Here is a 55,939-nt window from a genome sequence, read left to right as displayed (position 1 = left end):
TCTGCGCCCATGTCTCGATCAGGTCGCGCGTATATTGCCGCTTCACCGTGCCGGGGGTCGCCAGCACCGAGACGAGACCGGAGCGGGTGCGTTCCGCCGCCGGCTTGATGGCGGGAACCGTGCCGACGAAGGGGTGGCCCGGAAATTTCCTGCGCAGCAGGTCGATGACCAGCGTGGAAGCCGTGTTACAGGGAATGACCGAGATTTCCGGCTCGTATTTCGCAAGCAGCGTGCCGAACAGGTCGAGGATGCGGGCGCTGAGCGCCTCCTTCTCCCATGCGCCGTAGGGAAAGGCGGCGTCGTCGGCGATATAGACGAAGCGGCGGTCGGGCATCAGCACGCGCGCCTCGCGCAGCACCGTGAGCCCGCCTATGCCGGAATCGAACATCAGCACCGGGCGCTGTTCAGCCATCGTCGCGATCCTTGCCGGTGGTCTCGCCCTCGCCATGCGCGTCGCGGTCGGCCTTCGCCTTGCGCTCGGGATAGCCTGCGCCGCGCGGCTCCTTCGGCGAGAAATAGTCGAGCGAGGCGACGACGCCGCGCAGCACCTTGAGTTCCGGCTCGGCGAAGCCGGCGCGCGTCAGCACGGCGCGCAGGTTGTCGACCATCTTCGGCTTCTTCGCCTCGGGGCGGAAATAGCCGCGCGCGTCCAGCGCCGCCTCCAGATGCGCGAACAGACCGTGCAACTGCTCCTTGGTGGCCGGCGCCATTTCCGGGCTGGAGAAATTCGTCTGCGTCTCGCTTTCGAGCCCGGACTTCATCCACTCATACGACATCAGAAGCACGGCCTGGGCGATGTTGAGCGACGAAAAGCCCGGATCGACCGGGAAGGTGACGATCTCGTCGGCCAGCCCGACCTCCTCGTTATAGAGGCCGAAGCGCTCGCGCCCGAACAATATGCCGGTGCGCTGGCCGGAAGCCGCGCGCGCCCGCAGCGCCCTGCCCGCCTCGACCGGGCCGCGCACGGGCTTGAAGCCGTCGCGCTCGCGCGCCGTGGTGGCGAAGACGAAATTCAGGTCCGCCACGGCGGCGGGCAGGTCGTCGAAGACGCGCACGGCGTCGATGACGTGATCGGCGCGGCTCGCCGCCGCTCGCGCCTTCTCGCTCGGCCAGCCGTCGCGCGGATTGACCAGCCGGAGCTCCGACAGGCCGAAATTGGCCATGGCGCGCGCCACCATGCCGATATTCTCGCCGAGCTGCGGCTCGACCAGGATGACGGCCGGACCGGAGGCGGCAAGTGTGGCGGAGGCTTCTGAGGACGGCATGTGCTTCAATGAATGTCGTTTTGCGGCTTTTTGCTGTCCCTGACACATCCGGGCGCGAAAATGAAGCTACATGGTTCGCCACCCCCGCCAAACTTGACCGGCCGGGGACATGGGGCGATCATTGCGCCATGTCAGACCTATCCGGACAGATACTCGTCCTCACAGGTCCTCCCGGCGCCGGAAAGACGACGGTTGCGCGCAGCCTTGTCGAGAGCTGCGGCCAGCCGGCGGTCCATCTGCATGCCGACGACTTCTGGCATTTCATAAGGAACGGCGGCATCGCGCCGTACCTGCCGGAAGCCGACAAGCAGAACGGGGTGGTCATGGGCGTGCTTTGCGCCGCAGCCGAGGGCTACGCGGCCGGCGGCTATTTCGTGGTGATCGACGGCATCATCGGGCCGTGGTTCCTGGCCGCGTTTCGCGCCGTCAGGCATCCCCTGCACTATATCGTGCTGCGCCCCGACCTCGACGAAGCGATAAAGCGCTGCCAGTTGCGGGGCGGCGATACGCTAACCGATCCGGTTCCGATCGGCGCCCTGCACGACCAGTTCTCGCAACTGGACAGGCTGGACCGCCATCGGATCGAGACCGCCGGCCTCAGCAGGCAGGAAATGCTGGAGACGGTGCGCAGGGCGCTCGCCGGCGGAGGCTTTCGCCTCGGCCTCAGACACGGGAGCGGTGTCGCGGCGCGGAAAAAAGGAAGTTAAGCGCTCGGGCGCTGTGCGCGTTTGCGCCCCCTTTCCCGCTTTGGTATAGCAGCCGCAACCCGGCCGAAGCCGACAGGGCAAGGCCGCCCGAAATCCGCAGCAGCGAGGCTTTCATTCCATGGCGAAGATCAAGGTGGAGAACCCGGTCGTCGAACTCGACGGCGACGAGATGACCCGCATCATCTGGCAGTTCATCAAGGACAAGCTCATCCACCCCTATCTCGACCTCAAGCTGGAATATTACGATCTCGGCATCGAGAACCGCGACGCCACCAACGACCAGGTGACCATCGACGCCGCCAACGCCATCAACAAATACGGCGTGGGCGTGAAATGCGCCACCATCACGCCCGACGAGGCCCGCGTCGAGGAATTCAAGCTCAAGAAGATGTGGAAGTCGCCCAACGGCACCATCCGCAACATACTGGGCGGCACCATCTTCCGCGAGCCGATCATCATGAAGAACGTGCCGCGCCTGGTGCCGGGCTGGACCAAGCCGATCGTCGTCGGCCGCCACGCCTTCGGCGACCAGTACCGCGCCACCGACTTCCGCTTCCCCGGCAAGGGCAAGCTGACCATCAAGTTCGTCGGCGAGGACGGCACCACCATCGAGCACGACGTGTTCGACGCGCCGGGCTCGGGCGTGGCCATGGCCATGTACAACCTGGACGAATCGATCCGCGAATTCGCCCGCGCCTCGCTGAATTACGGCCTGCTGCGCAACTATCCTGTCTATCTCTCGACCAAGAACACCATCCTGAAAGCCTATGACGGCCGCTTCAAGGACATCTTCCAGGAGGTGTACGAGAAGGAATTCAAGGCCGAGTTCGAGAAGCGCAAGATCTGGTACGAGCACCGCCTGATCGACGACATGGTCGCTTCCTCGCTGAAATGGTCCGGCGGCTATGTGTGGGCGTGCAAGAACTATGACGGCGACGTGCAGTCCGACACGGTGGCGCAGGGCTTCGGCTCGCTCGGCCTGATGACCTCGGTGCTGATGACGCCGGACGGCAAGACGGTGGAGGCGGAAGCCGCGCACGGCACGGTGACGCGCCACTATCGCCAGCACCAGAAGGGCGAGGAGACCTCGACCAACTCCATCGCCTCGATCTTCGCCTGGACGCGCGGCCTCGCGCACCGCGCCAAGCTGGACGACAACGGCGAACTGAAGCGCTTCGCCGAGACGCTGGAGCGGGTCTGCATCCAGACCGTCGAGGCCGGCTACATGACCAAGGACCTGTCACTGCTGATCGGCCCGGACCAGCCCTGGCTTTCCACAACCGGCTTCCTCGACAAGATCGACGAGAACCTCCAGAAGGCGATGGCGGCGGCCTGAGCGGAGCACGGAGATAAGCCGCCCACGCCTCTACGGTGCCAGCTACAGCGTCTATGTGCGCATTGCGCGCATGACGCTGGCGGAAAAGGGCGTCGACCATGAGCTCGTTCCGGTCGACGTCTTTGCCGAAGGTGGACCGCCGAAATGGTATCTCGCTTTCCACCCGTTCGGGCGCATTCCGGCCTTCGAGCACGACGGGTTCCGGCTCTATGAAACCGGCGCCATAACCCGTTACGTCGATGAGGCGTTCAACGGTCCGGCGCTGCAGCCGCGAGACCCAAGATCGCGTGCGACGATGAACCAGATCATCGGCCTGCTCGATGCCTATGCCGACCGGTCGATGATCTGGGAACGTCGCGGTGGAAAGACTGGAGAACGATGCTCCCGACGAAGAGCGGATTGCCGCCGGCCTGCACACTTCCGACACGGTGCTGCGTGTCCTTTCCGGTCTGAAGGCAACGGGAGACTGGCTGCTGGGGGATCAGCTCACACTGGCCGACCTGCATGCGGCCCCGATGATCGGCTATTTTCTCAAAGTCGAAGAAGGGCGTTCCCTTCTATCCGGATTTCCCCTGCTCCGCGCCTGGTGGGAACGCGTCGCAGCGCGCACGAGTTTTGCAGGTACGGCACCCGCTTGACCGTCGCTGATGTTACAGTCCAACGCCAGTCAAGAATCACTTTAAAATCAGGGGGCCGTGCGGGTTGTAGTCCCGCGCGCCACCCGCTTTGCGTGTCCCGCGACTCGGCGTAAGTTCCGCCCTGTAACTTTTCGTTACTGGGAGGGGACTCATGCAAAGGAAGCTTGCCGCCGAATTTTTCGGCACCTTCTGGCTCGTGTTCTGCGGCTGCGGCGCGGCGATAATCGCGTCCGCCTTTCCGGATGTGGGTATCGGCCTGCTCGGGGTCGCGCTCGCCTTCGGTCTTACGGTGGTCACCATGGCCTACGCCGTCGGCGGCATTTCCGGCGGCCATTTCAATCCGGCGGTGTCGGTCGGCATGGTCGTGGGCGGACGCCTGCCGGCCGGTGAACTCGTCGGCTACATCGTCGCGCAGGTGATCGGCGCGGCCGTGGCGGCGACCGTGCTCTACCTGATCGCTTCCGGCAAGCCGGGCTTCGAAGCAGGCGGCTTTGCCTCGAACGGCTTCGGCGATCTTTCCCCCGGCAAATATACGCTGCACTCCGCCCTCATCATGGAAATGGCGATGACGGCGTTCTTCATCTTCATCATCCTGGCCACGACCGCGCCCCGGGCGCCGGCCGGCTTCGCGCCGCTGGCGATCGGCCTGACCCTGACGCTGATCCACCTGGTCTCGATTCCGGTCACCAACACGTCGGTCAACCCGGCGCGCTCCACCGGCGCGGCGCTGTTCGCGCAGACGGCCGCGTTCAGCCAGCTCTGGCTGTTCTGGCTGGCACCCATCGTCGGCGCGGCGATCGGCGCCATCGCCTGGAAAGCCCTGTTCGGCGACGAATGAGAACATGACTGCTGCAAGAAGGCGGCTGCCCGGCCGCCTTCTTGCTGTGCTCTCGCGCCGGGATGCCGGGCCGATAACGGCTTGAACCCATCTGCCGCACGGGATAGCCCTTGCGCCCATGTCCGCCGCCGACATATCGATGGAGGCCGAAAATGGCACAGAACATCTACGACACGCCGGAATTCTTCCAAGGCTACAGCGGGCTCGCCCGCTCCGTGCACGGCCTGGACGGCGCGCCCGAATGGCCGGCCATCCGCGCGCTCCTGCCCGACCTGGCAGGCAGGCATATCGTCGATCTGGGATGCGGCTTCGGCTGGTTCGCGCGCTGGGCGCGCTCGCAAGGCGCGGCTTCCGTCCTCGGCCTCGACCTTTCCGAAAACATGCTGGCCAGGGCGCGCGCCGAAACATCCGATCCCGCCGTGCGCTACGAGCGGGCCGACCTGGAAACGCTGGACCTGCCCCGCGAGGCGTTCGACTTCGCCTATTCTTCCCTGGCTTTTCACTATGTCGCGGACTTCGGCCGACTGGCCGCGACGATCTTCCGGGCGCTAAAGCCCGGCTCGCAACTGGTCTTCAGCATAGAGCATCCGATCTATATGGCCCCTGCCCAGCCGGGCTGGCTGACGAAGGATGGCCAGCGCAGTTGGCCGGTCGACCACTACGCCGTGGAGGGGGAGCGGCGCACCGACTGGTTCGCCAAGGGCGTGCTCAAATATCACCGCAGGCTGGCAACGACGCTGAATGCGCTGATCGATGCGGGCTTCTCGGTGCGGCGGCTGGTGGAATGGTCGCCAACGCCGCAGCAGTTGCACGCCCAGCCCGCACTGGCCGACGAGATGGAGCGGCCGATGATGGCCATCATCGCCGCGCAGAAATAAACGTTTTGCCGCACACGCAAAACGGCCGGCTTCGGATAACGCGCGGCGCGCGCGGGCGGTTTCAGGCGGCGCGCCTAAGGTTCCTGTTTTCAAGCATGTCGTTGTCCTGAACCGGCCCCGGTTTCGGGCGACATGGTCCAGGCATAGCCGGATTTGGCAAATCCGCGGAACTGCACGCCCGGAAAGAAAAGGCGGATCGCTCCGCCTTTCCGGTCTGCCGCGCCTCAGCGTGATCGATCAGCCGGCGAGCGCGGCTTCCACCGCGGCGACCGCCGCATCGGCCTTCGCCGCATCCGGGCCGCCGGCCTGCGCCATGTCGGGACGCCCGCCGCCGCCCTGCCCGCCGAGCGCGGCGGATGCCTTGCGCACCAGATCGACCGCCGAGAACCGCGCCGTAAGATCGTCGGTGACGGCGACCACGACGCTCGCCTTGCCGTCCTCGCCCACGCCGACAAAGGTGACGACGCCCGAGCCGAGCGACTTCTTGCCGTCGTCGGCCAGCGATTTCAGGTCGCGCGGGGCCACGCCCTGCACCACCTTGCCGAGGAACTTCGTTCCGCCGACGTCCTTGATTTCCGCCTCCGCGCCGCCGGTTCCCGCACCGCCGCCGAGCGCCAGCTTCTTGCGCGCCTCGGCCAGTTCGCGCTCGAGCTTCTTGCGCTCCTCGAGCAGCGCCTCCACGCGTGCCGGAACCTCTGCCGGGGAGATCTTCAGCGTCGCCGCAACCGACTTCAGCCGCCGCTCCTGCTCGTCGAGGTAGCGCCGCGCGGCATCGCCGGTCAAAGCCTCGATGCGCCGCACGCCGGCCGCGACCGCGCCTTCCGAAACCAGCCGCACCAGGCCGATGTCGCCGGTGGCGGAGACATGCGTGCCGCCGCACAATTCCACCGAATAGGGCTTGCCGGCCTTGTCGCCGTGCAGGGCCGTGCCCATGGAGACGACGCGCACCTCGTCGCCGTATTTCTCGCCGAAGAGCGCCATCGCGCCCTCGGCGATGGCGTCGTCGACGCTCATCAGGCGAGTGGCGACGGGCGCGTTCTGCACGACGATCTCGTTTGCCATCTCCTCGACCTTCTCAAGCTCCTCGGCCGAGATCGGCTTGGGATGCGAGAAGTCGAAGCGCAGCCGCTCGGGCGCGACCAGCGATCCCTTCTGCGCGACATGCGTGCCCAGCACCTCGCGCAATGCCTCGTGCACCAGATGCGTGGCCGAATGGTTGGAGCGCAGGCGCGTGCGGCGCGCGTGGTCGACCTTCAGCTCGACCGGAACGCCGACCCTGGCCGTGCCCTCGACGACCTTGCCGAAATGCACGAACAGCCCGTCGGCCTTCTTCTGCGTGTCGGTGACCTCGATCGAGAAGCCCTCGCCCGAGATGGTGCCGGTGTCGCCCATCTGGCCGCCGGATTCGCCATAGAACGGCGTCTGGTTCACGACGACGGCGACGGTCTCGCCCGCGGCGACCGTATCGGCGGGCGCGCCGTCGCGCACCAGCGCCAGCACGATGCCTTCGGCCTGCTCCGTCTCGTAGCCGAGGAATTCGGTCGCGCCGACCTTCTCGCGCAGGCCGAACCAGACGGCTTCCGTCGCCGCTTCGCCCGAGCCGGCCCAATTGGCGCGCGCCTCGGCCTTCTGGCGCGCCATGGCCGCGTCGAAGCGCTCGAGGTCCACGCCGACGCCGCGCTGGCGCAGCGCGTCCTGGGTGAGGTCGAGCGGGAAGCCGTAGGTGTCGTAGAGCTTGAAGGCGGTTTCGCCGTCCAGCCGGTCGCCGCTGCCCAAGCCCTCGGTGGCCTCGTTGAGCAAGGTGAGCCCCCGCGCCAGGGTCTTGCGGAAACGGGTCTCCTCGAGCTTGAGCGTTTCGGTGATCAGCGCCTGGCCGCGCACCAGTTCGGGATAGGCCTGGCCCATCTCGCGCACCAGCGCGGGCACCAGCCGCCACATCAGCGGTTCGGACGCGCCGAGGAGCTGCGCGTGGCGCATGGCGCGGCGCATGATGCGGCGCAGCACATAGCCGCGGCCCTCGTTGGACGGCAGCACGCCGTCGGCGATCAGGAAGCTGGAGGCGCGCAGATGGTCGGCGATGACGCGGTGGCTCGCGCGGTTCTTGCCTTCCGCCGGCACGCCGGTCGCGTCTTCCGAAGCCCAGATCAGCGCCCTGAACAGGTCGATGTCGTAATTGTCGTGGACGCCCTGCATCACCGCCGCGATGCGTTCCAGACCCATGCCGGTATCGATGGAGGGGCGCGGCAGCTCGATGCGCTCCTCCTTCGTCACCTGCTCGAACTGCATGAAGACCAGGTTCCAGATCTCGATGAAACGGTCGCCGTCCTCATCCGGGCTGCCGGGAGGGCCGCCGGGAATGCCTTCGCCGTGATCGTAGAAGATTTCCGAGCAGGGACCGCACGGGCCGGTATCGCCCATCGCCCAGAAATTGTCGCTGGTGGCGATGCGGATGATCTTCTCCTCCGGCAGGCCGGCGATCTTCTTCCAGAAGCCGGCCGCCGCATCGTCGGTATGGTAGACGGTGACCAGAAGCCGGTCCCTGGCCAGGCCGAACTCGCGCGTGATCAGGTTCCAGGCAAGCTCGATGGCGCGCTCCTTGAAATAATCGCCAAAGGAGAAATTGCCGAGCATCTCGAAGAAGGTGTGGTGGCGCGCGGTGTAGCCGACATTGTCGAGGTCGTTGTGCTTGCCGCCGGCGCGCACGCATTTCTGCGAGGTGGCCGCGCGGCTGTAGGGGCGCGTCTCCAGTCCGGTGAAGACGTTCTTGAACTGCACCATGCCGGCATTGGTGAACATCAGGGTCGGGTCGTTGCGCGGCACAAGCGGGCTCGACGGCACGACCTCGTGGCCCTCCTTGCGGAAATAGTCGAGGAATGCCGACCTGATCTCGTTGACGCCACTCATAAAAAGCTGCCTTTTCGCGAAAACTGCCGGCATCGCCGGCGCACGGAACAGCGCCTTTTAGCTGCCGGCCCGGGCGCTGTCCAGAAACACCCGGTCCCGCGGGATCGCAAAGCTTCCGCGGCGCTGGCGCATCGATATCCGGGGATGCCCGCATGTAGATATGGCGGGCGGGAAATGCCACACAGCCAAACGCGGATCGCCGGCGCAGACGGCCGGCGATCCCAAATCATCCTTGAACAGTCCCCTCACCAACAGCGGCGCAGGCGGCGCCAGCCTACATCGCGCCGGCCTCGTCCTCGGCGTCGTCTTCGCCGGGGCCGCCATTCTCCAGGAATTTCTCCGCGATCAGGCCGGCGTTCTGGCGCAGCGCCAGTTCGATCTCGCGTGCGGTCTCGGGATTGTCGCGCAGGAACTGCTTGGCGTTCTCCCGTCCCTGCCCGAGACGCTGCGAATTGTAGGAGAACCAGGCGCCGGACTTCTCGACCACGCCGGCCTTGACGCCGAGGTCGACCAGTTCGCCGGTCTTGGACACGCCCTCGCCATACATGATGTCGAACTCGACCACCTTGAAGGGCGGCGCCAGCTTGTTCTTGACCACCTTGACGCGCGTCTGGTTGCCGACCACCTCGTCGCGGTCCTTGATGGAGCCGATGCGCCGGATGTCGAGGCGCACGGAGGCATAGAACTTCAACGCGTTGCCGCCGGTCGTGGTTTCGGGCGAGCCGAACATGACGCCGATCTTCATGCGGATCTGGTTGATGAAGATGACCATGGTGTTGGAGCGCGAGATCGACGCCGTCAGCTTGCGCAGCGCCTGGCTCATCAGGCGCGCCTGCAGGCCGGGCAGCGCGTCGCCCATCTCGCCCTCGATCTCGGCGCGGGGGGTGAGCGCCGCCACCGAGTCCACCACCAGCACGTCGATGGCGCCCGAGCGCACCAGCGTGTCGCAGATTTCCAGCGCCTGCTCGCCGGTGTCGGGCTGCGAGATCAGGAGGTTCTCCAGATCGACGCCGAGCTTGCGGGCATAGACGGGATCGAGCGCGTGCTCGGCGTCAACGAAGGCGCAGATGCCGCCCTTCTTCTGCGCCTCGGCGACCGTGTGCAGAGCCAGCGTCGTCTTGCCCGAGCTTTCAGGCCCGTAGATTTCGATGATGCGGCCGCGCGGCAGGCCGCCGACGCCCAGCGCGATGTCCAGTCCCAGCGAGCCGGTGGGCACCGTCTCGATCTCCACCACCTGCTCGTTCTGGCCGAGCCGCATGATCGAGCCCTTGCCGAAAGCGCGCTCGATCTGCGACAGCGCCGCATCCAGAGCCTTTGATTTATCCACCGATTTGTCCTCTACGAGCCGCAAACTGTTCTGAGCCATGATACATCACCCCTTGGTCGTCAATGAAGGCCGGACATCCCGGTGATCCCCAGCAATATGTACCCTTTTTGTTCCATCATGACAAGACTTGCAACATGTTGGAAAATAAGCTTTATCCAATTTTGTTCTTTTTTTGTTTTGAGGATCGGATGCCCGTTCATCGTTCACGCGGCCCAAGACGAGCCCCCCGAGTCGCCGCCGAATCGCCTGCCCAATCACAGGCGGGCGGATAGGCCGCGCGGGGACAGGGAGGCGTTGCCGGCATGAACAGGCTGCCGACGATCTTCGCCGCGGGCGGCGCGCATATCGACCGGCGCGGGCAGGTCTCGGGTGTCTATGCGCCGGCGGCATCCAATCCGGGCACGATGAAGGAGGACATAGGCGGCGGCGTCTTCAACGCGCTGCGCATGGCCGTGCGGCGCGGCATGGGCGGTGCGCTGCTTTCGGTGCGCGGCGGCGACAGCGCCGGCGAGACCGTGGCGCGCGCCATCGCGCAGGCCGGCATCGAGGATCATTCGGTCGTATTTCTGGACCGCGCCACGCCAAGCTACACCGCGATCCTGGACAATGCGGGCGAGCTGATCGTCGGCTTCGCCGATATGGGCCTCTACGATCTGGCGCTTCCCCGGCAGATGCGGCGCGCCAAGCTGCGCGACGCGGTGGCCGCGGCCGATGCCGTGCTTGCCGACGCCAACCTGCCCACCGACGCGCTGGAACGCCTGATGGACCTCGCGGGCGGAAAACCCGTCTTCGCCATAGCCATCTCGCCGGCCAAGGTCGTGCGTCTTGCCCCGCTCGTGAAGCGGCTGAAGCTGCTGTTCATGAATCGGCGCGAAGCGGTGGCGCTGGCCGGCGCTCCGGCGGACACGCCGATGCCGGGGCTGCTGGCGGCCTTGCGCGGCGCAGGACTGCCGGGCGGCATCGTGACCGACGGCAGCGAACCGGTGGCCGGGTTCGATGCGGACGGAGGCTTCACCGTCACGCCGCCCGCGCCACGCCGGATCGCCGACGTGACAGGCGCCGGGGACGCGCTGGCGGGCGCCACGGTCGCCGCCATGATGCGGGGGCTCGGCCTTCGCGATGCCCTGCGCGAGGGTGTGGCGGCCGCCACGCTGGCCATCGAAAGCCCGGATGCCGCGCCCCGGTTCGACGCCGAAGCCTTCGAAGCCGCGCTGGCCCTTGTGCCGCAAGCACGGGAAGTGGCATGAGGGCGATCAAGCTGCTTACCGACGGCGCGTTTGCGCATGCCGGGCGGACAGCGCCGGAACGGAGACGACCATGACGCCCGAAACCGCACGTCCCTTCATCGACATCCACGCGCCCGTGGCCGAGGCGCTTGCCGCCGGACGGCCGGTGGTGGCGCTGGAATCGACCATCATCACCCATGGCATGCCCTACCCCGACAATGCCGCGATGGCGGCGAATGTCGAAAAGATCATCTCCGGGGAAGGCGCGGTGCCGGCGACGATCGCCGTCGTGGGCGGGCGCATCAAGATCGGGCTTTCGGACGCCGAGCGCGAGGAACTGGCGCGCGCGACCGGCGCCATGAAACTGTCGCGCGCCGACCTGGCATTCGCCGTGGCCGAAGGGCGCACGGGCGGCACGACGGTCGCCGCCACGATGATCCTGGCGCATCTGGCGGGGATCGGCGTGTTCGCCACCGGCGGCATCGGTGGCGTGCACAAGGGCGCCGAAAAGAGTTTCGACATTTCCGCCGACCTCGACGAGCTGGCGCGCACGCCGGTGATCGTCGTCTCGGCCGGCGCCAAGGCGATCCTCGACATCGAGAAGACGCTGGAGGTGCTGGAAACGCGCGGCGTGCCGGTCATCGGCTATGGCTGCGAGACGATGCCGGCCTTCTGGTCGCGGCAATCGCCGTTCAAGGCGCCGCTGACGCTCGACGCGCCCGGGAAGATCGCGCGCCTGCAGGCCACGCGCCGGGCGCTCGGGCTGGGCGGCGGCATGCTGGTGGCGAACCCGGTGCCTGCCGAACACGAGATTCCGGCGGCGGAAATGGCCGGCTACATCGAAACGGCGCAGAAGGCGGCCGAGGCCGAAGGCGTGAGCGGCAAGGCGGTGACGCCGTTCCTGCTGGGCAAGATCCTCGACATCACCGGCGGCCGCAGCCTGAAGACCAACATCGCGCTGGTCGAGAACAACGCCCGCCTGGCGGCGAAGATCGCCAGGGCGCTGTAGCTTCGATACCTCCGGGGAATTCTTGGTCCAACTAACCCAAATAAACCAATCCCTGTGGGAAATGCCACAGCCGCTTGGCTTATTTTCTGGCGACTTGTTTGATCGCGGGAGCGACTATCTTTCTGCGTTTAAAGCTTTATCCCAGTTATCGAATTTGCGCCATCGGCATGCCGAGTCATTCTTGCTGACACACTCGTTAGAGCTTTTTTTAAAATCCTTTCTGGTCGCTCATGGGACGCGAAAAAGTGAATTGGGGAGAAAAGCTCTGAGGCATAACCTTTCTCACATTTTAGACGAATGTGACAGAGTGCCGATCCCGCAAGTCCCTATGTTGAGGGCGCTATGCAATCAACTCTCTGAGATGAATTCAGACTTTGATCTACGATATCCTAGTGGCTACAATCTCAGTATTCCTAAACCGGATTTTTCGATTCCTGTAGCTGATGCATTGATTACTGCGATCAAGCCGTTTGTGGACAATGCCCGTGTTAAAGCCCAGCTCAACTACGCGGCTGATACCCGCCACCTCAAGGGATGCAAAATCCGTTGGTCTGACTGATCATTGGTGTGGGCCGATAAAAATTCGGCCGGGCAATAGCTCGCCAGTTTGAATACCCTACTTCTCGCTCCTCACGCCGGCCTCGTAGGCCTTGCGCGCCCAGAACGTCATCTCGTCGGGATCATCCAGAGCGCCGTCGGGCACGGTCCAGTAGGGCATGGCGACGGTCTTGCCGTGCCGCTTGCCGACATAGGTCCAGCGGCTGCCGCCGGCCGCCTCGTATTCGGGGCCGGTCTCGTCGTCGCCCTTCAGCATCAGTTCGCCGCGCAGCACGATGGCGACGATCACGCCACGATGGTAAATGCCCTTGCCGCCGAACAGGCGCCGGATCGTGACCGGGCCAAGCCCTTCAAAAAGCTCCTCGATGCGTTCATTGTCCATGGCGGGCGGGTTCCGGTGGTTGCCGCAGGATTCCATGCAACCATATTGCCTTCCAATGCTCCAGCAACCTCGGAGGTCTGAAAGATGCCGCTTCTGCTGAAAGGCTCCTGCCGCTGCGGCGCCGTGCGCTTCAGCGTGGAGAGCCATACGCCCGTTCCCTACCAGCTCTGCTATTGCTCCATCTGCCGCAAGCAGCAGGGCGGCGGCGGATACGCCATCAATCTGGGCGCGGATTCGGCGACGCTGGAAATCGCCGGAAAGGACAAGCTCGGCGTCTATCGGGCGGAAATCCAGGACGACGAGCGCCCGGCCTGCGAAATCTCGACCGGCGAGCGCAATTTCTGCACGCAATGCGGATCGGCCTTGTGGCTATATGACCCGACATGGCCCGAACTGGTGCATCCCTTCGCCTCAGCGGTCGATACCGACCTGCCGGTGCCGAAGGAACGGACGCATCTGATGCTGAAATACAAGGCCAACTGGGTCGAGCCGGACATCAGGCCGGGCGACAAGGCATTCGACCTCTACCCGCAGGAATCGATCGCCGACTGGCACAAGAGAACGGGCATGTGGGTGGAGTGACAGCCCTCAGGCCGCACCGCGCGCTTCGGCCAGGGCCTTGAGGTCGGCGGGCTTCAGTTCCACGGACTCGCCGCAGCCGCAAGCCGAGGACTGGTTGGGATTGCGGAAGGTGAAGCCGGTGCGCAGGGTCGTCACCTCGAAATCCATCTCGGTGCCGAGCAGGAAAAGCGCGGCTTCCGGCGCGACATAAACATGCGCGCCGTCGCGCTCGACATGGTCGTCCTTCAAGCTGGGTTCCGTGACCAGGTCGACCGTATATTCCATGCCGGCGCAGCCGCCCTTTTTCACGCCGAGGCGGATGCCATGCGCGTTCTCGCGCGTCGCGACGATCTCGCGAACGCGCTCGGCGGCCCGCTCCGTCAATGAAATGACGCTGAAACGTCCCATTCCATTCTCCTTGGCGCCGGACTCGGCCGGCGCTCTTCAACAAGATGGTGAGAAACCCCACCGGGTGCAAGCCGGCCGATGTGATCGAACGTAACACATATCACTTTGCGGGAACCGCCTTCCCCATCGCGGGTTAACCGTCGTCGCCAACAAAGGAGGCTGTTCAAATGATCCGCAAGTTTATCCTGGCCGGTACTCTCGCCGCCGCAAGCTTCACGACCGCCGCCTTGGCGCAAACCGTGGTATTGCAACCTCAGGAACAGGTTGTCGTGAAGGAATACGTCGTCAAGCATCCGCCTGCCGAGGTTACGATACCCGAAGGTTACAGCGCGGTTGTTGGCGAAAAAGTTCCCGACACCATCACCGTGACCCCGCTCGACGCGCCCGGTCTTTCGAAGCAGTACGAATATGTCGTCATCGACGGCCGGACCGTGCTTGTCGACCCCGACACCAGGGAGGTCGTCCAGATCCTCGAATAGGGCCTGAGCGGTTCCTGTAGAACATGGAGCGGGCGCCGCTTGGCGCCCGTTTCCGTTTTCGGCGTTCAGTACCACCCTACCGCTACCTGCGCCTCTTCCGACATGCGGTCCGGCGTCCATGGCGGGTCGAACACCATCTTGACCTCGACCCCGGAAACGCCTTCCACCGCGCCGACCGCGTTCTCCACCCAGCCCGGCATCTCGCCGGCCACCGGGCAGCCGGGGGCGGTTAGCGTCATGTCGATCCTGACGGTACGATCGTCCTCGATGTCGATCTTGTAGATGAGGCCGAGTTCGTAGATGTCGGCCGGGATTTCCGGATCGTAGACCGTCTTCAGGGCCGAAACGATGTCGTCGGTGATCCGGGCCAGATCGTCGGCGGGAATGGCCGAGGCGGAACCGGTCGCGACGGGGGTCGTCTCGGCCGGAGCGGCATCTTGCGTGCTTGCGTCTTCCATCACCATCACCCGAAGAATTTGCGCGCCTTTTCCAGCGCATCGGCCAGCGCGTCCACCTCGGCCCGCGTATTGTACATGCCGAACGACGCCCTGCATGTGGAGGTCACGCCGAAGCGTTTCAACAGCGGCTGGGCGCAATGCGTGCCCGCGCGCACCGCCACGCCCTGCCGGTCGATGACCATCGACACGTCATGCGCGTGGATGCCCTGCAATTCGAAGGACACGATGGCCCCCTTGCCGGGCGCATCGCCGAAGATGCGCAGCGAATTGATCGCCCGCAGGCGCCCGTGCGCGTAGGTCTTCAGGTCGGCCTCGTGCGCGGCGATGCGGTCGCGGCCGACCTTCTCCATGTATTCCAGCGCCGCGCCCAGCCCGATCGCCTGGACGATGGGCGGCGTGCCCGCCTCGAAGCGGTGCGGCGGCTCGTTGTAGGTGACGATATCCTGCGTCACCTCCTCGATCATCTCGCCGCCGCCCATGAAGGGGCGCATGGCCTCCAGCCGTTCCTTCTTGCCGTAGAGCACGCCGACGCCCGACGGGCCGTAGACCTTGTGGCCGGTGAAGACGAACCAGTCGCAGTCGAGATCCTGCACATCGATGGGCATGTGGACCGCGCTCTGGCTGCCGTCCACCAGCACGGGGATGCCGCGCGCATGCGCGATGCGGCAGATTTCCTTGATCGGCGTCACCGTGCCCAATGCGTTGGACATATGCGTGATGGCGACGAGCTTGGTCCGGTCCGTCAGGCTCTTTTCGAAATCCTCGATATGGAAGGCGCCGAGATCGTCCACCGGCACCCAGACCAGCTTCGCGCCCTGCCGCTCGCGGATGAAATGCCACGGCACGATGTTGGAATGGTGCTCCATGATGGAGAGCACGATCTCGTCGTCGGCGCCGATGTTCGGCATGCCCCAGCCATAGGCCACCGTGTTGATGGCGGCGGTCGAGTTGGAGGTGAAGACGATGGTGTCGGTCGAAGGCGCGTTCAGGAAGCGGCGCACCGTCTCGCGCGCCTTCTCGAAGGCGTCGGTCGCGGCGTTGGACAGGAAATGCAGGCCGCGATGGACGTTGGCATATTCCATGCCGTAGGCGTGCTGGACGGCGTCGAGCACGGCCTGCGGCTTCTGCGCGGAAGCGCCGTTGTCGAGATAGACCAGCGGCTTGCCGTAGATCTCGCGCGACAGGATCGGGAAATCGCGACGGATCGCCTCGACGTCGTAGGGAGCGGTGGAGATTTTCTGGTCCATACTCAAAGCTCCACGAGGTTGCGCGAAGCACCCCCCTCTGGCCTGCCGGCCATCTCCCCCTCAAGGGGGGAGATCGGAAGCGGCCCCGCCGCGCCATCTTCCGCAACGCCGACGACCAGCGAAGACGTAGAAGAATAGCCGAGGGCCGGGACCGGCAGGCCAGAGGGGGGTTCGAATAGCGCAAGCATCGCCTGTGTCACTCACCCATGCGCCGCGAACCAGGCGCCGAGCTTTTCTTCCAGCGCGTCCACCAGCGCCTCGTCTTCCAGTTCCTCGATGACTTCGGCGAGGAAGGCGCGCACCAGCATGCCGCGAGCCGTCTTCTCGTCGACGCCGCGCGCCATCAGGTAGAACAGATGGTTGCGGTTGATCTCGGTGACGGTGGCGCCGTGTCCGCACTGCACGTCGTCGGCGAAGATTTCGAGCTCCGGCTTGGTCGAGAACTCGCCGTCGTCCGACAGAAGCAGCGTGTTGCAGGCCATCTTGGCGTCGGTCTTCTGCGCGTGCTGGTGCACGTTGATGCGGCCCTGGAACACGCCCCTGGCCTTGCCGGTGACGACGTTGCGCACCAGTTCGCGCGAGCCGGTATGCGGCACGGCATGGTCGAGCACCATGGTGACGTCCGTATGCGTGTCGCCGCCGAGCAGATTGATGCCGCGCAGCTGGAAGTCGCAGCCCTCGCCCTTGGTGGCGACGCGGACCTCCTGGCGCACCAGCTTGCCGCCGGCGTTCATGACGAACACCGTCAGTTTCGCGCCCTTGCCGATCCAGGCGTTGAACTGGCCGAGATGGGTCGCCGTGTCCGGCTGCTCCTGCACGATCAGCCAGGTGATGTTCGAGCCCTCGCCCACCACCACATTGTCGACGCAGGAAACCAGCGCGGCGCCGGTGCCGGTCTGGCGCTCCACGATGGTGGCGGTGACGCCCGCGCCCGCCTTGACGGCGAGCCGCGTGTGCACCTGTCCACCGGCCTGGACGTTCTGCAGCTCGACCGGCTTTTCCAGAACGGTGCCGTCGGCGATCTCCATCAGCCAGCCATCGGCCACGAAGGCGCTGTTCAGCGCGCCGATGGCATCGTCGCCGTCCTGGGCGCCGAGCGCCGGAGCGTAGGTGCCGTCACCGAGCTTTTCGGAGACGGACGAGACCGTGACGCCCTCGATTGCAGCCGGCTTGCCTGCGGCGCCGTTGAGCAGCGGCAACACCGCGGAGCCCTCGATCAGCGGAGCGACCGGCTTGGCGTCGGCAGCGGCATCGAAGGCCGGCACGGACGCCAGCAGGCGGCGCAGATCGGTGTAGTGCCAGGCCTCGACGTGCCGCGTCGGCAGGCCGGCCTTCAGCGCCTCCACGGCGGCGTCGCGCTTCAGCATCACCTCGCCGTCACCCGGCAGCAGCGCAAGGCGCTCGCCGAAGGCGTCGATCAGCGCCGTCTCGGCCGGTGTGCGCGCGGGTTGTATCTGCATGTTCATCTACTTTCCCTCACGCGGCCTCGCCGATGACACCGGCATAGCCGTTGGCTTCCAGATCGAGCGCCAGCGACTTGTCGCCGGACTTGATGATCTGGCCCTTGTAGAGCACGTGCACGGTGTCCGGCACGATGTGCTCCAGCAGGCGCTGGTAGTGGGTGATGACGACGATGGCGCGGTCTGGCGAACGCAGCGCGTTGACGCCGTCCGACACGATCTTCAGCGCATCGATGTCGAGGCCGGAATCGGTCTCGTCCATCACGCACAGCTTCGGTTCCAGAAGCTTCATCTGGAGGATTTCAGCGCGCTTCTTCTCGCCGCCGGAGAAGCCGACATTGAGCGGCCGCTTCAGCATCTTCATGTCCATCTGAAGCGAGGCGGCGTCGTCCTTCACCAGTTTCAGGAACTCCGAAACCTTGAGCGGCTCCTCGCCGCGCGCCTTGCGCTGGGCGTTCATGGCCACCTTGAGGAACTCCATGGTGGCGACGCCCGGTATCTCCATCGGGTACTGGAAGGCGAGGAAGATGCCGGCGGCGGCGCGCTCGGCCGGGTCCCATTCCAGGATGGACTGGCCGTTGAACAGGATGTCGCCCTCGGTGACCTCATAGTCCTCGCGGCCGGCGAGGATGTAGGACAGCGTCGACTTGCCCGAGCCGTTCGGGCCCATGATGGCGGCGACCTCGCCCTTGTTCACGGTGAGGTTCAGGCCGCGGATGATCTCGGTGCCCTCGTCGGCGATCTTGGCGTGCAGGTTTCTGATCTCAAGCATTTGTTCTTCCTGAAAATTGTTGGGTCAGCCGACCGAGCCTTCGAGGCTGATGCCGATGAGCTTCTGCGCCTCCACGGCGAACTCCATCGGCAGTTCCTGGATGACGTCCTTGACGAAGCCGTTGACGATGAGCGCGATGGCCTCTTCTTCCGGAATGCCGCGCTGCATGACGTAGAACTTCTGGTCTTCCGAGATCTTCGAGGTGGTCGCCTCGTGCTCGAACTGCGCCGTCGCGTTCTTGGCTTCCATGTAGGGCACCGTGTGCGCGCCGCACTGGTCGCCGATCAGCAGCGAGTCGCAATTGGTGAAGTTGCGCGCATTGGTGGCCTTGCGGTGCGCCGAGACCTGGCCGCGATAGGTGTTCTGGCTGAAGCCGGCCGCGATGCCCTTGGAGATGATCCGGCTTCTGGTGTTCTTGCCGAGATGGATCATCTTGGTGCCGCTGTCGACCTGCTGGTAGCCGTTCGAGACCGCGATGGAATAGAACTCGCCCTGACTGTCGTCGCCGCGCAGGATGCAGGACGGATATTTCCAGGTGATGGCCGAGCCGGTCTCCACCTGCGTCCAGGAAATCTTGGAGCGGTGGCCGCGGCAGTCGCCGCGCTTGGTGACGAAATTGTAGATGCCGCCCTTGCCTTCGGCGTCGCCCGGATACCAGTTCTGCACGGTCGAATATTTGATCTCGGCATCGTCCAGCGCGATCAGCTCCACCACGGCGGCGTGAAGCTGGTTCTCGTCGCGCTGCGGCGCGGTGCAGCCCTCGAGATAGGAGACGTAAGCCCCCTCCTCGGCGATGATAAGCGTGCGCTCGAACTGGCCGGTGTTCTTCTCGTTGATGCGGAAATAGGTCGAAAGCTCCATCGGGCAGCGCACGCCCTTCGGCACGAACACGAACGAGCCGTCGGTGAACACCGCCGAATTCAGCGTAGCGTAGAAATTGTCGGTCGTGGGCACGACGGAGCCGAGATATTTCTTCACCAGCTCCGGATGCTCGCGGATCGCTTCCGAGATCGAGCAGAAGATGACGCCGGCCTTGGCCAGCTCTTCCTTGAAGGTGGTGACGACCGAGACGGAATCGAACACGGCGTCCACCGCCACCCGGCCGGACTTGTAGACATTGTCGCTGTCGGCTTCGAGCGCGTCGTCGCCCTCGGCCGGGGCGGCCTTCTTCACGCCGGCCAGGATTTCCTGCTCCTTCAGCGGGATGCCCAGCTTCTCATAGGTCTTGAGCAGCTCGGGATCGACCTCTGCCAGCGACTTCGGCCCCGACTGGTTCTTCGGCGCGGCGTAGTAGTAGATGTCGTTGAAATCGATCTTCGGATACTCGACGCGCGCCCAGGTCGGCTCCTCCAGCGTCAGCCAGCGGCGATAGGCGCCAAGGCGCCATTCCAGCATCCAGTCCGGCTCGTTCTTCTTGGCGGAGATGAAACGGATGATGTCCTCCGAAAGGCCCTTGGGCGCCTTTTCGGTCTCGATCTCTGTCTCGAAGCCATATTTATATTGGTCAACGTCGATCTTACGGACCCGATCGATCGTGTCCTGCACGGCAGGCATCAGCGTTCTCCATCCATGCCGGGGTCAAGGCCCGGCCGTTTTCAAACTATGGCACCGCAGGCCAGAGGCCTTATTCGGCGGCGTAAGTCCCATATAGTGCGTCCGGGCCGCAAATGCACCGGCCAGAAAAGTCGCACGGCTCTACCAGGCCGAAGCCCGCATCCGCCGCCCTCAGGCGGCTTCCTCCCTGCCTGTCCGGCGCGCGGCGATGCCCGCCAGCGCCGCCCTGAACAGGTCGATCTCCTTCGCGCCCGTTGCCGCGCCGATCGAAACGCGCAGCGCGCCAAGCCCCTCGCCGCGGCCCATGGCCTTCAGCACATGGCTCGGCCCCACCTTGCCGGACGAGCAGGCCGACCCGGCCGACAGCGCCACGCCGGCCAGATCGAAGGCGATCTGCGCCGTCTCGGCCTTCAGCCCCGGAATAGCGAAGAAGCTCGTATTGGCAAGACGCAGCGCGCCGCGTCCAAAGATTTCAGCGTCGGGCACCAGCGAAAGCACGATGCCCTCGATCTCGTCGCGCCGGGCCCGCACGGCCTCCATGCCGGCCAGTCCCGCCAGCGCCGCGCGCGCGGCAGCGCCGAAACCGGCGATCGCGGGAAGATTCTCCGTACCGGCGCGATGGCCCTTCTCCTGACCGCCGCCCGCAATCAACGGCGCGGGCATCATCAGGTCCGAGGCCGCGACGATGGCGCCCGCGCCCTTCGGGCCGCCGATCTTGTGCGAGGAGAGAATCAGATAATCGGCGCAAGGCACTGACATGTCGAGCGGAATGCGCCCCGCCGTCTGCACCGCATCGAGCACCAGAACGCCGCCTGCCGCCCTGACGATCCCGGCGATGCGCTCCAGCGGCTGGATCACGCCGGTCTCGTTGTTGGCGGCGTGGACCGCCACCAGCGGCAGCCCGTCGGCCCCGTCGTGCCCGGCCAGCGCTGCCTCCAGTTGGTCGAGCCTGAGCAGCCCCTCGCCGTCCACGCCGATCCGCGTCACCCGTTCGGGCGCAAAGCGGCCGCCGGACAGGAGGCAGGGATGGTCGGCTTCGCAGACATAGAGCCGGCCCATGCGCAGCGGGCCCCGGCCCATGCGCCAGTCCGGCGTCAGCAGGGTGGATGCGGCTTCGGTGGCGCCCGAGGTGAAGACCACATGCGCGGCCTTGGCGTTGACCAGCGCGGCCACGTCGCGGCGCGCGTCCTCGACCAGCCGGCGCGCGGCGCGGCCTTCGCTGTGAACCGAGGACGGGTTGGCCGCCGTCTCCAGCGCCGCGACCACCGCCGCACGCGCCGCTTCGAGCAGCGGCGCGCTGGCATTGTGGTCGAGATAGGCGCGTTCGACGGCCATTTTGATCGGGCGGTTCCCTTTACGAGCCGCTTTGCGAGGACGGCGCGTTATTTCCTTGAAATTCCAAGGCGAGCCGTCCTATCTACGCGTTTTGCGGCACAGGTGGAAAAGCGCGAGCCGTTACCACCGAGTTTTGAACAATTCTAAACTGGCTTCCTTCTAGGAAGCCGTTCGTCCGCCGTCAAGGCCCGGAGCCCGGACGGCAGGATTGTTCCGACCGGCGCCCGTTAGAATGTACGCAAGTGGAGTTATTGATGCCAGAGGTCATTTTCGCCGGTCCGGCCGGACGCCTTGAGGGACGCTACCAGCCCTCCAAGGAAAAGAGCGCGCCGATCGCCCTCATCCTGCACCCGCACCCGCAGTTCGGGGGCACGATGAACAACAAGATCGTCTACGACCTCTTCTACATGTTCCAGAAGCGCAACTTCACCACGCTGCGCTTCAATTTCCGCGGCATCGGCCGCAGCCAGGGCGAATTCGACCACGGCACGGGCGAATTGTCGGACGCCGCAGCGGCGCTGGACTGGGTGCAGTCGCTGCATCCGGACTCCAAGAGCTGCTGGGTGGCGGGCTATTCCTTCGGCTCGTGGATCGGCATGCAATTGCTGATGCGCCGGCCGGAGATCGAGGGCTTCATCTCCATCGCGCCGCAGCCCAACACCTATGATTTCTCGTTCCTGGCGCCGTGTCCGTCGTCCGGCCTCATCATCCATGGCGATGCCGACAAGGTGGCCCCGGCCAAGGACGTGCAGGGCCTGGTGGACAAGCTGCACACGCAGAAGGGCATAACCATCACCCAGAAGATCCTGCCCGGCGCCAACCATTTCTTCGCCAACGACGCCGAGCTTCTGCTGGAAGAATGCGCGGACTATCTCGACCGGCGGCTGGCCGGCGAACTGTCCGACCCACGGCCGAAGCGGCTGAAATAAGGCAGCGGCCGCCATGTACGAACCTCCTCTTTTCCAGGAAACCCGCCGGGAGGTTCTTCATGCGCTGATCCGGGCGCATCCGCTCGGCCTGCTGGTGTCGGCGCGGGCGGACGAGCCGTTCGCCAACGCCCTGCCCTTCCTGCTGGACGAAAGCGTCGGCCCGCATGGGCGCCTGCGCGCCCACCTGGCCAAGGCCAATCCGCAATGGCGCATGCTGGCCGAGAACCCGTCCGCGCCCGTGCTGGTCGTGTTCCAGGGCGTCAACAGCTACATCACGCCGTCCTGGTATGCGACCAAGCGTGAAACCGGCAAGGTCGTGCCGACCTGGAACTACGCCATGGTGCAGGTGCGCGGCACGGTGCGCGTGATCGAGGACGGCGACTGGCTGGCCGACCAGATTCACGACCTGACCTCGTTCCACGAAAGCCGCCGCGAAGCGCCGTGGGCGGTGACGGACGCGCCGGCCGCGTTCATCCAGTCGCAGATCAAGGGCATCGTCGGACTGGAGATCGAGATCGCCGAAATCCACGGCAAGTGGAAGGTCAGCCAGAACCGGCCCGCCTCCGACCGTGCCGGCGTGATCGAAGGGCTGGAGGCGCAATCCGGCCAGGACGATGCCGAAATGGCCGGGCTGGTGCGCGACCACGGACCGCAGCCGACTAGCTGAGCGATCGCGTCCCGTTCCTCGCGCCGGAAGCAGGCGCGCGGGAATAGACGGCCTTGCCGGGCCGATGCGCCCATAACGTCTCGCGCAGCACCGGCAGGCCGGCCGCACCCGACCGGAACAGGAAGCCCAGCCGGGCAAAGACCAGCGCAACCAGCAGCGCCAGCCCGAAACCGAGCCCGAAGCCGGCGATCGTATCGCTGGGATAATGCGCGCCGACGAAGACGCGCGTCGAGGCGATGCAGGCGCACAGAGCCAGCAGCGCATATTTCGCGCGAGGGAACAGCAGCATCAGCACGGCCGCCAGCGACCCCATCGTGGTCGCATGACCCGACGGGAAGGACACATACATGTAGCCCGCCCTGAAGGGATGGAAGGAAAACGCGCCAAGCTCGGCGAAAAGCGGCGGGCGCGCCCGTCCGACGACGAGTTTCACCAGATTGGCGGCCAATCCGGGCAGGCCGACGGCGGCCAATATGAAAAAGGCCAGGCAGGTCCTGTTGTAGGCGGCCGCCAGGCGTTCGCGCGAAAGGCCGCGCCAGTCGATCTGGTTGGCCACCAGCAGCCATGCCAGGGGCGGCAGCAGGTACCATTGCCCCAGTCCCAGCACGGTGAAGACATTCGCCAGCGTTTCGATGATCTGCGGCAGATCCCGTACCTGCCGGCCCGCTAAATCATCGAGAAAGAACGCGCCGAAGGCCGTCAGCGCCGCGACCATCGCGATCCATGCCAGCCACGGCAATTTCGGGTAGGAGGCCGGGCGGCGGTCGAAGCGGTGGCGCAGGATGCGCAGCGTGTCGCGCAGATTGCCAAGGGAGCGCGCCATTGCGGCGGAAGCCGGGGCAGACCGCCCCGCTTCACTGGCCGGAGGCACGGTAGAGCCCCAGCGACATCGTCTTCCCGGACGAATAGTTGATGCCGTCGATCTCGGTTACGCGCACCGCCTTCTTGCCCTGCGCCGCCAGTTCCTGCGTGAGTTGCGCCTCCTCGGCGATTGGCGCCAGCGCCATGGCGCAGTTCGGATCGGACAGGAGATGCTTCCCGGCGCCCTGTGTATCGGTCAGGACCGTATCGGTGCCGGCCAGGAACACCAGGCTCGGCTCCTGATAGCCGGATGCGGCCAGAACCGAGTTCTCGCAAGGCTTGTACAGCTGCATCGCCGTCACGATCCTCGGGCTCAGCCAGATCGGCTGCAAGGACGGCGCGATGACGCCGAACAGCAGCGCATAGCCGATGCCCGCCGAGGCGGCTACCGCGCCGATGCGGTTGAGCGGCATCCGCCCTCCGCGCGGAAAAGCCAGCCAGCCGGCGAGAAGCAGGGCGACGGCGGCGGGAATGGACCAGAAATTGAAGGATTTCGTGAGATAAAGCGGCGCGCCGATCGAGACGGCGGCCAACCCCAGCGTCACCACGGCGAGGCCGAAGGCCGTCGCCCACCAGAGCCATTTCTGCCAGATCTTCAACGGCTCCTGCGCCGTTCCGGCCGGCGCCACCAGCAGCCAGCCGATCAGCAGCGCGACGGCCGGATAGGCCGGCAGCACGTAATGCGGCAGCTTGGTCGGGATCAGTTCGAACACCAGCCAGAACGGGATGTACCAGGCCAGGCAGAAGCGCAGCCGGTAGTCCTCGCGCACATGGTTGAGCGCGGTCAGCGCCGCCCCCACCGCCGCCAGGCCGAAGGGCCACATGAACAGCGAATAGGTGAGCACGTAGAAGCCCGGCGGCAGGCCGTGCGATTCCTCGCCGCTGGCGACCTTGCCCAGCATGTCCTTGCCCACCGCCTCCTGCCAGAAGGCGCCGCCGCTCTTGAAGGTGATCAGCGCCAGCCAGGGCAGCACGATGATCGCCACGAGAAGGATGCCCCATCCGGCCTTCAGCCGTTTCAGCCAGCGCCCGTCGCGTTCGAAGGCGAACAGGGTCAGCACCGTCAGGGCGGAGAGCAGCGGCGTGATCGGCCCCTTTATCAGGATGCCGGCGCCCTGCGCCGCCCAGAACAGCCAGGGCAGCCAGCCGGCCGACGCCTCCTTGCGGCGGGCGGCGACGTAAATCTGCGCCAACGCGCCCTGCGCGGCCACGCAGCAGGCAAGCAGCATGGCGTCCGTCTTGGCGATGCGCCCCTCGAACGCGGTGGCGAACAGGGCGGCGACGACCAGGCCCGCGGCCATGCCCGCATCCGCGCCGAACAGGCGCGCGCCCGTCCAGGCCACCGCCAGCACCGAAAGCGCGATGCCCAGCGCCGAAACCAGCCGGTAGACCCAGATCGGCGCTTCGGCGCCCTTGCCGCTCAATGTCACGGCGGCGGATTGCAGCCAGTAGATGCCGATGGGCTTCTTGTAGCGGGTCTGCTCCTGGAGGCGGATGTCGATGTAGTTTCCGGTTTCGGCCATCTGCTTGGTGGACTGCACGAAGCGCGCCTCGTCGCGATCGACCACCGGCAGGCTGGCCAGCCCCGACGCCGAAAGCAGCAGGCTGAACAGGAAAAGCAGGAGATACCGCGTCTTCATCGCCCCTCGCCATGCTCCGGGCTGGAAATATGGCCAGCGCCCCCCTCTGGCCTGCCGGCCATCTCCCCCTCAAGGGAGGAGATCGATAGACCGCTCCGATTTCGCCAAACTTCAGCGCCGCAAGAGGGGCGCCGGCGCCAAGGCTGCCGATCTCCCCCTTCAAGCGGGAGATGGCCGGCAGGCCAGAGGGGCGTAGCGAGGCGAGCGCGAGCGATCACGGGCCGACCGTCAGTCCACCTTGGCCATGGCGGCCCTGCGCTCGTTGGCGATGAGCCACAGGTTGCGGACATAGATGAGCAGGCCCAGCCCCTGCCCGGCGATGAACACCGGGTCGCGCCGCTGGATGGCGTAGAGCAGCAGCAGCCCGCCGCCGAACAGCGAGAAGAACCAGAAGGCGATGGGCACCACCGAGCGCTTGGCGCGCTCGGACGCCAGCCATTGCACGACGAAGCGCATGGTGAAGAAGAACTGCGCCACGAAGCCGAGCAGAACCCAGCCGTCGAATTGCTGGATGAAGACCTGATGCAGCCAGTCCATCAGATGCTGGAGCGTACTATCCATGCCTGATTTCCTCTACCTTGGGCATGCGCCGTCGCCGACGCCGCAGCCACCACACACCGATGAGATCCAGCGCGCCCTGAAGGCCGCGGTCGAAGATGCCGTAGTTGGATTTTCCGTGGCGGCGCGAACGGTCGAGCACGTCGCAATGGACGACCGCGAACCCTTCCTGGATGACCAGCGCCGGCACGAAACGGTGCGTGCCGTCGAAGAAAGGCAGCTTGCGCAGAACGTCGGTGCGCACGGCCTTCAGCCCGCAGCCGGTGTCGCGCGTCTCGTCGTGCAGGATGGCGTTTCGCAGCCAGTTGGCGAAGCGCGAGGCAAGCTGCTTGGCCTTGGAGTCCCGCCGCTTGAAGCGCTGGCCCTGCGCGGCACCCGTCCGCGGCCCGGCCGCGACCAGCGCGTCGATCAGGACCGGGATGTATTGCGGATCGTTCTGGCCGTCGCCGTCGATGGTGGCGACGATGTCGCCGCGCGCGGCCCAGGCGCCGGAACGCACGGCAAGGCTCTGCCCGCAGGATTTCTCGTGCCTCAGGTGCCGGACCGGAAACGGGCGGCCGGCAGCCTGCGCGGCCAGCACGGCCGGCGTCGCATCGGTGGAACCGTCGTCCACGACGATGACCTCGAAGTCACGCCCCTGCATGGCGGCGGCGATCTCGTCCAGCAAGAGGGGCAGGTTCTCCGCCTCGTTCTTGCAGGGAATGACGATGGATGTCGCCGGTGGAGGTTCAGACGGTGTCGCCATTTCGTGTCGGGTTCCGCGATGCGGCCGTGGTCGGAAGTCCGTGGACGGTCCGAACAGGATGCTGGATTTCATTCCCCCAGAAGTGCGGCCTAATACGCCACCGGCATGAAGGAGGCAAGCAGCCGGGCGCCGGGCATCAAGGTTTTGCCAGCACGCCGCCGCTGACGGCTTCGTCGCAGCCGGTCGTGGTCGGGAAGGTCAGCGGCCGGGCGGCCAGCGAGCGCACCGCAAGATACGCCCAGGCTTCCGCCTCGGTGGCGTCGCCGTCCATGCCGACGTCCTCGGCCAGGGCGACCTGCGCCCCCATCCTTGCCGCGCCCGCGCGCAGGTCGGCCACGATATGCGGGTTCTTGCGCCCGCCGCCGCAGACGATCCACAGCTTCGGCGGCGCCGGCAGATGCTCGACCGATTTCAGGATCGCCTCGGCCGATACGGCTGCCAGCGTGCGCGCGCCGTCCGCGAGGTCCATGCCTTGCGCCTCGGCCAGCGTGAAATCGTTGCGGTCCAGAGATTTGGGGCCGGACTTTTCGAAGAACGGCTTTTCGAGATAGCGGGCGACGACCTGCGCCACGATGCCGCCCTCGCTGGCGATCGCGCCGCCGGAATCATAGGGAATGCCGGCCTCGCGCGCCACCCATTGATCGATCAGAGCATTGCCGGGCCCGGTATCGAAAGCAACCGGATCACCCGCCTCCGGCACATAGGTGATGTTGGAGATGCCGCCGATATTGACGAAGACGACCGGATATCGCCGCGCGTAGGGCTGCGGCAGGCCGCGCGCCAGCGCGGCGTGATAGGCCGGCACCAGCGGCGCGCCCTGCCCGCCATGGACCATGTCGTTGGCGCGCATGTCGTAGACGACCGGCAGGCGGGTGTTCGAGGCGAGCAGTGCCCCGTCGCCAAGCTGGACCGTCAGGCCGATCTGCGGACGATGCAGCACCGTCTGGCCGTGGAAGCCGACCACCTCCGGCTTGCCCCAACCGGTCGCGGCTCCCTGCAGGAAGGCCTTGACCGCCTCGGCATGGCGCAATGTCAGGTCATGCTCCAGCGCGGCGAGGTCGCCGGGGCGCTCGTCGCGCCGTTCTATGCGCTTGGCCGTTTCGAGACCCATTTCGATGCGGCGGCGGAAATCCGCCTCGTAGGGCACGAAGAATGCCGGCCCGCGCTCGACACGGCCCTCGCCGTCCGTGCGCAGCATGGCCAGGTCGATGCCGTCCATGGAAGTGCCGCTCATCAGCCCGATCGCGCAGATCATGCCCATCCGGTTCGCCGTCCTTGTGATTCCTCGCCCGCAGATGCTAAACGCGCGGCATCACACTTGCCATGCCGGCGTGATTGCCGGCGCTCTTCGGGAAAAGAATGATGTCCGCCTTCAAGTCCGACTTCCTGCGCATCATGAGCGAGCGCGGCTTCATCCATCAGATTTCGGATGAAAGCGGCCTCGACGACCTGTTCGCCAAGGAGGTGGTGACGGCCTATATCGGCTTCGACCCGACGGCCTCCAGCCTTCATGCCGGCGGGCTGATCCAGATCATGATGCTCTACTGGATGCAGCAGACCGGGCATCGTCCGGTCGCGCTGATGGGCGGCGGCACCGGCATGGTCGGCGACCCGTCCTTCAAGGACGAGGCGCGCAAGCTGATGACGCCCGAGACCATCCAGTCGAACATAGACGGCATCAAGCGGGTGTTTTCCAACTATCTGACCTTCGGCGACGGCCCGCGCGACGCGCTGATGGCCAACAACGCCGAATGGCTCCTGCCGCTCAACTATCTCGAATTCCTGCGCGACGTGGGCCAGCATTTTTCGGTCAACCGCATGCTTTCGTTCGATTCCGTGAAGCTGAGGCTGGACCGCGACCAGTCGCTCTCCTTCCTGGAATTCAACTACATGATCCTGCAGGCCTACGACTTCGTGGAGCTGAACAGGCGCTACGGCGTGCGGCTGCAGATGGGCGGCTCCGACCAGTGGGGCAACATCGTCAACGGCATCGACCTCGGCCACCGGCTGGGCACGCCGCAGCTCTATGCGCTGACGACGCCGCTGCTCACCACCGCCTCGGGCGCGAAGATGGGCAAGTCGCTGAGCGGCGCGGTCTGGCTCAACCCGGACCTGCTGAGCCCCTATGATTTCTGGCAGTACTGGCGCAACACCGAGGACGCCGACGTCGGCCGCTTCCTAAAGCTCTACACCACCCTGCCGCTCGCCGAGATCGCCAAGCTGGCGGCGCTGGGCGGGGCCGAGATCAACGAGGCCAAGAAGGTGCTGGCGACGGAAGTGACCGCGATGCTGCACGGTCGCGAAGCTGCGGAACAGGCGGCGGAAACGGCGCGCCAGACCTTCGAGCAGGGCGTGACCGCCGACACGCTGCCGAGCGTCGAGATCGCCCGCGGCGAGTTGGAGGCAGGGATCGGCCTGCTTGCCCTGTTCGTGAAGGCCGGGCTCGCCGGCTCCAACGGCGAGGCGCGCCGGCATGTGCAAGGCGGCGCGGTGCGCCTCAACGACGAGCCGGTGACGGACGAGCGGCGCATGGTCACGCTTCAGGACCTGAGTCCGGAAAACGCGGTAAAGCTTTCTCTGGGCAAGAAAAAACACATCCTGGTGCGGCCTGCCTGAGGGCTGGCCGTCAATAGACCAACGCCATCCCGGCCGAGCGAAGCAAAGCGAGGAAGAGCCGGGATCCATTCCGGAACGCCCGCAAAGTCACGGAATGGATCCCGGCTCGCGCACATCGCTATCGCTCGTGCTTGGCGGGGATGACGCTTGTCCTGCGGCCTACCACCCCATTGCGCCGTACAACTCTTGTTTGTGTTCGAACCCCCGTCTCCCAAGATCGGCTGTAAACCCCGGTATGGAGCGTTCCGTCCTTCTTGGATGCCAGGATATATACATAGGCTGACATCGATCGCTTCCCGCCGAAGTGCCCCCTCACCTGTACTCGAAGATCGAGCGGAAGATGCCCGGCGCGATCGCCGACAGCGGGTTGATGTGCAGGTCGGGCTTGTTGGCGTCGCCTTTCAGCCGGTAGGTGACGCCGATCAGCCCACCGTCGCGGCCGTTGCCCAGCAGCGCCCCGACGATCGGCAATTCGCCGAAGATGCGGTTGAGGCCATAGGCCGGCATGAAGGTGCCGGTGATGTCCATGTTGTCGTTCTGGTCGTATAGCGTGCCCTGGAAGGTGGTGCCGATGAGCGGGCCACGCAGCACGCCCTGGGCGAGCTTCAGATAGCCGCCGCCCTTCTCGATTTCGGCATAGCCGCGCTCGAACTGCACCTTGGCCGTGTCGATATTGCCCTTCACCGCCTGATTAAGGCTGCGGTCGTCGCCGGCCGGCGCGGTGGAGACGATGGAGGCGAGCTTCGGCTCGTTCACGATCATGAAGTCGCGCGCGTCCACGCTGCCGCGCAACGGCCCCGAGCCGCTGCCGGCCAAGGCCAGAGCGATGCCGCCGCCCTGCATGTGCTCGTAGAGGTCCAGAAAGCGAAGGATGGCGCCGGCGTCGGCCGACTTCATGCGCAACGTGCGGTTCCCGCTTTCCGCCCGGTTCGAAACGGTGATCGCACCGCCTGAACTCGCCGTCGCGCTGGCCGTCAGGCCGTCGGGCTTCGAGCCGTTGGCGCTGTAGTCCAGCGACAGGCCGGAAAGCTGCTCGCCATGGAAGCCGGTCAGCCTCTTGACGTCGGCGCTGACGGATATGCCGCCGCCGCCGGTTTCCTTGGTGGCGGTGTCTGCGTCCGACATGAACTGCTTGATGAGCGAGCGGGCATCGAGGGCGTTGCCGCTGATCCTGACGGCGTATGACTTTCCGGACCGCTTCACCGAGACGGCGACGTCGTCGCCGCGGTTCAACTGGACCCTGCTCAGGGAGGCCGACTGGAGAGCCGCGCCCGAAAGCACCACATTGCCGTCGATGGAAAAACTCTTGCCGGACAGGTCGAATTCGGAAAGCGTGGTCGTGGCGCCGGATTTGACCATGCTGAAGGACATGTTGGCCGGCACGCCGGCCCCCTTGGTCCAGCCGGCCCACGGAATGGTCAGCTTCGTGCCGGTGAGGTCGGCGGTCACCTTCTGGGTGCCGTCCTCCTGCTTGTCGAGCGCTACCTTCACGGTGCCCGAAACGAGCGCCGACAGACCGGGCATGAAGGCTTCGCGCGTCCTGTCGTCGATGACCAGCGCCACCTTGCGGCTGCGGGGCGGGCCGTCGGCTTCGAGCGGCTCGACCAGGTCGACTTCCGCCGGAATGCCGTTGAGGCGGGCATGGGCGCCGATCACCGCCTTTTCAGGATCGACGGTTATGGAGCCGTCCGCCTCGGTGACGATCTGGCCGTCCACCGGCTTGGCCAGCGACAGCCCCTTGTAGTCCAGCGCCACCAGCCAGCCGAGCTTGTCGCTGTCCACTCCCGACTGCAGGGGGATGTCGGCCTTGACGTTGCCGGTCACCGTGCCGGTCAGTTCCTCCGGCTGCATGCCGACATGGCGCATGGCGTTGATCGGCTCGTAGGAGGCGAGTTCGGCGATCGCCGGCGCCTCGCCGGCAACGTCGATGTCGAGCGCGCCGATCACCGGCGGGACGTTGGCGTTCTGCACCTTCAACGTGCCGTTGCTAGCCGCCACCGTGCGGCCGCTCGGCATGAAGACCGTGCCGGATTTCAGCGAGATATCGACATCGTTGCCGTGGAATTCCACCGCGCCGATCGCGTCGCGCACCGGCGGTATGCGGCCCGCGGTGTCGAAACGCGCGCCGGCCAGATCGAACCGGCCGAACACCTCGCGCTCGTCGAGCGGCACGCCGTTGCCGAGGCGGCCGGGCGCCACCTGGAACTGCAGTTCCGCCTCGGAGACCTGTCCGCCGAACACGTTTTCCAGCACCCATTTGCGCGCGCCATGGGCCGAGAACCAGGGCCAAAGCTGCTTCACATGCGAAACCGGCATGTCGTGCACGTTCAGGGCCAGCGAGATGCCCGGCGAACCGCTGCCGGCGAACTCCAGTTGAGCCGTGCCCAGGACGCCGCCGTCGTTGCCGGTGTTCACGGCGATGGTGTCGGCCCGCAGCTTGTGGCTGACCGTGCCGAACGTGCCGGCCACGCGGGCGATGAGGTTCAGCGCGGGCTCCGGCGATTCGACCGGCGCCAGCGTGGAGCCGTTGCTGACCAGATCGTAGCGGTAGGACGGCTCCTCGCCGGCCGCGCCCTCGCGCGGCTTCGGCCCGACGGAGCCTTCGAAATCGAAGGTCGAGCGGCCGCTGGTCACGCGGAGGCGGTCGACGGAGATCTTGCCGGCGCCGCTTTCCAGCGTCGCGTCCAGCCCGACATCGGCTTCCATGAGCCCTTCGCGCGGCCCGAGATCGATCGCCGAGCCAGTCGCCGCCGCACTGACGGTGAGTTTCGTCGCCGCATCGCCCTGCCCTTCGGAACCGGACAGTCGCAGCGACAGGGCGCCGAGCCGGCTGTCGTCAGCCTTGCCGGAATCATCCGCCGCGTCCGCCTGCAGCTCGGCGTTGAGCTGGGTCACGCGCCGGCTTTGCGGATCGCGCGCCGCAGCGGCATCGATGGTGATCGTGCGGCCGTCCAGTGCGGCGTCGGTGGAAAATTCGATGCGGTCGCGCCCGCTTTGCGAGATGGTCGCCTGCTCGATGTCGATGCGTTTGACGGCGGCGTCTCCCGGCAGCAGGAAAGCGACCCTTTGCAGGCGCATCTCGCGCAGCGAATCCAGCCGCACGGCGTCCAGCGCCCCGCGCACGCCCGTGAACACGGCGGCCAACACCTTGTCGGGATCGATCAGCCCGTCGGCGTTGCGCAGGTCCTGCGCCCAATCGCCCCCCTTCGAGGGCATCCCATCGGCAAAGAAACGCCCGTCCGATATGCGCGCGCTGGTCAGGCGGACCTGGCCGGACAGAAGCGGCACGAGCCGGACGCCGAAACGAACCGCCCCCGCCTCCGCCATCGGCTTGTCGGCCGACGTCACCAGCCGGACATCGCGGACTTCGAGAGCGAGGAAACTCGATCCGTCCAGCGTCAGGCGGGCGGGGCCGAGCGCGACCTTGACATCGAAGCCGGCCATCTGCTCGATCGCGTGCTCGGCTTCGGCGCGAAGCCGCTCCGATCCGATCCCGGAAACGCCGATGAGGTAGACGCAGGCCGCCAGCAACAGCACCAGCGCGCCCGCGCCGAGCGCCAGCCGGCCGAGCAGACGCGCCCGACGACGGAAGGCGGCCTTGCCGAGCGGCGGCACCGCGCAGGCGGAAGGCATGGCACCAAGATCGACGATCTCCTCGCGCCTGAACCTGATCTTTTCGTGCCGCGCCGGTTCCTTGACCAACTAATCTTCCGTGTTGCCCTATCGGGTGTTGCCTGTCCGGTATTGCCTGCCGCTTCGCCGGTCGGGCTGTGGACGAATCCCCATCCGACCTTATAACGGTGCCTTCCCGCGCGTAACCTCAAACAGGACACGGCACATGGCTGATCTCGACCTGGGCGATCCGGCGCCCGATTTCGACCTTCCGCGGGACGGAGGCGGTTCAGTCCGCCTCTCCGGCCTGAAAGGCAAACCGGTGGTCCTCTACTTCTATCCGGCGGACGATACGCCCGGCTGCACCGCGGAGGCGATCGACTTCAGCCGGCTCTTGCCCGATTTCAAGAAGGCCGGCACCGTCGTCATCGGCCTCTCTCCCGACAGCACCCGAAAACATGACAAATTCAAGGCCAAGCACGCGCTCGGCGTCGATCTTGTCGCTGACGAGGAGCGCAAGGTCATCGAAGCCTACGGGCTCTGGGTCGAAAAGAAGCTTTACGGCCGCACCTATATGGGCGTCGAGCGCGCCACCTTCCTGATCGGGCCGGACGGACGCATCGCCCGCATCTGGCGCAAGGTGAAGGTCAAGGGGCACGCGGAAGCCGTGCTCGAGGCCGCCAAGACTCTCTGACCCGGAAAAGTCCCTTTTTTCCGACGTTTGCGCGCGCGCCGCCTGCAACCCGAAAAGCTTTGTTAACCTTAACAGGTTGTAATCGGGCGGTCGTCGATAGTGCAAACGAAAGCTTCGTCCCGTGAACGCATCCGGACAGTCCGCGGTCTTCGGCAAGCGCAAGGAACCCCACACCGTCATCATCGCCCGCGGCGACGAAATCCGGCATTTCACCGTACGCCCCTGGGTCGCGGCCGCTGCCGGTTCCGCCCTCGCCGCCGTGGCGGTCGGCTATCTTCTGGCGACCTCCTATCTGGTCTTCCGCGACGACCTGATCGGCGCGGCTAGCGCCAGGCAGACCCGCATCCAGCAGGCCTATGAGGACCGGATCTCGGCCCTGCGCGCGCAGGTCGACCGCATCACCAGCCGCCAGCTTCTCGACCAGCAGGTCATGGAAACGAAGGTCAGCGAATTGCTGGACCGGCAGACCAAGCTCAGCGAAAGGCACGGACGGCTCGGGCCGCTGCTGGAGCGGGCCGAAAGCGAGGTCGGCGCAATCCCGGCCGATCCCGCGTCCGAGCCGGCGGGCAAGCCCGACACGAGCGCGGAACTGACCACGGGAAGCATCGCCGCCCCGCAGCTCGCCGGCCTTGCGGCCGGCAGCGCCAAGCCCTTCTCCTTCTGGTCCACGCGCGGCGGGACCGCGGCAGACGAAGCCTCGGCCGACCGCGCCGACAAGCTGTTCGCCTCCATCAACCGCTCGCTGCGCACCATCGAGACCGACCAGATCGAGCGCCTGACCCGGCTGGCCGATACCGCATATGAGAATGCCGACGCCATCAAGGAAACGCTGCAGGCGGCCGGCCTGCCGGTCGATGCCAATTTCGGCAAAGCGGAAGAAACCGATGTCGGCGGGCCTCTGGTGCCGATCGATCCATCGGCCATGTTCGACACCAAGGTGAAGGAGCTTGACGAAGCGCTCGACGCGCTCGACGGCCTGAAGCAGGAGGCGCGGCGGCTGCCGCTCGTCAACCCGGCGCCGGGCCATGCCGTCACCAGCCCGTTCGGCGTGCGCACGGATCCGCTGCTCGGCACGGCCGCCCTGCATTCGGGAATGGATTTCCGCGCTCCCGTCGGCATGCCGGCAAGGGTCACGGCGGCGGGCGTCGTGGTCAAGGCCGGTTGGAACGGCGGCTACGGGCGCATGGTGGAAGTCGACCACGGGCAAGGCTTCACCACCCGCTACGGGCATCTGAGCAATATACTGGTTTCGGTCGGACAGAAGCTCGAGGCCGGCGACGTGATCGGCCGGACTGGCAGCAGCGGCCGCTCGACCGGGCCGCATCTCCACTACGAGATCCGCCACAACGGCGAGGCGCTCAATCCGCTGCGCTTCCTCGCCGTCGGCAGGAAAATCGGGAAATATCTCTGAACGGCCGCCGACCGGGCAAAGGGTGCAGACTACAGTCCCGTTAGGCCGAAGTTCCGGTCAGCCGTTCAGCCGCCGGGCGTGCCATGCGAGATGGTCGTCCATGAAGGTCGAGATGAAGAAATAGGAGTGGTCGTAACCCTCCTGCATGCGCAGGTCGAGCGGAATGCCCGCCTTGCCGCACGCTTCCTCCAGCAGCCACGGGCGCAGCCCTTCCTCGAGGAAACCGTCCTTGGTGCCCTGGTCGACGAGCAATTCCGGAAACCGCTTGCCGTCCTCGATGAGGGCGACCGCGTCATAGGCGCGCCATGCGGCCTCGTCCGGGCCGAGATATTTCTCGAAGGCCGGCTTCGACCACCCGGCGGTCATCGGATGCACGATCGGCGCGAAGGCGGAACAGCTCCTGAAGCGCTCCGGGTTCCTGAGCGCGATGGTCAGCGCGCCGTGGCCACCCATGGAATGGCCGAATATGCCCTGCCGGCTCATGTCGGCCGGGAATTCGCGGGCGATCAGCGCCGGCAGTTCCTGCGTGATATAGGAATACATGCGGTAGTTGCGGGCGTAAGGGGCCTGCGTGGCGTCGAGATAGAAGCCGGCACCGCAGCCGAACTGCCAATTGTCCTTTTCGTCCGGCACATCCTCGCCGCGCGGGCTGGTGTCCGGGCACACCACGATCAGGCCGAGTTCGGCAGCCAGGCGCCGGTACTCGCCCTTGTCCATGACGTTCTGATGAGTGCAGGTGAGGCCCGACAGATACCACAGCACCGGGCGCGGCCCCTGCTGCGCCTGCGGCGGCACGAAGACGGCGAAGGTCATCTCTGCGGCGCATATATCGGAAGCATGGGAATACACCCCCTGCTGGCCGCCGTGGGACTTCGCGATCGAAACCGTTTTCATGGACTTCCTCCCCGGAGAAGATTTGCCTGGCAGGCCGCGACCCTCACTCCATGAAGCATGTTCCGATGCTCCGGGCGGAGTTCCAAGGCTATTGGTGGGCGATGACGGACTCGAACCGCCGACATCTTCGGTGTAAACGAAGCGCTCTACCAACTGAGCTAATCGCCCGCACGGCGCGGAGCTTTAAGCAGTTCAGCGCGGCTTCGCAAGGCCAAATGACGCCGCCGTGCCGCCGCGCACCCCGCTGTCCGGCGCCGCCGAAAAAAACCTTTGCTGGTTTGCAATTATGCGGCTCCGGCCCGCTTGACACCCTGCGGCGAACCCCTTATCCAGCCCCGCAACGACGCACACGGCTGACACGTGTTCGTCAAAGCGCGGGTGTAGCTCAGTCGGTTAGAGTGCCGGCCTGTCACGCCGGAGGTCGCGGGTTCGAGCCCCGTCACTCGCGCCATTTCTTTCCCATCTAGGTCTTTTCGGCTCTTTTTGCCCCACGGAACTCATCGTTGGTTCTCGGGCACGGCGCGCGGCACCGCGGCAGCATTTTCCGCTGGCCTTCGATCACGTTCCCGGGAGCGGCCGCTCAGGCCGCAATCGCGCCAAACTCGCCAGGATCGATTATCGGCTCAACTCTCATCGGGGTCGATCCATGAAGAAGCTGTTGATGGCCGGAGCGCTCGTTTCGGCATTTGCCTTGCCCGCCTCTGAGGCCGGCGCGGTTGGGTACATTTCTGGCGCCGTCGCCGGCGGCGTGGCCGGCCATTATGCGGGCCACCACGGCGTTCTGGGAGCAATGGGCGGCTGCATTGCCGGGCATGAACTGCACAAGAAGCAGATGGCCGCCCGCAAGCTGAAGCACCAGCAGCAGGTCCAACACCAGCCCGCAGCCACTCCCCAGCCACAGGCGCAATAGCGCTCGACCACGGCACCAGCGACATCCGGTAACGAAAATTTGCTGACTTTGCGGGGCCGCGGCGGACTGGCGCGTTTTCAGCCCGGTGCTAGCTTCGACCCGGGCCGGGATTTCTCAACAGAGTTCGCAATGAGGGAGTTCGCAATGAGGATTGCAAGCATTCTAGCCTCGATCGCTGTCGTCGGCTTCGTCACCGGCGGGGCATACGCCGCTTCCACCAGCACGACGACCAGCGCTCCGGCGGCCACATCAACCATGGCGCCGGCAACCACGAAGAAGCCGAAAGCGGCGATGTCGCCGGAGAAGACCGCGATTTCCAAGCAATGCTCGTCGCTGGCCGACGCCAAGGGCCTTCATGGAAAGGCTCGCGAGAAATTCCGCGCCGACTGCAAGAAGAACGGCGGAAAAGCCCCGTCATAAAAGCTTCGGAGCGCCGGGCGATCTTCACTCCATGACCCCCCAAAAGGGGCCGGATCGATCGGCTGGACAGGCGCATGGCCCGAAAAGGGCGGACTGCGGAACATCTGCAAAAGAAAAGCCGGGCAAAACCCGGCTTTTCCTTTTGCAGGACCGCTGCGAAGCGTAGCTACTTCCGCAAGACCGGCGCGCCGCCTCCATTTCGCCCTTCCGAAGCGATGCCGCGACGGTGATGCGAAATATGCCTGCGCCGTACCGGTGCGGCCCCTGATCCGCGCCGGCGCTCATGGAGAGACAGGCAAATCGCGCGTCCGTTCCCGCTCCCGTGGAAGCGCGAGACGCGCGCCTTGCGCTGACAGGCTTAGTTGACCGCGTCCTTCAGGCCCTTGCCGGCCGAGAACTTCGGGACGGTGCGGGCCGGGATCTTGACCTCGGCACCGGTTTGCGGGTTGCGGCCCGTCGAAGCCGCGCGCTTCGAGACGGAAAAGTTTCCGAACCCGACGAGGCGGACGTCGCCACCGTTCTTCAACTCGCCGGTGATCACGGCGAACACCGCATCGACCGCCGACTGCGCCTTCCCCTTCTCCAGACCGGCCTGCTCGGCAACGGCGGACACCAGTTCGTTCTTGTTCATCAAAAATTCCTTCCATGAGAAAACCGGAACTATCGACTCATCCGGCTGGCAACGGACTTTAGAAAGAAGCTGCGCTGCAACCAAGCCGCAAAATGCGAAAAAAGCCCGGAAATCCGGGCTTTTTCCAAAGGAAAAGCCGGGCAAAGCCCGGCTTTTCGATTGTGCGGCGCACTATGAAGCGCAATCAGTGCGCGAAGGTGGCTCCGGCGTCGTCGCCCGCTTCCGCCGGCGTCGGCCTGGCATCGACCGGCTCGACCCACTCGATGGGCTCCGGCATCGTGACCAGCGCATGGCGAAGCACCTCGCCGATCCGCGCAACGGGAACAATCTCCATGTTGTTCTTCACGTTGTCCGGAATCTCCGCCAGATCCTTGGCATTGTCTTCCGGGATCAGCACCTTCTTGATGCCGCCGCGCAGCGCGGCAAGCAGCTTCTCCTTCAGGCCGCCGATGGGCAGGACCCTGCCTCTGAGCGTGATCTCGCCGGTCATGGCGACATCGGCCTTCACGGGGATGCCGGTCAGCACCGAGACGATCGCGGTGGCCATGGCGACGCCGGCCGACGGACCGTCCTTCGGCGTGGCACCCTCGGGCACGTGCACGTGGATGTCGCGCTTGTCGAACAGCGGCGGCTCGATGCCGAAATCGATGGCGCGCGAGCGGACGTAGGACGCCGCCGCAGAGATCGATTCCTTCATCACGTCCTTCAGGTTGCCGGTGACCGTCATGCGGCCCTTGCCGGGCATCATGACGCCCTCGATCGTCAGCAGTTCGCCGCCGACCTCGGTCCAGGCGAGGCCCGTGACCACGCCGACCTGATCGTCGGTTTCAGCCATGCCGAAGCGGAAGCGCTGCACACCCAGGTAATCGTCGAGATTATCCTTGGTGATCTTCACCGACTTCTTCTTCGTCTTCAGGATCTCCGTCACCGCCTTGCGGCCGAGCTTCATCAGCTCGCGTTCCAGGCTGCGCACGCCCGCTTCGCGGGTGTAGGTCTGGATGATGGCGCGGATGGCGTCATCGGTGACCGAGAACTCCTTCGGCTGGAGCGCGTGGTCGCGTACCACCTTGGGCAGCAGGTGCCGCTTGGCGATCTCGACCTTCTCGTCCTCCGTGTACCCGGCGATGCGGATGATCTCCATGCGGTCCATCAGCGGCGCAGGGATGTTCAGCGTATTCGCCGTCGTCACGAACATCACGCTCGACAGGTCGTACTCGACCTCGAGGTAGTGATCCATGAAGGTCGCGTTCTGCTCCGGATCGAGCACTTCGAGCAGCGCCGACGAAGGATCGCCGCGGAAGTCCTGGCCCATCTTGTCGATCTCGTCGAGCAGGAAGAGCGGATTGGACTTCTTGGCCTTCTTCATCGACTGGATGACCTTGCCGGGCATCGAGCCGATATAGGTGCGCCGGTGACCGCGGATCTCGGCCTCGTCGCGCACGCCGCCCAGCGCCATGCGCACGAACTCGCGGCCCGTGGCCTTGGCGATCGACTTGCCGAGCGAGGTCTTGCCCACGCCGGGAGGACCGACGAGGCACAGGATCGGGCCCTTCAGCTTCTTCTGCCGGCTCTGCACGGCCAGGTACTCGACGATGCGCTCCTTGACCTTGTCGAGGCCGAAATGATCGGTATCGAGCACTTCCTGGGCGTAGTTGAGGTCCTGCTTGACCTTGGAGTTGCGGCCCCACGGGATCGACAGCAGCCAGTCGAGATAGTTGCGGACCACGGTGGCCTCGGCCGACATCGGCGACATCGAACGCAGCTTCTTCAGCTCGGCTTCCGCCTTCTCGCGGGCCTCCTTGGAGAGCTTCGTCTTCTTGATGCGCGCCTCGATCTCGGCGGCCTCGTCGCGGCCGTCCTCGCCCTCGCCCAGCTCCTTCTGGATCGCCTTCATCTGCTCGTTGAGGTAGTACTCGCGCTGGGTCTTCTCCATCTGGCGCTTGACGCGCGAGCGGATGCGCTTTTCCACCTGCAACACGGAGATTTCGGCTTCCATGAAGCCCATGGCCTTCTCGAGCCGCTCCTTGACGGAAAGCGTGCCGAGCATCTCCTGCTTCTCGGGGATCTTGATGGCGAGATGCGAGGCAACCGTATCGGCGAGCTTGGAATAGTCGTCGATCTGGCTGGCGGCACCCACCACCTCGGGCGAGATCTTCTTGTTCAGCTTGACGTAATTCTCGAAGTCGGAAACCACCGAGCGCGCCAGCGCCTCGATCTCGACCTCTTCCTCTTCCGGCTCGGCCAGCACCGTGGCGCGCGCCTCGTGGAAGTCGATGCGGTCGGTGAACGACGCGATCCTGGCACGCGAAGCGCCTTCGACCAGCACCTTGACGGTGCCGTCCGGCAGCTTCAGCAGTTGCAGCACGTTCGCGAGCGTACCGACGTCATAGATGGCGCCGGGCTCGGGATCGTCATCGGCGGCATTCATCTGGGTGGCGAGCAGGATCTGCTTCTCCTGACCCATCACCTCTTCCAGCGCCTTGATCGACTTCTCCCGCCCTACGAAGAGCGGAACGATCATATGCGGGAACACGACAATGTCGCGCAAAGGCAGCACGGCGAAAACGCCGTCGCCGGAAGACCTGGTTATCTTGGCCATTGTCCAACCTTTCTATCGCGGCCGCGCGTGGCCAACCGCGAATCTCATATTAACGACCGCGGGTCGTTCCGCCTACCATCCTTTGTGAGGGGGGTTCGTCAGCACGGAATTCAGCCACTGGCCTCGAACGATAGGTGGAGGCCCCGGACCGGAATATCAAGTGGCTTCGTTCGCCGGCCGGGACCACGGCACGAGTTGCCGGCAAAACGCCATCGCCCGGACAAATGCCGGCCCGCCGTCCATTCCGGAATTCGGCAACCTTATGCGTCAGCGCGATCACGCGCTGACGTTGCCCTTCTTTTCCTTGGTGTCGGAATAGATGTAGAGCGGCCGGGCGTTTCCGGACACCACTTCCTCCGAAATCACCACCTCGCGAACGCCTTCCAGCGCCGGCAGCTCGAACATGGTGTCGAGCAGGATCGCTTCCATGATGGAGCGCAGGCCGCGCGCGCCGGTCTTGCGCTCGATGGCACGCTTGGCGATGGCCGAAAGCGCGTTCTCGTGGAAGGTCAGGTCCACGTTCTCCATCTCGAACAGGCGCTGGTACTGCTTGACCAGGGCGTTCTTCGGCTCGGTCAGGATCTGGATCAGGGCCGGCTCGTCCAAATCCTCCAGCGTCGCCAGAACCGGCAGACGGCCGACGAATTCGGGGATCAGCCCGAACTTGAGCAGATCCTCCGGCTCCACCTGGCGGAACAGCTCGCCGGTGCGGCGATCCTCCGGCGAGGCGACCGTCGCGGCAAAGCCGATCGAGGTCTTGCGGCCGCGATCCGAGATGATCTTGTCCAACCCGGCGAAGGCGCCGCCGCAGATGAACAGGATGTTGGCCGTGTCGACCTGCAGGAACTCCTGCTGCGGGTGCTTGCGGCCGCCCTGCGGCGGCACGGAGGCCACGGTGCCTTCCATGATCTTCAGGAGCGCCTGCTGCACGCCCTCGCCCGACACGTCGCGGGTGATCGAGGGATTGTCCGACTTGCGGCTGATCTTGTCGATCTCGTCGATATAGACGATGCCGCGCTGGGCGCGCTCGACATTGTAGTCGGCCGCCTGCAGCAGCTTGAGGATGATGTTCTCGACGTCCTCGCCGACATAGCCGGCTTCCGTCAGCGTCGTGGCGTCGGCCATGGTGAAGGGCACGTCGATGATGCGCGCCAGCGTCTGGGCCAGCAGCGTCTTGCCGCAGCCGGTCGGGCCGATCAGCAGGATGTTCGACTTCGCCAGTTCGACGTCGTTGTTCTTGCCGGCATGCGCCAGGCGCTTGTAGTGGTTGTGGACCGCCACCGACAGCACGCGCTTGGCATAAGGCTGGCCGATGACATAGTCGTCGAGCACCTTGAGGATTTCCTGCGGGGTGGGAACACCCTCGCGCGACTTCACCATCGAGGTCTTGTTCTCCTCGCGGATGATGTCCATGCAAAGCTCGACGCACTCGTCGCAGATGAAGACGGTGGGACCGGCGATCAGCTTGCGCACTTCGTGCTGGCTCTTGCCGCAGAACGAGCAATAGAGCGTGTTCTTGGAATCACCGCCGCCGTTGCTGACCTTGCTCATCGTCCCGTCCTTTCCTGGCGCCCGCCGGTGAATTGGCAAGGGCGTCTACGCAGTCCATCGCGGCAACCCGCCGCCGCCGGCTCACCCCGGCTCCCGCAACGCATTCCGTACACAATACCGATCAGAAACGCGGCAGCGATTCGCAACGACCCAGCATGACGCTAAGCCGTCGAAACTCAACATAGCCTTAACGTAGGCAATCGTGCCAGCCGAGGAAACAGCCAATTGTGGCCGAAATGACGCAAAGATACTCAAAAGCGTGTCAAGCGGTCTTTCGGCCACCTCCGAAGGCTATTCGCTCACGGTTTCCGTCGCCTCGCGCGTCGAGATGACCTTGTCGATCAGACCGAAATCGCGGGCTTCGTCGGCCGTCATGAAATGATCGCGGTCGAGCGTGCGCTCGATCGTTTCATAGTCGCGCCCGGTATGCTGGACGTAGACCTCGTTGAGGCGGCGCTTCAGCTTGATGATGTCCTGGGCATGGCGCTCGATGTCGGACGCCTGGCCCTGGAAGCCGCCGGAAGGCTGGTGCACCATGATGCGCGCGTTCGGCGTGGCGAAGCGCATGTCCTTGTGGCCGGCCGTCAGGAGCAGCGAGCCCATCGAGGCGGCCTGGCCGATGCAGAGCGTCGACACGGCGGGCTTGATGAACTGCATGGTGTCGTAGATGGCCATGCCGGAGGTCACCACGCCGCCGGGCGAGTTGATGTAGAGGTTGATTTCCTTCTTCGGGTTCTCGGCTTCGAGGAAGAGAAGCTGCGCGCAGACGAGCGTCGCCATGCCGTCCTCGACCGGACCGGTGATGAAGATGATGCGCTCCTTCAGGAGGCGCGAGAAGATGTCGTAGGCGCGCTCGCCGCGGTTGGTCTGCTCGACAACCATCGGAACGAGGTTCATGTAGGTTTCGATGGGGTCTCTCATCGTGTGTCCCTTGCTTGCGGGGATTTCAAATGGCGGAATCGTCCTGGATCGTTGTTCCGTAGATAGGATGCCGGCTCACCCTTGCGCAAGGGTGACCATGGCGATCACCTGACAGGCGGGAATAAAGGTTACCGTTTAAGGATTTCCGCGGCGGGCATCACACCGTTTCGGCGCGCAGCCAGCGCGTCAATCCTTCCACGTCCCCGTCCGCGACCGCCGCGGCCACACGGCGGCCGACGGAAGCGCCGAATTTGTAGCCGTGGCCGGAGCAGGCCGAGACGATCAGGCACCTGCCTTTCTGCCGCGCGAAGAACTTCTCGTCCTCGGTGAAGGTGTAGGCGCAGGTGACCACCTCCGTGATGCGGTATTCGCTTATGCGGGCGATGGGCGGCGAGAACAGGTTGCGGATCGCCTCGCCCTCTCCCTCCACAGGCTCGCGGTTCCAGTCCGCGTCGCTGGTGCGCACCTTGTGCAGGCCCGAGCCGAACTTCATGCCGGCGCCGCGCGTCAGCGGGATCATGTAGCCGTCGATATTGCCGCCGACATCGAGGATGATGGGAGCTTTCTCCCATGCGGGTTTCAGGTCCGCCGGCGGCTCGACATAGGCCAGCGCGGTGCGGAAGGTCTTCAGTTCGCCGTCCAGCTCCGGGAACAGCTTGAGCACCCACGCCCCGGCGGTGACGACGATCCTGTCGGCCTGCATGGTCCCACCGTCCGCCAGCGTCACGCGGCCGGCGTCGGCGTCGACGTCCGTGACCCTGCTGTTCTCAAAAACGTTCGCGCCGTTGGCGCGCAGCCATTTCACGATGCCCGACGCGATTTTCCGGCAATGCAGCGCCCCGCCCTCGGGCGAGAAGAACGCGTAGCGGAAGCTTCCCGGCTCCAGGAACGGCCAGCGGCGCACGGCCTCGCCAGGCTCGAACATTTCGAGCGGGAAGCCGCCCGCGATCAGGCCGTCCCGGTATTGCTCGGCCTCGTCGCCTTCCTCGCGCGATATGCACAGGAAGCCGCGCGCATCGAGATGATCCTCGCCGAGATCGGCCCACAATTCGTCCCACGCCTCATAGGCCTCCGTGATGAGACGGCCGTAACCGGCGGCCGTGCCATAGGCGCGGCGGATGATGCGGTGGTGGTCGCCGGAAGCCGCAAGCGGGTTGGGGATGGGTCCCTGCTCCACGATCGAGACGTCATGCCCCGCCTTCGCCAGCGACCAGGCGGTCGAAAGACCGGCGATGCCGGCCCCCACAACGATCACATTCATGCCGATCTGCCTCTTTGCGAGCCGCTGGCTCAATCCATTGCGTCGGAGCAGACAAACATACGGGCTAGCCTGTGCGGGGCAAGGCGGGATAGTGATCCAGCATGAGCGAAACCATGCCGCCACCGTCTTATCTTTCCTTCGATCCCGCCACGCGCCGCCTGCGGCTCGATCCGCACGAACCGGCCTTCGTGCAGGACCCTTACGAGGCCTATGCATGGCTGCACGCGGCGGGGCCGGCCTTCTTCTGGGAGGATTTCGGCTTCTGGTGCTTCGGCGCCTATGACGACGTCAACCGCCTGCTGCGCGACCGCCGCTTCGGCCGGCAGAACCCTTCGGGCATTCCCGACAGCCGCGACATCGGCGCGGACCGTTCGCATCTTGCGGGCTTCGACGCCGTCGAGGCCAATTCCTTGCTGGAACTGGAGCCGCCGGTGCACACAAGGCTGCGCACGCTGGTCAACCGCGCCTTCGTGTCGCGGCAGGTGGAACGGCTGCGCCCGCGCATCGAGGCCCTGGCCAACGAGCTGATCGACCGCTTCGAAAGCCGACCGATAGACCTCCTGCCGGCCTATGCCGCGCCGCTGCCCATCACCGTCATCGCCGAGATGCTCGGCGTACCGGTGGAGATGGGGCCGCAACTGCTCGACTGGTCGCACCAGATGGTGGCCATGTACATGCATGGCCGCGACCGGAATACGGAAGTGGCCGCCGACCGCGCCGCGCGCGAATTCTCGGACTTCCTGCGCGGATATGTGGCCGAGCGGCGCAAGGAACCCGGCGACGATCTTTTGTCGCTGCTGATCTCAGCGCAGGAGGACGGCCAGAAGCTGACCGAGGACGAGATGGTGTCCTCGGCCATCCTGCTGCTCAACGCCGGCCACGAGGCGACCGTGCACCAGACCGGCAACGCCGTGCGCTGCCTGCTCATGCAGGGCGGCGATCCGCGCCGGTTCTTCCAGACACCGGAAGCGGTGACGGCCACGGTCGAGGAGTGCCTGCGCTTCGACGCACCGCTGCACATGTTCACGCGCTATGCCTATCAGGAGATGGAGGCCGCGCCCGGTATCGTCGTGAAACCCGGCGAGCAGGTCGGCCTGCTGCTCGGCATGGCCAATCGCGACCCGGCAGCCTTCGCCGAACCCGGCAAATTCAATCCCGGACGGCCGGACCAGAAGAACGTGTCCTTCGGCGCCGGCATCCATTTCTGCATCGGCGCGCCGCTGGCGAGGCTGGAACTGCAAGTGTCGCTGAAGACGCTGTTCGACAGGCTGCCGGATCTGAGGCTGGCCGGGCAGCCTCGCTTCCGCGACACCTATCATTTCCACGGGCTGGAAGCGCTGCCGGTCGATGCGTGAGCCGCCGCCGCCTCACAGCTTGATCACATATTCCTTGCGAGTCGTTTCAACCACTTCCCAGCTTCCCTTGAAGCCGGGCCTGAGCACGAAGGAATCGCCCGCGCGCACGGTGCGGGCCTCTCCGCCTTCCTGCGCAATGACGGAGACGCCGGAGAGGATATGGCAGAATTCCCATTCGTCGTATTCGATGCGCCATTTGCCGGGCGTCGATTCCCATAGGCCGGCATAAAGGCCGCCGTCGCGCTCCTCGAGGTTCCACATGCGGAACTTCGGATCGCCTAAAATCAGGCGCTCCGGCGCGGGCGCCCCCGCTTCCGGCTCGATGCCGGCGATGTCGAGGGACAGGAACTTCGGCTCGGTCATGGGCTTTCCTTCGCCAGGAGTGTTCAAGAACTCCGCCCCGCCGGCGACCAGCGGGGCAGAGTTCGCGAACGGTTCCTCAGACCTTGGCCAGCGCCTGCTCAAGGTCGGCGACGATGTCGTTGACGTCCTCGATGCCGACGGAAAGACGCACCACGTCCGAACCCGCGCCGGCCGCCGTGCGCTGCTCGTCGGAGAGCTGGCGATGGGTGGTCGAGGCCGGATGGATGACCAGCGACTTGGTGTCGCCCATGTTGGCCAGATGCGAGAACAGCTCCAGCGAGGCGACCAGCTTGACGCCCGCGTCGTAGCCGCCCTTCAGGCCGAAGGTGAACACCGCGCCGGCGCCCAGCGGCGAATATTTCTTCTGCAAGGCATGATTCTTGTCGTTCGGCAGGCCGGGATAGGAAACCCAGGCGACCTTCGGATGTTTGGACAGCCATGCCGCAACGGTCGCGGCGTTGTCGCAATGGCGCTGCATGCGCAGCGGCAACGTCTCCAGCCCGGTCAGGATCATGAAGGCGTTGAAGGGCGAGATGGCCGGACCGAAATCGCGCAGGCCCAGCACGCGCGTGGCGATGGCGAAGGCGAAATTGCCGAAGGTCTCATGCAGCACGATGCCGCCATATTCCGGGCGCGGCTCCGACAGCATCGGGTACTTGCCGGACTTCGACCAGTCGAAGGTGCCGCCGTCCACGATGATGCCGCCGAGCGAATTGCCGTGGCCGCCGATGAACTTGGTCAACGAATGGACGACGATGTCGGCGCCGTGCTCGATCGGCCGCAGCAGGTAGGGCGTGGCCAGCGTGTTGTCGACCACCAGCGGCAGGCCGTTCCTGTGGGCGATCTCGGCGATGGCCGCGATGTCCACGAACTCGCCGTTCGGGTTGGCGAGGCTCTCGATGAAGATGAATTTGGTCTTGTCGTCGATGGCCGCCTCGAAGCTGGCGATCTCGTTGGTGTCGCCCCAGCGCACCTCCCAGCCGAAATTCTGGAAGGCATGGCCGAACTGATTGATCGAACCGCCGTAAAGCCTTCTGGCGGCGACGAAATTCTCGCCCGAGCGCAGCAGCGTGTGCGCCACCAGAAGCTGCGCGGCATGGCCTGAGGCAGTGGCCAGCGCCGCCGTGCCGCCCTCGAGCGCCGCGACGCGTTCCTCCAGCACCGCCTGGGTGGGATTCATGATGCGGGTGTAGATGTTGCCGAAAGCCTTCAGCCCGAACAGCGAAGCGGCGTGGTCGGCATCCTCGAAGACATAGGACGTGGTCTGGTAGATCGGCGTGGCGCGCGCGCCCGTGGCCGGATCCGGCTTTGCCCCGGCATGCACCGCGAGCGTGTTGAAACCGGGTGTGCGCTGGCTCATGAACATAACTCCCCTGTTGGCACCCTGCCCAATTTGGTCGCGCATTCTTGGTCGAGCTTGCGGGCGAATGCAAAGAAGAAAATACCCCATTTCGCCCGTTCCCCCAATGAACAGCAGGCAAAGCGGGGCAAGCGGCGAAATTTCGTTCCCGGACCTATTTCGTGCGAACGCCGAAGCTCTGGAAACCGGGCCGAAGTATCGGCTTCCTTGACGACAGGACGCCGGAATTGACGCCGTTCCAGCCGATCTCGCCCGACAGGCGGCCATATTCGATCTTGGGGCAGCGGTTCATGACCACCTTGATGCCCGCGGCCTCGGCTTTTGCCGCCGCCTCGTCGTGGCGCACGGTGAGCTGCATCCAGACCACCTTGGGCGGCGGGTCCAGCGCCAGCGCCTCGTCCACGATTCCCGGAACGGCGGCGGAGGCGCGGAAGACGTCGACCATGTCGATGGGCTCCGGCACGTCGGCCAGCCTGGCATAAGTCATGCGGCCGAGGATTTCCTTGCCGGCCTGGCCGGGATTGATCGGAAACACGCTGTAGCCCTTGGCCAGAAGGTACTTCATCACGAAATAGCTTGGCCGCACGTCGTTCGCGGACGCGCCGACCACGGCGATGGTGCGGACCGTGTTCAGGATATCGGCGATGTAGGCGTTGTCGTAGGCGTCGTGGTTCATCAAGGATCCGGTGCGAAACGATAGTGATAACGATAAAGCTCGGCGTCGAAGCCGAGCGCCGCATAGGCGGCCAGAGCGGGTTCGTTGTCCGCCAGAACCTGCAGGCAGGCGCCGGCCGCATCCCGCCGCCACGCCCAGTTCATAAGGGCGCCGACCACGCGCCTGGCAAGACCGCGGCCGCGGAAATTCGGGTGCGTGGCCACCGATTCCACCACCAGCAAGCCGTTGACGACGACGCCGAAGGCGATCGCCACGGTGCGCCCTTCCGCACGTGCGAAGGCGAAGGCCTTGGGGTGGCGTATCCGGGCCACCATGTCGCGGAAGATGGTCGGGTCCACGGCCAGCCGGTCGCGCAGCTCCATCCAGTCCCGCTCCGGCGCTTCCGACAGCCTGACGCCGTCGGCCGGCCAGTCGCCGGGCCGGTCGAACCGCGCTTTCAACGCCAGCGTCTGCGCCTGCACGGAATATCCCCGGCGATGAAGCTCCCGCGACAGGTCGGGCGCGAAATCCGTCACGCGGAAGATCGGAACCTGGCCGTGGCGGCGATAATGGGCTTCGGCGGCGTCGAAAAGCTCGGGGCCCGCCCCGCGCCGTCCGGGCAGCGGGTTGACGGAATTGGTCCGGCGGGTCTGGCCTCCCGAGCGTCGCAGCAGCCAGCCGTCCACGACCGTCTCGGATTCGGCGGGCCATGCCGCGCGGCAGGCTTCCTCGACACGCCAGAACAGGCCATTGTCCGCCCTGGAAGACGGAGCCTCGTTCATTCCGGCAGAGAGATGCGGCCTTCCGCATCGATCGGGAAATCCGGATTGTGGGCCACTTCCCACAGGTTGCCTTCGGTATCGGCGAAATAGCCGTACCACCCGCCCCAGAAGGCGCGCTGCGCCGGCTTGACGACGCGGCCGCCGGATTTTTCGGCCCGTGCCAGCACCTCCTCGACTTCCGCTTCCGAGCGCGTGTTGTAGGCGAGGTAGACACGCGACGGCCCGTCGCCGAAGCGGATGCCGGCGTCTGCCTCAGCGCTCTGCCTGGGAAACAAGGACAGGATCGCACCGCCCATCTGGAAAAAGGCGACGCCGTCATCGATGCGGTGACGCTTCAACCCCATCGCCCCATAGAAGGCCGAGGCGCGCGCGAGATCGTCGACCGCAATGGTGACGATGGAGATTCGCGGTTCCACCTATTCCCCCTTCCACTCGGGCTTGCGCTTGCCGATGAAGGCGCCGATGCCCTCTTCGGCATCGCGCGCCAGCATGTTCTCGGTCATGACTCGGGCCGTGTAGTCATAGGCTTCGGCCAACCCCATCTCGGCCTGCGCATAAAAGGCCTCCTTGCCCACCTTGAGCGTCAAAGCCGATTTGGAAGCAATGGTTTGCGCGTATCTGGTCACGACCTGATTCAAGTATTCGCGCGGCACGACGCGGTTGATCAGGCCGAACTCCCTGGCGGTGGCGGCGTCGATGGTCTCGCCGGTCAAAAGCATCTCCATCGCCTGCTTGCGCGAGACGTTGCGCGACAGCGCCACCATGGGCGTCGAGCAGAACAGGCCGATATTGACGCCCGGTGTGCAGAAGGCGGAGTCCTGCGTGGCGATGGCCAGATCGCAACTCGCCACGAGCTGGAGCCCGGCCGCGGTCGCCAGCCCGTCCACCTCCGCGATCACCGGCTTGGGGCTGTTGACGATGGCCTGCATCAGCGCCGAACATTCGGCGAAGGTGCGTTCGAAGAAGGCCCTGCCCCGGTCGGCATCGGCGCGGTGCGCGGTCATCTCCTTGAGGTCATGCCCGGCGCAGAACACCTTGCCAGCGGCGGCAAGCACGATCACCCGCACCGTCTTGTCGTTCCGGGCCTTGTCGATCTCCCCTTTCAGGGCGGCCATTACGGCCAGGGAAAGCGCGTTGGCGGGCGGATTGGCGAGGGTGAGGCGCAGGATGCCGTCCGCCTGCGAGGCCGCGACCGGCCCTCGAGGAACACTGGTCTTGATGGCGACGACCTCGGCCACGGCAATACTCCGGTTCTTGCGGCCGCCACGCGGCCCATGGCGAAAAAACTAGCACGGCATCGGTTGAAGAACACCCTTCAGCAGTGTTTTCTCGGTGGCCCGGCAACGCCCGCCTGCCATTTCGGAGGGAAGGAATGCCGATCCAGGCCGATCTCAAGCCGGTGCTCACCGCGCGCGAAGTCGACGAACTCATGAACGCGGCCTACCCGCAGCTCAATTCCGGCGGCAACTCCTACGAGACGGTCGAGGTCTTTCCCGGCGGCTGCACGGTTCGGCTGAACGCCGACGACCGGCATCTCAGGCCCGGCGGCACCGTGTCGGGACCTTCGCTGTTCACGCTGGCCGACATAGGCGGCTATGCCTGCGTGCTCTCGCATGCCGGGCCGGATGCGCTGTCGGTCACCACCAATCTCGACATCAACTTCATGCGCAAGGCAGAGGCCGGGCCGATCGAGGGCCATTGCCGCATCCTGAAGCTGGGCAGGAGCCTGATGGTGTTCGACATCGACATCGTCGCGGGAGCGGACGGCCACACGGTGGCCTACGCGACCGGCACCTATTCCATCCCTCCGAAGCGGCAGGATATGAGGTAAAATAATACCTCGATCCTATCCACCTGTTATTCTTGCGTTTTATGGGATATGACGGGTTTTGATCCGCTTGACGCGCCTCGCGCCCTGCCCTATAAGCGCCATCGGAACAGCGGCCCGCAAAGGCCGCCGTTTCGTTATTGGCGGCCGGCTTTCGCCATCGCCAATGCAAGCAACAAGAAACGCCCTTTTTCCGGCACCTGCCGGAACGGGTCCGAACCGAAAGCAAGATCCATGACAACCTTTTCGCAGAAGCCTGCGGACGTGGTGAAGAAGTGGGTGCTGATCGACGCCGAAGGTCTCGTCGTCGGCCGTCTCGCCTCTCTCGTCGCCAACCGTCTTCGCGGCAAGCACAAGCCGACCTTCACCCCCCATGTCGACGATGGCGACAACGTCATCATCATCAACGCCGACAAGGTGGTGTTCACCGGCAAGAAGTACACCGACAAGGTCTACTACTGGCACACCGGCCATCCCGGCGGCATCAAGGAGCGCACCGCGCGCCAGCTGCTCGAAGGCCGCTTCCCCGAGCGCGTGGTGGAGAAGGCGGTTGAGCGCATGATCCCGCGCGGCCCGCTCGGCCGTCGCCAGATGAAGAACCTCCGCGTCTATGCAGGCGCCGAGCATCCGCACACCGCCCAGCAGCCCGAGACGCTCGACGTCGGCGCGCTGAACGCCAAGAACAAGAGGGCTTGATAATGGCTGAGCTTTCCTCGCTCGCAGAACTCGGCACGGTCGCCCAGTCGACCCAGCCGGCCGCACCCGTCCACGTCCAGAAGCTCGACAAGTCGGGCCGCGCCTATGCCACCGGCAAGCGCAAGGACGCCATCGCCCGTGTCTGGGTGAAGCCCGGTTCCGGCAAGATCATCGTCAACGACAAGGAATTCGCGGCCTATTTCGCGCGTCCGGTGCTGCAGATGATCCTGAAGCAGCCGATCGTCGCCGCCAACCGCGACGGCCAGTTCGACATCGTCGCCACCGTTGCCGGCGGCGGCCTCTCCGGCCAGGCCGGCGCGGTCCGTCACGGCATCTCCAAGGCGCTGACCTATTACGAGCCGGCGCTGCGCAGCGTGCTCAAGAAGGGCGGCTTCCTGACCCGCGACAGCCGCGTGGTCGAGCGCAAGAAGTACGGCAAGGCGAAGGCCCGCCGCAGCTTCCAGTTCTCCAAGCGCTAAAACGCGCCTGGGATCGGATTTTCGAAGCGCCAGCCGCCGCGAAACCGCACATCGAAAAGGCCGCCCTCGGGCGGCCTTTTTTGTTGCCTGCCGGCGATAGCCGCCTTCGGCGTGTCGCGGCGAAAGCCCGCCCGGCCCGCTTCCGCGCGATCCTGCCGAAGAAGCGCTCCGAACCTCGGCTGAGGATCGCATTCTGACAGGCCAAAGAAAAAGGGCCCCGGCGACGCCGGAGCCCTTTTTTGCAAATTCGGTCCTGAGGCTGCGCCGTCAGGCCGGAAAGCCGGATCAGTTGCCGGTCTTGGCCTTTTCCTGCTCTTCCTTGAGCTTCTTGGCGAAGTCCTCGTTGTTCTTGGACACGAAGTCCTGGAGCTTCTTCTGGCGGTCCTCAAGATCGGACTGCTTCAGCGGCGGGCCGTCGAAGGCGCCCGAGAAGCCCTGCAGCGAGACCTTGATCGGGTTCGGCTGGTTCTGGAAATTGACCGAGGTGAGCGTCAGTTCCGATCCCTTCTTGAAGGAGGCGACGAGCTGGTCGGTCATCGGCACTTCGGCGACGCAACGGTCGGGGAAGCAGATGACGTAGTCGAGCTTCTGGGCCTTGCCGCCGTCGATCTGCAGCGCGATGCCGGGAGGCACCATGCGGCCGGTCGGCACGGTGACCTGGAACACCTTGCGGTTCACCTTGCCGCGCAGGTCGATCAGGCTGATGCCGGTGATGAGCTGGCCGGTGTTGGCGGTGGTGATGTTCTGCACGTTGCAGATGTCGACGTCTTCCTGCTTGGAGCAGGCCTTGAACCAGCCCTGCGGGATCTGCTGCTGGGCGGACGCGGCGGCAAGGCCGGCGCCCAGGAAACCGACGACGCCCGCGGCCATGACCGAAAGGCGAAACGCATTGCTGTTCAGGCTCGTCATATGGTGCAATTCCTCTGAAAAAATCCTGCGGCCGGCTTCCTCGCGCCTTGCGACGTGCTACCTCTTGCCGAAATGAGGCAACAGAATGACTTCGCCCGGCGTGTTACACTGCCCGCCCGGCCGAATCCAGCCCGCAAACGCCATTTTCGACCGCAGAACACAGTCCCGCCGCACCTCGTGCTAGTGTTCTGCGCGAATCATCGACTCGCTTGAAGGACCCGAGATGGGCCGCATCCTCCCCCGGCTGACTGCCGCCCTGTCGCTGCTCCTGCTTTGCGCCTCGCCCCTCGCCGCTGAACCGAAACACGGCATCGCCATGCAGGGCGAGCCTGAACTGCCGGCCGATTTCAGCCATTTCGACTATGTGAACCCCGACGCGCCGAAGGGCGGCGACGTCACCTATTGCGTGGTCGGCTCCTTCGACAATCTCAACCCGTTCATCCTGAAAAGCCTGCGCACCACCGCGCGCGGCATGATCGACACGGTCTACGGCAATTTCGTCTTCGAGCCGCTGATGCAGCGCAACGCCGACGAGGCGTTCGGCCTCTACGGCCTCCTGGCCGACACGGCCGACATGAGCGAGGACCGCAGGACGATCGAGTTCCATCTCGACCCGAAGGCGAAATGGTCGGACGGGGAGCCGGTGACGCCCGAGGACGTGCTCTTCACCTACGACGTCTTCACCGAGAAGGGCCGGCCGCCCTATTCGGATCGCATGAAGAAGATCGCGAGGATCGAGAAGACCGGCGAGCGCAGCGTCAAGTTCACCTTCAACGACAAGGCCGACCGGGAATTCCCGCTCATCATCGCGCTCACGCCGATCCTGCCCAGGCATGCCTTCGACAAGGAAACCTTCGACCGCACGACACTGAAGCCGCTGATCGGCAGCGGTCCCTATACGGTCGCCGAGGTGAAGCCCGGCGATCGCATCGTGTTCAAGCGCAATCCGGATTACTGGGGCAAGGACATTCCCTCCAAGCGCGGCTTCGACAATTTCGACCGGATCACCATCCAGTATTTCCTCAACGCCAATGCCCAGCTCGAAGCCTTCAAGAAGGGGCTTTGCGCCATCGACACCGAGACCGATCCGGTCAAGCGCGAGCGCGACATGAATTTTCCCGCCTTCAAGCGCGGCGACGTGGTGGCCGAGACCTTCCAGACGGGCATACCGCCGGTGGTGACGGGCTTCCTGTTCAACACGCGGCTGCCGAAGTTCAAGAACCCGGTGGTACGCCGCGCGCTCGGCATGCTCTACGACTTCGAATGGGCCAACAAGAACCTGTTCGGCGGCCGGTTCACCCGCACCATGAGCTACTGGCAGGGCTCGGAGCTTTCCGCGCTCGGCCATCCGGCCAGCGAGAAGGAAAAGGCGCTGCTCGCCCATTTCCCCGGCCGCGTGCCGCCCGACGTGATGGACGGCACGTGGCGTCCGCCCGTCACCGACGGTTCGGGACAGGACCGCAAGGCGCTCAAGGCGGCGCTCGACCTGCTCAAGAGCGCCGGCTACCGCATCGAGGGCGGCCAGATGCTCGACCCCGACGGCAAGCCCTTCGGCTTCGAAATCCTCACCGCCTCGCAGGAGGAGGAGCGGCTGGCCGCGCTCTACCAGCGCACGCTGGGCAAGCTCGGCATCGCGGTGACGATCCGCTCGCTGGACGGCGACCAGATCCAGTCACGCAAGCAGCGCTTCGATTTCGAGGCGCTGATCGGCGCCAGCGGCTTCAACAACTCGCTGTCGCCCGGCATCGAGCAGATCGGCCGCTGGGGCTCGTCCTCGGCAGAAGCCGCCGGCTCCTTCAACCTGGCCGGGGTCGCCGACCCGGCCATCGACGCCGCCATCGAGGCCATGCTCAACGCCCGCACCAAGGAGGATTACGTCGCGGCCGTGCGCGTGCTGGACCGGCTTTTGATCTCCGGCGCCTATATGGTGCCCATGCAGCACAACGGCGAACAATGGATCGCCTACTGGAATTATCTGAACCATCCGCAAAAGACGCCCATATTCGGTTATCAGCTACCCACCTGGTGGCATAAGCCGAAATGACCTTCACGGAAGGACGAGCGATGAGCGATCCGGTTTCCATCAGCGTCGATGTCGTTTCGGATGTCGTATGCCCCTGGTGCTTTCTCGGCGAAAGGCGGCTGCGCGAAGCCATCGCCGCCGCCGGCATCGACGTGAACGTGCGGTGGCGGCCCTACCAGCTCGACCCTTCGATCCCGCCGCAGGGGCTGGAGCGCAAGGCCTATATGCAGGCCAAGTTCGGCGACGACGAACGGCTGAAGCAGGTCCACGCGAACCTCGTCTCGCTTGGCGCGGTGGACGGCATTTCCTTCGACTTCGAGGCCATTAAGGTCGCGCCCAACACGCTCGACGCCCATCGCGTCATCCGCTGGGCCGGCACGGCGGGCGAAGACGTGCAGAACCGGCTGGTGGACAATCTTTTCAGCCGCTACTTCGAACAGGGCGGAAACACCGGCGACCCCGCCGTGCTGATCGCTGCCGCCCGGGACGCCGGCATGGACGCGGCCGTGGTGGAGACGCTGCTTCCCACCGACGCCGACAAGGACGAGGTGCTGGCCGAGATCGCCACCGCATCGCGCATGGGCATCACCGGCGTGCCCTGCTTCCTGCTCGAGGGCAGATATGCCGTCATGGGCGCGCAGGAAACGAGCGTCCTGGCAGACGCCATCCGCCAGGTTTCGGCCGCGAAAGCGCGCGGGGAGTTGCAGGGCGCCGGGTGAACAACGGGGAGCTTCACTCAGGCCCCCTCATCCAGTTAACCTAGGCGCATGCCGCACCAAACCGTCACCTCGAAAACCCGCCGCTTCGCGCGTTCTATGCGAAAGGAGGCGACTGAAGCGGAGGACAAGCTTTGGCAGGAATTGCGTGGGCGACGGCTGGATCGCATCAAATTCCGCAGGCAGGCGCCAATCGGAACCTACACGCCGACTTCATTTGTCTTGAAGCGCGGCTGATCATCGAAAATCGACGGCAGCCAGCATGCGGACTCCGACTATGATCGCAGGCGGGACGAAATTCTGAAAGAATGCGGCTTTCGAGTCTTGCGGTTCTGGAACGATGACGTTCTGCGTGACATCGATGCGGTCTGCGACACCATCATCGCCTACGCTCGCGACACTTCGCTGACGCCGTGGCGGTGATAGCCTTCACCCCTCATCCGACCTCGCTGCGCTCGGCCACCTTCTCCCACAAGGGGAGAAGGAGGAGTGTTGCACCATCGCTTTCGCA

General features: G+C 65.3%; 53 protein-coding genes, 2 tRNA genes and 2 pseudogenes (1 of these 57 running past the window's edge). 24 read left to right on the top strand and 33 right to left on the bottom strand.

Translation table 11 applies throughout. The annotated features are described in order from the left end of the window. Both murI and QU595_RS05410 read right to left on the bottom strand, forming a co-directional pair. Positions 1 to 412, bottom strand: the 5' portion of a protein-coding gene (gene murI / locus QU595_RS05415) for a glutamate racemase (RefSeq protein ID WP_315919655.1). 392 nt of this gene lie to the left of the window's left edge; the window shows 412 of its 804 coding nt (coding positions 1-412); the start codon lies at positions 410 to 412; its stop codon lies off the left edge, out of view. After that, complete coding sequence (locus QU595_RS05410) at positions 405 to 1,265, bottom strand: RNA methyltransferase (protein ID WP_315919654.1); 861 nt, start codon at positions 1,263 to 1,265, stop codon at positions 405 to 407. The genes murI and QU595_RS05410 overlap by 8 nt, the downstream gene beginning before the upstream one ends. Before the next feature lie 128 nt (positions 1,266 to 1,393). Between QU595_RS05410 and QU595_RS05405 the strand changes: the two genes are divergently transcribed. The 5 genes and pseudogenes from QU595_RS05405 to QU595_RS05385 all read left to right on the top strand — a co-directional run bounded on the left by QU595_RS05405 (position 1,394) and on the right by QU595_RS05385 (position 5,662). Beyond that, positions 1,394 to 1,972: an AAA family ATPase gene (locus QU595_RS05405; protein WP_315919653.1), complete on the top strand. Its 579-nt coding sequence runs from the start codon at positions 1,394 to 1,396 to the stop codon at positions 1,970 to 1,972. A 118-nt stretch (positions 1,973 to 2,090) separates the two neighbouring features. Beyond that, a complete protein-coding gene (locus tag QU595_RS05400; RefSeq protein ID WP_315919652.1) occupies positions 2,091 to 3,308 on the top strand; it encodes an NADP-dependent isocitrate dehydrogenase in 1,218 nt (405 codons plus the stop codon). 70 nt (positions 3,309 to 3,378) lie between these two features. Continuing rightward, positions 3,379 to 3,946 (top strand): annotated as a pseudogene (locus QU595_RS05395) (glutathione S-transferase family protein). A 151-nt stretch (positions 3,947 to 4,097) separates the two neighbouring features. Continuing rightward, positions 4,098 to 4,784: an aquaporin Z gene (gene aqpZ / locus QU595_RS05390; RefSeq protein WP_315919651.1), complete on the top strand. Its 687-nt coding sequence runs from the start codon at positions 4,098 to 4,100 to the stop codon at positions 4,782 to 4,784. A 152-nt stretch (positions 4,785 to 4,936) separates the two neighbouring features. Continuing rightward, positions 4,937 to 5,662, top strand: coding sequence for a class I SAM-dependent methyltransferase (locus QU595_RS05385; RefSeq protein WP_315919650.1), 726 nt, complete (start codon positions 4,937 to 4,939; stop codon positions 5,660 to 5,662). A 237-nt stretch (positions 5,663 to 5,899) separates the two neighbouring features. On the opposite strand, the gene alaS is transcribed toward QU595_RS05385, so the two are convergent. After that, positions 5,900 to 8,566 (bottom strand): alanine--tRNA ligase, encoded by a 2,667-nt coding sequence (gene alaS / locus QU595_RS05380; RefSeq protein ID WP_315919649.1) that lies wholly within the window; start codon positions 8,564 to 8,566, stop codon positions 5,900 to 5,902. A gap of 274 nt (positions 8,567 to 8,840) precedes the next feature. Beyond that, positions 8,841 to 9,932: a recombinase RecA gene (gene recA / locus QU595_RS05375; protein ID WP_315919648.1), complete on the bottom strand. Its 1,092-nt coding sequence runs from the start codon at positions 9,930 to 9,932 to the stop codon at positions 8,841 to 8,843. 263 nt (positions 9,933 to 10,195) lie between these two features. Here recA and QU595_RS05370 point away from each other — a divergent pair, with 263 nt between their 5' ends. The 3 genes from QU595_RS05370 (at position 10,196) to QU595_RS05360 (ending at position 12,687) form a co-directional block, all read left to right on the top strand. Next, on the top strand, positions 10,196 to 11,140 hold the full coding sequence (locus tag QU595_RS05370) for a carbohydrate kinase family protein (protein ID WP_315919647.1): 945 nt from the start codon (positions 10,196 to 10,198) through the stop codon (positions 11,138 to 11,140). Positions 11,141 to 11,210: 70 nt separating this feature from the next. Continuing rightward, the gene (locus QU595_RS05365; protein ID WP_315919646.1) at positions 11,211 to 12,128 is read left to right on the top strand and encodes a pseudouridine-5'-phosphate glycosidase; all 918 of its coding nucleotides are present in this window, start codon (positions 11,211 to 11,213) and stop codon (positions 12,126 to 12,128) included. 22 nt (positions 12,129 to 12,150) lie between these two features. Further along, entirely contained in the window at positions 12,151 to 12,687 is a 537-nt protein-coding gene (locus QU595_RS05360; RefSeq protein WP_315919645.1) for a hypothetical protein, read from the top strand. A gap of 57 nt (positions 12,688 to 12,744) precedes the next feature. Here QU595_RS05360 and QU595_RS05355 read toward each other — a convergent pair whose 3' ends face one another. Continuing rightward, positions 12,745 to 13,068 (bottom strand): TfoX/Sxy family protein, encoded by a 324-nt coding sequence (locus QU595_RS05355; protein WP_315919644.1) that lies wholly within the window; start codon positions 13,066 to 13,068, stop codon positions 12,745 to 12,747. A gap of 84 nt (positions 13,069 to 13,152) precedes the next feature. On the opposite strand from QU595_RS05355, the gene QU595_RS05350 reads away from it, so the two are divergent. Beyond that, positions 13,153 to 13,650 (top strand): GFA family protein, encoded by a 498-nt coding sequence (locus QU595_RS05350; protein ID WP_315919643.1) that lies wholly within the window; start codon positions 13,153 to 13,155, stop codon positions 13,648 to 13,650. 6 nt (positions 13,651 to 13,656) lie between these two features. Here the strand turns inward: QU595_RS05350 and sufA are convergent, their stop codons facing one another. Then, positions 13,657 to 14,037, bottom strand: coding sequence for a Fe-S cluster assembly scaffold SufA (gene sufA / locus QU595_RS05345; RefSeq protein WP_315919642.1), 381 nt, complete (start codon positions 14,035 to 14,037; stop codon positions 13,657 to 13,659). Positions 14,038 to 14,204: 167 nt separating this feature from the next. Between sufA and QU595_RS05340 the strand changes: the two genes are divergently transcribed. Then, positions 14,205 to 14,516 carry a DUF1236 domain-containing protein gene (locus tag QU595_RS05340; RefSeq protein ID WP_315919641.1) on the top strand — a complete coding sequence of 104 codons (312 nt, stop codon included), beginning with the start codon at positions 14,205 to 14,207 and terminating at the stop codon, positions 14,514 to 14,516. A gap of 65 nt (positions 14,517 to 14,581) precedes the next feature. On the opposite strand, the gene QU595_RS05335 is transcribed toward QU595_RS05340, so the two are convergent. From QU595_RS05335 to QU595_RS05310, 6 genes are all read right to left on the bottom strand, one after another. After that, positions 14,582 to 14,974, bottom strand: a complete 393-nt coding sequence (locus tag QU595_RS05335) for an SUF system Fe-S cluster assembly protein (protein ID WP_315919640.1) — start codon at positions 14,972 to 14,974, stop codon at positions 14,582 to 14,584. A 5-nt stretch (positions 14,975 to 14,979) separates the two neighbouring features. Continuing rightward, complete coding sequence (locus QU595_RS05330) at positions 14,980 to 16,221, bottom strand: cysteine desulfurase (RefSeq protein ID WP_315919639.1); 1,242 nt, start codon at positions 16,219 to 16,221, stop codon at positions 14,980 to 14,982. 200 nt (positions 16,222 to 16,421) lie between these two features. Further along, positions 16,422 to 17,687, bottom strand: coding sequence for a Fe-S cluster assembly protein SufD (sufD, locus tag QU595_RS05325; protein WP_315919638.1), 1,266 nt, complete (start codon positions 17,685 to 17,687; stop codon positions 16,422 to 16,424). A 10-nt stretch (positions 17,688 to 17,697) separates the two neighbouring features. Beyond that, a complete protein-coding gene (sufC, locus tag QU595_RS05320; RefSeq protein WP_315919637.1) occupies positions 17,698 to 18,453 on the bottom strand; it encodes a Fe-S cluster assembly ATPase SufC in 756 nt (251 codons plus the stop codon). 24 nt (positions 18,454 to 18,477) lie between these two features. Beyond that, on the bottom strand, positions 18,478 to 20,007 hold the full coding sequence (sufB, locus tag QU595_RS05315) for a Fe-S cluster assembly protein SufB (RefSeq protein ID WP_315919636.1): 1,530 nt from the start codon (positions 20,005 to 20,007) through the stop codon (positions 18,478 to 18,480). A 171-nt stretch (positions 20,008 to 20,178) separates the two neighbouring features. Next, complete coding sequence (locus QU595_RS05310) at positions 20,179 to 21,342, bottom strand: cysteine desulfurase family protein (protein WP_315919635.1); 1,164 nt, start codon at positions 21,340 to 21,342, stop codon at positions 20,179 to 20,181. 254 nt (positions 21,343 to 21,596) lie between these two features. On the opposite strand from QU595_RS05310, the gene QU595_RS05305 reads away from it, so the two are divergent. Then, complete coding sequence (locus QU595_RS05305) at positions 21,597 to 22,271, top strand: alpha/beta hydrolase (protein ID WP_315919634.1); 675 nt, start codon at positions 21,597 to 21,599, stop codon at positions 22,269 to 22,271. A gap of 13 nt (positions 22,272 to 22,284) precedes the next feature. Beyond that, complete coding sequence (locus QU595_RS05300; RefSeq protein ID WP_315919633.1) at positions 22,285 to 22,938, top strand: FMN-binding negative transcriptional regulator; 654 nt, start codon at positions 22,285 to 22,287, stop codon at positions 22,936 to 22,938. On the opposite strand, the gene QU595_RS05295 is transcribed toward QU595_RS05300, so the two are convergent. From QU595_RS05295 to QU595_RS05275, 5 genes are all read right to left on the bottom strand, one after another. Next, positions 22,931 to 23,761, bottom strand: coding sequence for a phosphatase PAP2 family protein (locus tag QU595_RS05295; RefSeq protein WP_315919632.1), 831 nt, complete (start codon positions 23,759 to 23,761; stop codon positions 22,931 to 22,933). The genes QU595_RS05300 and QU595_RS05295 overlap by 8 nt on opposite strands. A gap of 31 nt (positions 23,762 to 23,792) precedes the next feature. After that, a complete protein-coding gene (locus QU595_RS05290) occupies positions 23,793 to 25,439 on the bottom strand; it encodes a glycosyltransferase family 39 protein (protein WP_315919631.1) in 1,647 nt (548 codons plus the stop codon). A gap of 228 nt (positions 25,440 to 25,667) precedes the next feature. Continuing rightward, complete coding sequence (locus tag QU595_RS05285) at positions 25,668 to 26,000, bottom strand: lipid-A-disaccharide synthase N-terminal domain-containing protein (protein ID WP_315919630.1); 333 nt, start codon at positions 25,998 to 26,000, stop codon at positions 25,668 to 25,670. Further along, positions 25,993 to 26,742 (bottom strand): glycosyltransferase family 2 protein, encoded by a 750-nt coding sequence (locus tag QU595_RS05280; RefSeq protein WP_315919629.1) that lies wholly within the window; start codon positions 26,740 to 26,742, stop codon positions 25,993 to 25,995. The genes QU595_RS05285 and QU595_RS05280 overlap by 8 nt, the downstream gene beginning before the upstream one ends. Positions 26,743 to 26,878: 136 nt before the next feature. Then, a complete protein-coding gene (locus QU595_RS05275; protein WP_315919628.1) occupies positions 26,879 to 28,003 on the bottom strand; it encodes an anhydro-N-acetylmuramic acid kinase in 1,125 nt (374 codons plus the stop codon). A 101-nt stretch (positions 28,004 to 28,104) separates the two neighbouring features. Between QU595_RS05275 and tyrS the strand changes: the two genes are divergently transcribed. Further along, entirely contained in the window at positions 28,105 to 29,358 is a 1,254-nt protein-coding gene (gene tyrS, locus QU595_RS05270) for a tyrosine--tRNA ligase (RefSeq protein ID WP_315919627.1), read from the top strand. Positions 29,359 to 29,670: 312 nt separating this feature from the next. Here the strand turns inward: tyrS and QU595_RS05265 are convergent, their stop codons facing one another. Next, positions 29,671 to 33,060, bottom strand: a complete 3,390-nt coding sequence (locus QU595_RS05265; RefSeq protein ID WP_315919626.1) for a DUF3971 domain-containing protein — start codon at positions 33,058 to 33,060, stop codon at positions 29,671 to 29,673. 136 nt (positions 33,061 to 33,196) lie between these two features. Here QU595_RS05265 and QU595_RS05260 point away from each other — a divergent pair, with 136 nt between their 5' ends. Together QU595_RS05260 and QU595_RS05255 are read left to right on the top strand one after the other, a co-directional pair. Then, entirely contained in the window at positions 33,197 to 33,664 is a 468-nt protein-coding gene (locus tag QU595_RS05260; protein WP_315919625.1) for a peroxiredoxin, read from the top strand. 121 nt (positions 33,665 to 33,785) lie between these two features. Next, positions 33,786 to 35,075 carry a M23 family metallopeptidase gene (locus tag QU595_RS05255; RefSeq protein WP_315919624.1) on the top strand — a complete coding sequence of 430 codons (1,290 nt, stop codon included), beginning with the start codon at positions 33,786 to 33,788 and terminating at the stop codon, positions 35,073 to 35,075. A 57-nt stretch (positions 35,076 to 35,132) separates the two neighbouring features. Here the strand turns inward: QU595_RS05255 and fghA are convergent, their stop codons facing one another. Next, positions 35,133 to 35,969, bottom strand: coding sequence for an S-formylglutathione hydrolase (gene fghA / locus QU595_RS05250; RefSeq protein ID WP_315919623.1), 837 nt, complete (start codon positions 35,967 to 35,969; stop codon positions 35,133 to 35,135). Positions 35,970 to 36,061: 92 nt separating this feature from the next. Further along, positions 36,062 to 36,137, bottom strand: a tRNA-Val gene (locus QU595_RS05245). Positions 36,138 to 36,343: 206 nt separating this feature from the next. Between QU595_RS05245 and QU595_RS05240 the strand changes: the two genes are divergently transcribed. Together QU595_RS05240 and QU595_RS05235 are read left to right on the top strand one after the other, a co-directional pair. Beyond that, a tRNA-Asp gene (locus tag QU595_RS05240) sits at positions 36,344 to 36,420 on the top strand. 195 nt (positions 36,421 to 36,615) lie between these two features. After that, the gene (locus QU595_RS05235; RefSeq protein ID WP_315919622.1) at positions 36,616 to 36,879 is read left to right on the top strand and encodes a hypothetical protein; all 264 of its coding nucleotides are present in this window, start codon (positions 36,616 to 36,618) and stop codon (positions 36,877 to 36,879) included. Positions 36,880 to 36,956: 77 nt separating this feature from the next. On the opposite strand, the gene QU595_RS05230 is transcribed toward QU595_RS05235, so the two are convergent. From QU595_RS05230 to QU595_RS05205, 6 genes are all read right to left on the bottom strand, one after another. Further along, on the bottom strand, positions 36,957 to 37,199 hold the full coding sequence (locus QU595_RS05230) for a hypothetical protein (protein ID WP_315919621.1): 243 nt from the start codon (positions 37,197 to 37,199) through the stop codon (positions 36,957 to 36,959). Between the two features lie 458 nt (positions 37,200 to 37,657). Then, complete coding sequence (hupB, locus tag QU595_RS05225) at positions 37,658 to 37,930, bottom strand: DNA-binding protein HupB (RefSeq protein WP_315919620.1); 273 nt, start codon at positions 37,928 to 37,930, stop codon at positions 37,658 to 37,660. A 184-nt stretch (positions 37,931 to 38,114) separates the two neighbouring features. After that, entirely contained in the window at positions 38,115 to 40,529 is a 2,415-nt protein-coding gene (gene lon, locus QU595_RS05220; RefSeq protein ID WP_315919619.1) for an endopeptidase La, read from the bottom strand. Positions 40,530 to 40,805: 276 nt separating this feature from the next. Further along, positions 40,806 to 42,080: an ATP-dependent Clp protease ATP-binding subunit ClpX gene (clpX, locus tag QU595_RS05215; protein ID WP_315919618.1), complete on the bottom strand. Its 1,275-nt coding sequence runs from the start codon at positions 42,078 to 42,080 to the stop codon at positions 40,806 to 40,808. Positions 42,081 to 42,371: 291 nt separating this feature from the next. Then, the gene (clpP, locus tag QU595_RS05210; RefSeq protein WP_315919617.1) at positions 42,372 to 43,001 is read right to left on the bottom strand and encodes an ATP-dependent Clp endopeptidase proteolytic subunit ClpP; all 630 of its coding nucleotides are present in this window, start codon (positions 42,999 to 43,001) and stop codon (positions 42,372 to 42,374) included. Positions 43,002 to 43,158: 157 nt separating this feature from the next. Next, entirely contained in the window at positions 43,159 to 44,262 is a 1,104-nt protein-coding gene (locus QU595_RS05205) for an NAD(P)/FAD-dependent oxidoreductase (protein WP_315919616.1), read from the bottom strand. Between the two features lie 101 nt (positions 44,263 to 44,363). Between QU595_RS05205 and QU595_RS05200 the strand changes: the two genes are divergently transcribed. Next, positions 44,364 to 45,617, top strand: a complete 1,254-nt coding sequence (locus tag QU595_RS05200) for a cytochrome P450 (RefSeq protein WP_315919615.1) — start codon at positions 44,364 to 44,366, stop codon at positions 45,615 to 45,617. Positions 45,618 to 45,629: 12 nt separating this feature from the next. Here the strand turns inward: QU595_RS05200 and QU595_RS05195 are convergent, their stop codons facing one another. The 6 genes from QU595_RS05195 to QU595_RS05170 form a co-directional block, all read right to left on the bottom strand. Beyond that, positions 45,630 to 45,980, bottom strand: a complete 351-nt coding sequence (locus tag QU595_RS05195; RefSeq protein ID WP_315919614.1) for a cupin domain-containing protein — start codon at positions 45,978 to 45,980, stop codon at positions 45,630 to 45,632. Positions 45,981 to 46,056: 76 nt separating this feature from the next. Next, positions 46,057 to 47,340, bottom strand: coding sequence for an O-acetylhomoserine aminocarboxypropyltransferase (locus QU595_RS05190; protein ID WP_315919613.1), 1,284 nt, complete (start codon positions 47,338 to 47,340; stop codon positions 46,057 to 46,059). A gap of 154 nt (positions 47,341 to 47,494) precedes the next feature. Further along, positions 47,495 to 48,016 (bottom strand): CoA-binding protein, encoded by a 522-nt coding sequence (locus QU595_RS05185; protein ID WP_315919612.1) that lies wholly within the window; start codon positions 48,014 to 48,016, stop codon positions 47,495 to 47,497. Beyond that, a complete protein-coding gene (locus tag QU595_RS05180; protein ID WP_315919611.1) occupies positions 48,016 to 48,777 on the bottom strand; it encodes a GNAT family N-acetyltransferase in 762 nt (253 codons plus the stop codon). Before QU595_RS05180 ends, QU595_RS05185 begins: the two co-directional genes overlap by 1 nt. Continuing rightward, positions 48,774 to 49,193 carry a VOC family protein gene (locus QU595_RS05175; protein ID WP_315919610.1) on the bottom strand — a complete coding sequence of 140 codons (420 nt, stop codon included), beginning with the start codon at positions 49,191 to 49,193 and terminating at the stop codon, positions 48,774 to 48,776. The genes QU595_RS05180 and QU595_RS05175 overlap by 4 nt, the downstream gene beginning before the upstream one ends. Next, positions 49,194 to 50,015, bottom strand: coding sequence for an enoyl-CoA hydratase (locus QU595_RS05170; RefSeq protein ID WP_315919609.1), 822 nt, complete (start codon positions 50,013 to 50,015; stop codon positions 49,194 to 49,196). A 134-nt stretch (positions 50,016 to 50,149) separates the two neighbouring features. Between QU595_RS05170 and QU595_RS05165 the strand changes: the two genes are divergently transcribed. The 3 genes from QU595_RS05165 (at position 50,150) to rpsI (ending at position 51,780) form a co-directional block, all read left to right on the top strand. Beyond that, positions 50,150 to 50,608, top strand: coding sequence for a PaaI family thioesterase (locus QU595_RS05165; RefSeq protein WP_315919608.1), 459 nt, complete (start codon positions 50,150 to 50,152; stop codon positions 50,606 to 50,608). A gap of 231 nt (positions 50,609 to 50,839) precedes the next feature. After that, positions 50,840 to 51,301 (top strand): 50S ribosomal protein L13, encoded by a 462-nt coding sequence (gene rplM / locus QU595_RS05160; RefSeq protein ID WP_315919607.1) that lies wholly within the window; start codon positions 50,840 to 50,842, stop codon positions 51,299 to 51,301. A gap of 2 nt (positions 51,302 to 51,303) precedes the next feature. Beyond that, the gene (rpsI, locus tag QU595_RS05155; protein ID WP_315919606.1) at positions 51,304 to 51,780 is read left to right on the top strand and encodes a 30S ribosomal protein S9; all 477 of its coding nucleotides are present in this window, start codon (positions 51,304 to 51,306) and stop codon (positions 51,778 to 51,780) included. A 285-nt stretch (positions 51,781 to 52,065) separates the two neighbouring features. On the opposite strand, the gene QU595_RS05150 is transcribed toward rpsI, so the two are convergent. Beyond that, on the bottom strand, positions 52,066 to 52,689 hold the full coding sequence (locus tag QU595_RS05150; protein ID WP_315919605.1) for an invasion associated locus B family protein: 624 nt from the start codon (positions 52,687 to 52,689) through the stop codon (positions 52,066 to 52,068). Between the two features lie 223 nt (positions 52,690 to 52,912). Between QU595_RS05150 and QU595_RS05145 the strand changes: the two genes are divergently transcribed. The 3 genes and pseudogenes from QU595_RS05145 (at position 52,913) to QU595_RS05135 (ending at position 55,851) form a co-directional block, all read left to right on the top strand. Next, complete coding sequence (locus QU595_RS05145) at positions 52,913 to 54,733, top strand: extracellular solute-binding protein (protein ID WP_315919604.1); 1,821 nt, start codon at positions 52,913 to 52,915, stop codon at positions 54,731 to 54,733. 20 nt (positions 54,734 to 54,753) lie between these two features. After that, entirely contained in the window at positions 54,754 to 55,431 is a 678-nt protein-coding gene (locus tag QU595_RS05140; protein ID WP_315919603.1) for a DsbA family protein, read from the top strand. Between the two features lie 48 nt (positions 55,432 to 55,479). After that, positions 55,480 to 55,851 (top strand): annotated as a pseudogene (locus QU595_RS05135) (endonuclease domain-containing protein). The last annotated feature ends 88 nt before the right edge of the window (positions 55,852 to 55,939 follow it).

Source organism: Mesorhizobium sp. SP-1A (genome assembly GCF_032460275.1).
Lineage (GTDB): Bacteria > Pseudomonadota > Alphaproteobacteria > Rhizobiales > Rhizobiaceae > Mesorhizobium.
The sequence above is the reverse complement of the archived record's forward strand: the minus strand, read 5'-3'. Positions and strand labels throughout refer to the sequence as shown.

Coding starts and splice junctions, on each gene's coding strand:
- QU595_RS05205 (WP_315919616.1), bottom strand. CDS start 44,262: ATGAATGTGATCGTTGTGGGGGCCGGCATCGCCGGTCTTTCGACCGCC.
- fghA (WP_315919623.1), bottom strand. CDS start 35,969: ATGAAAACGGTTTCGATCGCGAAGTCCCACGGCGGCCAGCAGGGGGTG.
- QU595_RS05350 (WP_315919643.1), top strand. CDS start 13,153: ATGCCGCTTCTGCTGAAAGGCTCCTGCCGCTGCGGCGCCGTGCGCTTC.
- QU595_RS05195 (WP_315919614.1), bottom strand. CDS start 45,980: ATGACCGAGCCGAAGTTCCTGTCCCTCGACATCGCCGGCATCGAGCCG.
- QU595_RS05310 (WP_315919635.1), bottom strand. CDS start 21,342: ATGGCCGTCGAACGCGCCTATCTCGACCACAATGCCAGCGCGCCGCTG.
- QU595_RS05275 (WP_315919628.1), bottom strand. CDS start 28,003: ATGGGCATGATCTGCGCGATCGGGCTGATGAGCGGCACTTCCATGGAC.
- clpX (WP_315919618.1), bottom strand. CDS start 42,080: ATGAGCAAGGTCAGCAACGGCGGCGGTGATTCCAAGAACACGCTCTAT.
- tyrS (WP_315919627.1), top strand. CDS start 28,105: ATGTCCGCCTTCAAGTCCGACTTCCTGCGCATCATGAGCGAGCGCGGC.
- QU595_RS05385 (WP_315919650.1), top strand. CDS start 4,937: ATGGCACAGAACATCTACGACACGCCGGAATTCTTCCAAGGCTACAGC.
- alaS (WP_315919649.1), bottom strand. CDS start 8,566: ATGAGTGGCGTCAACGAGATCAGGTCGGCATTCCTCGACTATTTCCGC.
- recA (WP_315919648.1), bottom strand. CDS start 9,932: ATGGCTCAGAACAGTTTGCGGCTCGTAGAGGACAAATCGGTGGATAAA.
- QU595_RS05280 (WP_315919629.1), bottom strand. CDS start 26,742: ATGGCGACACCGTCTGAACCTCCACCGGCGACATCCATCGTCATTCCC.
- QU595_RS05355 (WP_315919644.1), bottom strand. CDS start 13,068: ATGGACAATGAACGCATCGAGGAGCTTTTTGAAGGGCTTGGCCCGGTC.
- QU595_RS05365 (WP_315919646.1), top strand. CDS start 11,211: ATGACGCCCGAAACCGCACGTCCCTTCATCGACATCCACGCGCCCGTG.
- QU595_RS05410 (WP_315919654.1), bottom strand. CDS start 1,265: ATGCCGTCCTCAGAAGCCTCCGCCACACTTGCCGCCTCCGGTCCGGCC.
- sufD (WP_315919638.1), bottom strand. CDS start 17,687: ATGAACATGCAGATACAACCCGCGCGCACACCGGCCGAGACGGCGCTG.
- QU595_RS05335 (WP_315919640.1), bottom strand. CDS start 14,974: ATGGAAGACGCAAGCACGCAAGATGCCGCTCCGGCCGAGACGACCCCC.
- QU595_RS05305 (WP_315919634.1), top strand. CDS start 21,597: ATGCCAGAGGTCATTTTCGCCGGTCCGGCCGGACGCCTTGAGGGACGC.
- QU595_RS05185 (WP_315919612.1), bottom strand. CDS start 48,016: ATGAACCACGACGCCTACGACAACGCCTACATCGCCGATATCCTGAAC.
- QU595_RS05405 (WP_315919653.1), top strand. CDS start 1,394: ATGTCAGACCTATCCGGACAGATACTCGTCCTCACAGGTCCTCCCGGC.
- QU595_RS05400 (WP_315919652.1), top strand. CDS start 2,091: ATGGCGAAGATCAAGGTGGAGAACCCGGTCGTCGAACTCGACGGCGAC.
- QU595_RS05290 (WP_315919631.1), bottom strand. CDS start 25,439: ATGAAGACGCGGTATCTCCTGCTTTTCCTGTTCAGCCTGCTGCTTTCG.
- QU595_RS05340 (WP_315919641.1), top strand. CDS start 14,205: ATGATCCGCAAGTTTATCCTGGCCGGTACTCTCGCCGCCGCAAGCTTC.
- rplM (WP_315919607.1), top strand. CDS start 50,840: ATGACAACCTTTTCGCAGAAGCCTGCGGACGTGGTGAAGAAGTGGGTG.
- lon (WP_315919619.1), bottom strand. CDS start 40,529: ATGGCCAAGATAACCAGGTCTTCCGGCGACGGCGTTTTCGCCGTGCTG.
- QU595_RS05235 (WP_315919622.1), top strand. CDS start 36,616: ATGAAGAAGCTGTTGATGGCCGGAGCGCTCGTTTCGGCATTTGCCTTG.
- QU595_RS05295 (WP_315919632.1), bottom strand. CDS start 23,761: ATGGCGCGCTCCCTTGGCAATCTGCGCGACACGCTGCGCATCCTGCGC.
- QU595_RS05145 (WP_315919604.1), top strand. CDS start 52,913: ATGGGCCGCATCCTCCCCCGGCTGACTGCCGCCCTGTCGCTGCTCCTG.
- QU595_RS05260 (WP_315919625.1), top strand. CDS start 33,197: ATGGCTGATCTCGACCTGGGCGATCCGGCGCCCGATTTCGACCTTCCG.
- QU595_RS05190 (WP_315919613.1), bottom strand. CDS start 47,340: ATGAGCCAGCGCACACCCGGTTTCAACACGCTCGCGGTGCATGCCGGG.
- QU595_RS05285 (WP_315919630.1), bottom strand. CDS start 26,000: ATGGATAGTACGCTCCAGCATCTGATGGACTGGCTGCATCAGGTCTTC.
- QU595_RS05330 (WP_315919639.1), bottom strand. CDS start 16,221: ATGGACCAGAAAATCTCCACCGCTCCCTACGACGTCGAGGCGATCCGT.
- sufA (WP_315919642.1), bottom strand. CDS start 14,037: ATGGGACGTTTCAGCGTCATTTCATTGACGGAGCGGGCCGCCGAGCGC.
- QU595_RS05150 (WP_315919605.1), bottom strand. CDS start 52,689: ATGACGAGCCTGAACAGCAATGCGTTTCGCCTTTCGGTCATGGCCGCG.
- sufB (WP_315919636.1), bottom strand. CDS start 20,007: ATGCCTGCCGTGCAGGACACGATCGATCGGGTCCGTAAGATCGACGTT.
- sufC (WP_315919637.1), bottom strand. CDS start 18,453: ATGCTTGAGATCAGAAACCTGCACGCCAAGATCGCCGACGAGGGCACC.
- QU595_RS05200 (WP_315919615.1), top strand. CDS start 44,364: ATGAGCGAAACCATGCCGCCACCGTCTTATCTTTCCTTCGATCCCGCC.
- QU595_RS05180 (WP_315919611.1), bottom strand. CDS start 48,777: ATGAACGAGGCTCCGTCTTCCAGGGCGGACAATGGCCTGTTCTGGCGT.
- QU595_RS05300 (WP_315919633.1), top strand. CDS start 22,285: ATGTACGAACCTCCTCTTTTCCAGGAAACCCGCCGGGAGGTTCTTCAT.
- QU595_RS05370 (WP_315919647.1), top strand. CDS start 10,196: ATGAACAGGCTGCCGACGATCTTCGCCGCGGGCGGCGCGCATATCGAC.
- QU595_RS05165 (WP_315919608.1), top strand. CDS start 50,150: ATGCCGATCCAGGCCGATCTCAAGCCGGTGCTCACCGCGCGCGAAGTC.
- rpsI (WP_315919606.1), top strand. CDS start 51,304: ATGGCTGAGCTTTCCTCGCTCGCAGAACTCGGCACGGTCGCCCAGTCG.
- aqpZ (WP_315919651.1), top strand. CDS start 4,098: ATGCAAAGGAAGCTTGCCGCCGAATTTTTCGGCACCTTCTGGCTCGTG.
- hupB (WP_315919620.1), bottom strand. CDS start 37,930: ATGAACAAGAACGAACTGGTGTCCGCCGTTGCCGAGCAGGCCGGTCTG.
- QU595_RS05140 (WP_315919603.1), top strand. CDS start 54,754: ATGAGCGATCCGGTTTCCATCAGCGTCGATGTCGTTTCGGATGTCGTA.
- clpP (WP_315919617.1), bottom strand. CDS start 43,001: ATGAGAGACCCCATCGAAACCTACATGAACCTCGTTCCGATGGTTGTC.